Source organism: Streptomyces sp. S07_1.15 (assembly GCF_020739505.1).
Lineage (GTDB): Bacteria > Actinomycetota > Actinomycetes > Streptomycetales > Streptomycetaceae > Streptomyces > Streptomyces xinghaiensis.
On record NZ_JAJBZK010000001.1, the window covers coordinates 6,488,877 to 6,546,547 of the forward strand.

Here is a 57,671-nt window from a genome sequence, read left to right on the forward strand (position 1 = left end):
GGCGGCCGGTGACGAGCCCGTGGTCGACCTCGGCAAGGACGCCGCCGGCGAGCGCGGCGACGCCGCAGGGGAACCGGCCGGCGACAGCGAGGCCGCCGAGGCAGGCAAGGCCGCCGAGGCCGACAAGAAGGACGACGGCGGCACCGGCGCGAAGTAGGCACGTCCGCGGGGCGCGACCGCCCGCGCCGGGTGCCGTCGTCCGAGACCGGGACACGGCCCCGCCGCACGGGGCACCACCGCCCGCCGGACGTCCGTACCCGCGGAGCACCGTCCTCCATTACACTTCGTGGCCGCCCGCTCACGACCGATGCGGTGCGGTTGGACAGGGAGAATCGAGAAGGTGGCAGCACCGAAGAAGGGCCGGCGCCCCTCGGGGGCCCAGGGCAGGCCGGGGCGCACCCTGGTTCTGTTCCTGATCGCCGTGGTGGCGCTGACCGGGGGGATGTTCCTCTCCGGGCACACCACACCGCGACTGGGAATCGACCTCGCGGGCGGGACGACCATCACGCTCACCGCCAAGAACCAGCCCGGTGAGCAGAACGCGATCAACCAGACGAACATGAACACGGCGGTCGGCATCATCGACCGCCGTGTCAACGGTCTGGGTGTGACCGAGGCCGAGGTGACGACCCAGGGCGACCGCAACATCATCGTCAACCTCCCCAAGGGCACCGACGAGGAGCAGGCGCGGGAACAGGTCGGCACGACCGCCCAGTTGCAGTTCCGTCCGGTGCTGGGGGTCGCGCAGGGCGCACCCGCCCCCGAGCCCACCGGGAGCCCTTCGGCCGGCGCGGACGACGAGGGCAAGAACGGCGACAAGGCCGGGGAGAGCGGGGAGAAGGACGCCGAGTCCGCGGAGCCCTCTCCCTCCTCCACCACCCAGGGCCGTGCCCTGACCGACGCGCTCGCCGCCGACGCCTCGGAGAAGCCCGAGGCGGCGCCCACGCAGTCTCCCGGCGAGACCGGCACCCCCGAGGCCCCCGCGCCGGAATCCGGGGTTCCCGCCGAGCTCCAGAAGAAGCTCGACGCTCTGGACTGCTCGAAGCCCGAGGAGCGTGCCAAGGCCGGCGAGGGCGACAAGCCCGGTGACAACACCGTCGCCTGCGACCAGGAGGGCACCGTCAAGTACGCGCTCGGCCCGACGGATGTCGCCGGCACGGAGGTCGACGACGCCAAGGCGCTCTTCGACTCCCAGACGGGCAAGGGCTGGGTGGTCACCCTCGACTTCAACGGCAAGGGCGCCGAGCAGTTCGCGGACGCCACCGAGCGGATCTCCCAGCAGCAGCCGAACCAGTTCGCCATCGTCCTGGACGGTGAGGTCGTCTCCGCGCCGTCGGTCGACACCCGCATCGGCGGCGGCAACGCCGAGATCTCCGGCAGCTTCACCCAGCAGTCCGCCGAGGACCTGGCCAACGTCCTGTCCTACGGCGCCCTGCCGCTCTCCTTCGAGGAGAGCAACGTGACGACGATCTCGCCCACGCTCGGTTCCGAGCAGCTCAAGGCGGGCCTGATCGCCGGAGCCATCGGACTGGCCCTGGTCGTCGTCTACCTGTTCTTCTACTACCGGGTCCTGGGACTCGTCGCGGTCTCCAGCCTGGTGGCCGCCGCCCTCCTGACCTACGTGATCATGACACTGCTCGGCCCGGCCATCGGCTTCGCGCTCAGCCTCCCGGCCGTCTGCGGTGCCATCGTGGCCATCGGCATCACGGCGGACTCCTTCATCGTCTACTTCGAGCGGATCAGGGACGAGATCCGCGAGGGCCGCACCGTCCGGTCGGCCTTCTTCCGGGCCTGGCCGAGCGCCCGGCGGACCATCCTGGTCTCCGACGTCGTCTCGATCATCGCCGCCGTCGTGCTCTTCATCGTCTCGGTCGGTTCGGTGCAGGGCTTCGCCTTCGTGCTGGGCCTCACGACGGCCGTGGACATCGCCATCGTCTTCTTCCTGACCAAGCCCCTGATGACGATCCTGTCCGGCCGGCCGTTCTTCACCAGCGGCCACCCCCAGTCCGGGCTCGACCCGAAACGGCTCGGTGCCAGCCCGCCCCTGCGCGGGCGGCGCCGCCCGGCCCTCGCCACCACCGACCCGAAGGAGGCATGAGATGTCACGACTCGGCACCCTCGGTGGCAAGCTGTACCGCGGCGAGTTGAGCTACGACTTCGTCGGCCGGCGCAAGTTCTGGTACGGCATCACGCTGCTCGTCGTCATCACGGCCCTGGCCGGGCTGGGCGTCCGCGGGCTGTACCTGGGCATCGAGTTCCAGGGCGGCGCCGTCTTCACCACCCAGCCCTCCGCCCCCATCTCCATCGAGCAGGCGCGGGAGACGGTCCGTGAGGCCTCCGGGCGCGACGCCCGCGTCCAGGAACTGGGAAGCGGCGCGCTCCGCATCCAGGTCACGGAGCTGACCACCGAGCAGTCCGGCGAGACCCGGGAAGCCCTCGCCGAGGAGCTCGGCATCGAGGCCAAGGACCTCAACGTCGAGCTGGTGGGACCCAGCTGGGGTGACCAGATGACCACGAAGGCCATCCAGGGCCTGGTGGTCTTCCTGGCCCTGGTGAGCGTCTATCTGGCGATCGCCTTCGAGTGGCGGATGTCCGTGGCCGCCCTCGTCGCCCTCCTCCACGACCTGATCATCACCGTCGGCGTCTACGCGATCGTCGGCTTCGAGGTGACCCCGGGCACCGTGGTCGGTGTGCTGACGATCCTCGGTTACTCGCTGTACGACACGGTGGTGGTCTTCGACAAGGTCAAGGAGAAGACCCAGAACTACACCAAGCAGACCCGCTACACCTACGGGGAGCTGGCCAACCTCGGCATCAACGCCACGGTGATCCGCTCGGTGAACACCTCGGTGGTCGCCCTGCTGCCGGTGGCCGCGCTGCTCTTCATCGGCAGCGGCCTGCTCGGCGGCGGCATGCTGAAGGACATCGCGCTGTCGCTCTTCGTCGGCCTCGCCGCGGGTACGTTCTCCTCGATCATGATCGCCACCCCGATCTCCGTGGACCTGCGCCTCCGCCAGCCGGACGTGAAGGCCCACGACCGCCGGGTGCTGGGCAAGCGCGCCCGCCGGGAGGCGGCCGGTGAGCAGGACGGCGCCGACGGGCCCGCCGGGGAGGACACCGGCCGGGAGGACGAGGACTGGGAGACCGGCGCCGGGGACGAGGCCGACGGCGCCCCGGAGCCGCGGGCCGCGGCCCCGGCCGGTGCCACCTCCGCCGACGTCCCCCGCCCGCCCGCCGCCCGCGGCGGACGCGGACGCGGGCGCGCCTCCGGAAGGCGGAGGTGATCCGGTGACCGCCGCCGCCCCGGTGTCCCAGGAGCTGCAGAGCCGGCTCCTCGGCCGCATCCGCGATGTGCCCGACCACCCGAAGCCGGGCGTGACCTTCAAGGACATCACCCCGCTGCTGGCCGACCCGGCCGCCTTCGGCGCGCTCACCGACACCCTCGCCGAGCTGTGCCTGCGGCACGGCGCGACCAAGGTCGTCGGACTGGAGGCGCGCGGGTTCATCCTCGCCGCCCCCGCCGCCGTCCGCGCCGGGCTGGGCTTCGTCCCCGTCCGGAAGGCCGGCAAGCTGCCCGGGGCCACCCTGGGCCAGGCGTACGACCTGGAGTACGGCAGCGCCGAGATCGAGATACACGCCGAGGACCTGGACCCCGGCGACCGGGTGATGGTGATCGACGACGTGCTGGCCACCGGCGGGACCGCCGAGGCGTCCCTGTCGCTCATCCGGCGGGCCGGAGCCGGTGTCGCCGGGGTGGCGATGCTCATGGAGCTGAGCTTCCTCGACGGCCGGCAGCGGCTCGAGCGGTCACTCTCCGGCGCCCCGCTGGAGGTCCTCCTCACCCTCTGAGACGCGGATCACAGCATGACCGAGGGCGGGCGCCACCTGGGCGTCCGCCCTCCGTCATGTCTCCGTGAACGCCCGGCTCCCGGCCCCGGCGGGAGCCGGGCCGCGCCGATTCACCGGGGGCCGATACCATGGATGTCCGGATCTCAACGGGAGTCCGGACCCGTCTCCCCGGCTGCCCGCGGGGAGAGGCCACCCCCCTGAGGAGTGCTCTTGCCGGACAAGGCCAAGCCGCTCACCGCCGCGACGCAGCCGGAGAAGCCCGCCGAGACCACGGCGGCGGACACGACCGCGCGCCGGAACGGGAGCGCGGCCGAGCCGGTGACGCCACTCTCCGCACCCAAGCCGAAGCCCCCCGCCACCGAGACCCGCTCGAACGGCGCGAGCGCCACGGCGCGCCCCGCGCCCGGCGCCGTCGCGCGCTCCGGCTCCTCCAACCGGGTGCGCGCCCGGCTGGCCCGGCTCGGGGTGCAGCGCTCCAGCCCGTACAACCCGGTGCTCGAACCGCTGCTGCGCATCGTCCGCAGCAACGACCCCAAGATCGAGAGCGCCACGCTCCGCCAGATCGAGCGGGCCTACCAGGTGGCCGAGCGCTGGCACCGCGGCCAGAAGCGCAAGAGCGGCGACCCGTACATCACCCACCCGCTCGCGGTGACGACCATCCTCGCCGAGCTCGGCATGGACCCGGCGACGCTCATGGCGGGCCTGCTGCACGACACCGTCGAGGACACCGAGTACGGCCTGGACACCCTCCGCCGCGACTTCGGCGACCAGGTCGCCCTCCTCGTCGACGGGGTCACCAAGCTCGACAAGGTCAAGTTCGGTGAGGCCGCCCAGGCCGAGACCGTGCGGAAGATGGTCGTCGCCATGGCCAAGGACCCGCGGGTCCTGGTCATCAAGCTGGCCGACCGGCTGCACAACATGCGCACCATGCGCTACCTCAAGCGGGAGAAGCAGGAGCAGAAGGCCCGCGAGACCCTGGAGATCTACGCCCCGCTCGCGCACCGGCTGGGCATGAACACCATCAAGTGGGAGCTGGAGGACCTCGCCTTCGCGATCCTCTACCCCAAGATGTACGACGAGATCGTGCGGCTGGTCGCCGAACGCGCCCCCAAGCGCGACGAGTACCTGGCGATCGTCACCGACGAGGTCCAGGCCGACCTCCGCGGCGCCCGCATCAAGGCCACCGTCACCGGCCGCCCCAAGCACTACTACAGCGTCTACCAGAAAATGATCGTCCGCGGCCGCGACTTCGCGGAGATCTACGACCTGGTGGGCATCCGCGTCCTGGTGGACACCGTCCGCGACTGCTACGCGGCGCTCGGCACCATCCACGCCCGCTGGAACCCGGTGCCGGGGCGGTTCAAGGACTACATCGCGATGCCCAAGTTCAACATGTACCAGTCGCTGCACACGACGGTCATCGGGCCCAACGGCAAGCCGGTCGAGCTGCAGATCCGCACCTTCGACATGCACCGTCGCGCCGAGTACGGCATCGCCGCGCACTGGAAGTACAAGCAGGAGGCCGTCGCCGGCGCCTCCAAGGTCCGCACCGACGCCCCCCGCGGAGCCGGCGGCAAGGACGACGCCATCAACGACATGGCGTGGCTGCGGCAGCTGCTGGACTGGCAGAAGGAGACGGAGGACCCGGGAGAGTTCCTGGAGTCGCTGCGCTTCGACCTCTCCCGCAACGAGGTCTTCGTCTTCACCCCCAAGGGCGACGTCATAGCGCTGCCCGCCGGCGCCACCCCCGTCGACTTCGCCTACGCCGTGCACACCGAGGTCGGCCACCGCACCATCGGCGCCCGGGTCAACGGCCGCCTCGTACCGCTGGAATCGACCCTGGACAACGGCGACCTGGTCGAGGTCTTCACCTCCAAGGCGCCCGGCGCCGGCCCGTCCCGGGACTGGCTCGGCTTCGTCAAGTCGCCCCGGGCCCGCAACAAGATCCGCGCCTGGTTCTCCAAGGAGCGCCGGGACGAGGCCATCGAGCACGGCAAGGACTCCATCGCCCGGGCGATGCGCAAGCAGAATCTGCCCATCCAGCGCATCCTCACCGGAGACTCGCTGGTCACGCTGGCGCACGAACTGCGCTACCCGGACATCTCCTCGCTCTACGCGGCCATCGGCGAGGGCCATGTCACCGCGCAGAACATCGTGCAGAAGCTGGTCCACGCCCTGGGCGGGGAGGACGAGGCCAACGAGGACCTCGCCGAGTCCACGCCGCTGCGCCCCCGGACCAAGCGGCGGGCGAAGGGCGACCCGGGCGTGGTGGTCAAGGGCGTCGACGACGTCTGGGTGAAGCTGGCCCGCTGCTGCACCCCGGTGCCGGGGGATCCGATCATCGGCTTCGTCACCCGCGGCAGCGGCGTCTCGGTGCACCGCGCGGACTGCGTCAACGTGGACTCGCTCTCCCAGCAGCCCGAACGCATCCTGGAGGTGGAGTGGGCGCCGACCCAGTCCTCCGTCTTCCTGGTGGCCATCCAGGTCGAGGCGCTGGACCGGTCGCGGCTGCTGTCGGACGTCACCCGCGTGCTGTCCGACCAGCACGTCAACATCCTCTCCGCGGCCGTGCAGACCTCCCGGGACCGGGTGGCCACCTCGCGCTTCACCTTCGAGATGGGCGACCCGAAGCATCTCGGCCATGTGCTGCGGGCGGTCCGCACGGTGGAGGGCGTCTACGACGTCTACCGCATCACCTCGGCCCGCCGGCCGTGAGAACGGCGGGACCGGGAACGGCGAACGGCCCCGGTACGCATCATTTGCGCACCGGGGCCGTTCCGCGTCCCTGCCCGCGGCTCAGCCGCCGAACTCCTGCAGGCCCTTGAGCGCCTGGTCCAGCAGGGCCTGACGGCCCTCCAGCTCCTTGGTGAGCTTGTCGGCCTTGGCGTTGTTGCCCGCGGCGCGGGCCGCGTCCACCTGGCCGCGCAGCTTGTCCACGGCGGCCTGCAGCTGGCCGGTGAGCCCCTCGGCGCGGGCCCGCGCCTCCGGGTTCGTCCGCCGCCACTCGGCTTCCTCGGCCTCCTGGATGGCCCGCTCGACCGCGTGCATCCGGCCCTCGATCTTCGGGCGGGCGTCGCGCGGTACGTGGCCGATGGCCTCCCACCGCTCATTGACCGAACGGAAGGCCGCCCGCGCCGCCTTGAGGTCGGTGACCGGCAGGAGCTTCTCCGCCTCGGTCACCAGCTCCTCCTTGCGGGTCAGATTCTCCCGCTGCTCGGCGTCGCGCTCCGAGAACGCCTCGGAGCGGGCCTGGAAGAAGACGTCCTGCGCGCCGCGGAAACGGCTCCACAGATCCTCCTCCGCCTCCCGCTGGGCGCGGCCCGCCGCCTTCCAGGAGGACATCAGCTCGCGGTACCGGGCGGCCGTCGGGCCCCACTCGGTCGAGCCGGAGAGCGCCTCGGCCTCGGCGACCAGCTTCTCCTTGGCCTGCCGGGCCTCCTCGCGCTGCGCGTCCAGCGCGGCGAAGTGCGCCTTGCGCCGCTTCGAGAACGCCGAACGGGCGTGGGAGAAGCGGTGCCACAGCTCGTCGTCCGTCTTGCGGTCGAGCCGGGGCAGCCCCTTCCAGGTGTCGACCAGTGCGCGCAGCCGCTCGCCGGCCGACCGCCACTGATCACTGCCCGCCAGCTCCTCGGCCTCGGCGACCAGCTTCTCCTTGGCCTGCCGGGCCTCGTCGGACTGCCGGGCCTTCGCCGCCCGGCGCTCCTCGCGCCGCGCCTCGACGACCTCGACGAGCTTGTCGAGCCGCTGCCGCAGGGCGTCGAGGTCGCCCACCGCGTGGTGCGCGTCGATCTGCTCCCGGATGTGGCCGATGGCCGTCATCGCGTCCTTGGACGACAGGTCGGTGGTCCGCACCCGGCGTTCGAGGAGGCCGATCTCCACGACCAGCCCTTCGTACTTGCGCTCGAAGTAGGCAAGGGCCTCATCGGGAGAGCCGGCCTGCCACGATCCGACGACCTTCTCGCCCTCGGCCGTACGCACGTACACGGTCCCCGCCTCGTCGACGCGGCCCCACGGGTCGCTGCTCACAGCGCCTCCTCCACATGATGCCGCCACGAGCTCACGGCTCGCGGGCATCGTCCACAGTTCCGCCCTCCTCGCCCCCTGCGGGGAGGAGGGGCCCGGGCCGGCTCAATCGCCCTGACCGGTTACACGCCAAACATAGGCGAACCCCGGGCCGGCTGTCCGCATCCGGACGGCCGGGATTTGGCATACCGAGCGGCTCAGGACTTGCGCACCGTCGCCTTGTTGATCACGACGGTGGCGTTGGGCGCGGTGTTCTGCGTCGCGTCGGGGGCGGCGGCGCCCGCGTCGGCGATCTTCTTCAGGACCTTCATGCCAGCCTCGTCGATGGTCCCGAACGGCGTGTAGTCGGGCGGCAGCTGGCTGTCCTGGTAGACGAGGAAGAACTGGCTGCCGCCGCTGTCCCGGCCCTTCTTCTCCACGGCGTTGTACTTGTTGGCCATCGCCACGGTGCCCGCGGGATAGACGTTCCCCTTGAGCTTCGGGTCCTTGAGGTTCTCGTCCGGGATGGTGTAGCCGGGGCCGCCCTGCCCCGTCCCCTTCGGGTCGCCGCACTGCAGGACGTAGATGCCGGACTCCGTCAGCCGGTGGCACCTGGTGTGGTCGAAGAACCCCTCGCCCGCCAGGAAGTTGAAGGAGTTGACGGTGCGCGGTGCCTTCTCCGCGTCCATCGTGATGCCGATGTCGCCGCAGGTGGTCTCCAGCTCCATCACATAGGAGGCCGAGGTGTCGATCGTCATCGCCGGCTCCTTCTTCCACTGCTCGGTGCCGGGCTCGCCCTCGGCCGGCTCGTCGCAGGGGTCGGGGGCCTTGCTCGTCGCGGACGTCTCCGGGGAGGCCGCTGCGTCGTCCTTTTTCTTGCCGTCGCCGCCCAGGCCCGCCGTGGCGGCCGCCGCGGCGCCCGCGACGAGAACGGCGGCCACCGCGGCCGCGATCACCGCGTTGCGGCGGCGTGCCCTGCGCCGCTGGGCGCGGCGCTCCTGCTGCCGTTCGAACTTCTTCCGGGCGAGTTCTCTCCGCCGCTGGTCGCTCGTGGCCACCGGTCCGTCTCCTCGTGACGTGGGGGGTCTGTCGGTCGTTGTGCCGGTCGTTGCGCCGGTCGTTCTGCCGGTCTTGTCCGTCGTGGTCCTGTTCGTGTCCGTCGCGGTCCGCCCCGGTGCGCCCGGCCGGCGCGGAACCTGGCCGTACCGTATACGGGTTCGCGGCCGGTGGACCGCCGCCGGTAGGCTCTGACCTGATCGACATCAGTTACCGGACCACATGTTGGGGACGATTGTGCTCATTGCCGGGTTCCCCGCCGGGGCCTGGGGGACCAACTGTTACCTGGTCGCCCCCGCCGCGGGCGAGGAGTGCGTGATCATCGACCCGGGCCACGAGGCGGCCCCCGGCGTCGAGGAGACGCTCGCCAAGCACCGCCTCAAGCCCGTCGCCGTCGTCCTCACCCACGGGCATCTCGACCACGTCGCCTCGGTCGTGCCCGTCTGCGGCGCCCATGACGTACCGGCCTGGATCCACCCCGAGGACCGCTACATGATGAGCGACCCGGAGAAGGCCCTCGGCCGCTCCATCGGGCAGCAGCTCATGGGCGAGCTGACGATCGGAGAGCCCGATGACGTCAGGGAACTGGCCGACGGCGCGAAGCTGGAGCTGGCCGGCCTGGAGTTCGGCGTCGCGCACGCGCCCGGGCATACCAAGGGGTCGGTGACCTTCCGGATGCCCGAGCGGGCCGATGTGCCGCAGGTCTTCTTCTCGGGCGACCTGCTGTTCGCCGGCTCCGTCGGACGCACCGACCTGCCCGGCGGCGACCACGCCGAGCTGCTCCGGTCGCTGGCCCGGGTGTGCCTGCCGCTGGACGACTCGACGGTGGTGCTGTCCGGCCACGGCCCCCAGACGACCATCGGCCGCGAGCGCGCCGCCAACCCGTTCCTGCGGGAGGTGGCCGCCGGCCCCGGAACGGCCGGACCGGCCGTTCCACGACGAGGAATGTGAAGAATTCCCCCAGTGAGCACCTTCAAGGCCCCCAAGGGCACGTACGACCTGCTCCCGCCCGACTCCGCCGTGTACCTCGCGGTGCGGGAGGCGATCTCCGCCCCGCTGCGGCGGGCCGGCTACGGCTACGCCGAGACCCCCGGCTTCGAGAACGTCGAGCTGTTCTCGCGCGGTGTCGGTGAGTCGACCGACATCGTCACCAAGGAGATGTACACCCTCACCACCAAGGGCGGCGACGAGCTGGCGCTGCGCCCCGAGGGAACCGCCTCCGTGCTGCGCGCCGCGCTGGAGGCCAACCTCCACAAGGCCGGGAACCTCCCGGTGAAGCTCTGGTACTCCGGCTCGTACTACCGCTACGAGCGCCCGCAGGCGGGCCGCTACCGGCACTTCTCGCAGGTCGGCGCCGAGGCCATCGGGGCCGAGGACCCGGCGCTCGACGCCGAGTTGATCATTCTCGCCGTGGACGCCTACCGGTCGCTGGGCCTGCGGAACTTCCGGCTGCTGCTGAACTCGCTCGGCGACCAGGAGTGCCGCCCGGTCTACCGCGCCGCGCTCCAGGACTTCCTGCGCGGGCTCGACCTCGACGAGGACACCCGGCGGCGCATCGAGATCAACCCGCTGCGGGTCCTCGACGACAAGCGGGAGGCCGTGCAGAAGCAGCTCACCGGAGCACCGATGATGCGCGACCACCTGTGCGCGTCCTGCACGGCGTACCACGAACAGGTGCGCGAGCTGCTGACCGCCGCGGGCGTGGTCTTCGAGGACGACACCAAGCTGGTCCGCGGCCTGGACTACTACACCCGCACCACCTTCGAGTTCGTCCACGACGGCCTGGGCTCGCAGTCCGCGGTCGGCGGCGGCGGGCGGTACGACGGGCTCTCCGAGATGATCGGCGGACCGTCCCTGCCGTCCGTCGGCTGGGCGCTCGGCGTGGACCGCACGGTGCTCGCCCTGCGCGCCGAGGGCGTCGAGCTCGCCCTGCCCCCGGCCACTCAGGTGTACGCGGTGCCGCTCGGCGAGGAGGCACGGCGCGCGCTCTTCGGCGTGGTCACCGAGCTGCGCCGGGCCGGGGTCGCGGCGGACTTCAGCTACGGCGGCCGCGGTCTCAAGGGCGCCATGAAGTCGGCGAACCGCAGCGGGGCGCGGATCGCCCTGGTCGCGGGGGAGCGGGATCTGGCCGAGGGCGTGATCCAGCTCAAGGACCTGGAGAGCGGCGAGCAGCGGGCCGTACCGGCCGACGAGGCCGTCGCGGCGGTCCGGGCCGCGCTGGACTGACGCGGACGGCCGCCGCCTCCGCGGTGAGGGCCCGTACGGAAGGCGCTTCCGTACGGGCCCCGGCACGTCCCCGCCGGCTCTCCTTATGGCCGCCGAACAACCGGTGCGGAAGAATGTTCGGCCGGATGTCCCTCGTCCGGTGGACCGGCCGGACGAGGGCGCCGACCGGTGCCACAATGTGCGGGATCCGCCCGGGCACCGGCCTCGGGACCGACGGAAGCGACGGAAACGGCGATATGACGATGACAGAGCGGGATGACGTGTCCGCCACCGACGGGGACGGCGGCGGGGGCACGGGGTACGGGACGGCCGGTGTCCGCGGCGCCCTCGGCAGCGGCCGCGCCTTCGCCCTGATGCTGGTGATCACCGGTGCGGCGGGCCTCCTCGCGGCCTGGGTCATCACGCTCGACAAGTACAAGCTGCTGGAGGCCAAGGCGGAGGGCACCACCTTCACCCCCGGCTGCAGCCTCAACCCGGTCGTCTCCTGCGGCAACATCATGGAGAGCGACCAGGCCTCCGTCTTCGGCTTCCCCAACCCCATGCTGGGCCTGGTCACCTACGGCATGGTGATCGCCATCGGCGTGGCCCTGCTGGGCGGCGCCCGCTTCCCCCGCTGGTACTGGCTCGGCCTGAACGCCGGCACCCTCTTCGGCGTGGGCTTCTGCATGTGGCTCATGTACCAGTCGCTGTACGTCATCGGCTCGCTCTGCCTGTGGTGCAACCTCGCCTGGGTCGCCACCATCGTGATGTTCAGCTACGTCACCGCGCACAACATCCGGCACCGCCTCCTCCCGGCGCCGGACGGCCTGCGCCGCGCGGTGGCGGAGTTCCACTGGGTGCTGCCGGTGGTCTGGATCGGCGCCATCGGCATGCTGGTCCTGACCCGCTGGTGGGACTTCTGGACGGGCTGAGCCCCCGCCCTCCCGGCTCCGCCGGCTGCCCCGCGCCCCGTCACCCCGCTCCGGCGGTGACGGGGCGTCCGCGTGCCATGGCCCGCGCACCCGGCCCGGACGGCGCTGTCGGCGCGGTGCCTTAGGGTTTCCGTCGTGGAGCCCGACCTGTTCACCGCCGCCGCCGAGGACCGTCAGAGCAAGGACCCGGCGAGCAGCCCCCTGGCCGTACGGATGCGTCCGCGCACCCTGGACGAGGTGGTGGGCCAGCAGCATCTGCTGCGGCCCGGGGCGCCGCTGCGCCGGCTCGTCGGCGAGGGGGAGGGCGGCCCGGCCGGACCGTCCTCGGTGATCCTCTGGGGCCCGCCCGGCACCGGCAAGACCACCCTCGCGTACGTCGTCAGCCAGGCCACCAACAAGCGCTTCGTCGAGCTCTCCGCGATCACCGCCGGGGTGAAGGAGGTGCGGGCCGTCATCGACGGCGCCCGCCGCGCCTCCGGCGGCTACGGCAAGGAGACGGTGCTCTTCCTCGACGAGATCCACCGCTTCAGCAAGGCCCAGCAGGACTCCCTGCTCCCCGCCGTGGAGAACCGCTGGGTCACGCTCATCGCCGCCACCACCGAGAACCCGTACTTCTCGGTCATCTCCCCGCTGCTCTCCCGCTCGCTCCTGCTCACGCTGGAGCCGCTGACCGACGAGGGCCTGCGCGATCTGCTGCGCCGCGCCGTCGCGGACGAACGCGGGCTCGGCGGCGCCGTCTCCCTGACGGCGGACGCGGAGAACCATCTGCTGCGGATCGCCGGCGGCGACGCCCGCCGCGCGCTCACCGCCCTGGAGGCCGGTGCCGGATCGGCCATCTCGCAGGGGGAGAAGGAGATCACCCTCCGGGCGCTGGAGGAGGCCGTCGACCGGGCGGCGGTGACGTACGACCGCGACGGCGACCAGCACTACGACGTGGCCAGCGCCCTCATCAAGTCCATCCGCGGCTCGGACGTGGACGCCGCGCTGCACTATCTGGCCCGGATGATCGAGGCGGGCGAGGACCCCCGGTTCATCGCCCGGCGGCTGATGATCTCCGCCAGCGAGGACATCGGCATGGCCGACCCGACGGCCCTCCAGACCGCCGTCGCGGTGGCCCAGGCGGTGGCCCTGATCGGTTTCCCGGAGGCCCGGATCGCGCTCGGCCAGGCGGTGATCGCCCTCGCCCTGGCGCCCAAGTCCAACGCCGCCTACCTCGCGATCGACGCGGCCCTGGCGGACGTACGGGCCGGGCTGGCCGGCCCCGTACCGCCGTATCTGCGCGACGGCCACTACAAGGGCGCGCAGAAGCTCGGCCACGCGCAGGGCTACGTCTACCCGCACGACGTCCCCGGCGGCATCGCCGCGCAGCAGTACGCCCCGGACGCCGTCCACGGCAAGCGCTACTACGAGCCGACGCGCTACGGGACGGAGGCCCGTTACGCGGACGTCGCCGAGCGGGTCAGGGCCCGCCTCCGCGGCGATCCACCGCCGCGCCCGCCGGAGCGCGCACCGTCCCGGCCCCCGGCGGAGGAGCGCCCGGAGAGATCCGGGGGAGAGCCGGCGGGGGAGGACGGGAGCGCCGTATGACCGGCGGGTCCCCGGCAGCGGGCCGGGAACCGGCTCGATCGCGCTCCGCCGGCGGGGGCAGGATGCTCTCATGACCGACCCTGCCCTCAGTTCCTCCGGCCCCGCCGCCCAGGGCGTCGACGCGGCCGGCGTCCACACCTTCCTCGACGCACTCGAAGCCGACCCCGGGATCGAGCCCCACAGCCTGATGATCGTGCGGCACGGACAGCTCGTCGCCTCGGGGTGGTGGGCTCCGTACACCCCGGAACGCCCCCACCTGCTGTACTCGCTCAGCAAGAGCTTCACCGGGACCGCCGCCGCCCTGGCCGAGGCCGAGGGCCTGCTCGACTTCGACGCGCCGGTCGTCTCGTACTTCCCGGAGTTCGAGGCCGGCATCACCGATCCGCGCAGCCGCGCCCTGCTCGTCCGGCACGTGGCGTCCATGGCGAGCGGCCACCGGCGCGACACGGTCGACGAGGCCTACCGGCGGGACCCCGCCGAGCCCGTCCGGGGATTCCTCCTGCTGCCGCCCGACCGGGACCCGGGCACGGTCTTCGCCTACAACCAGCCCGCCACCTACACGCTCGCCGCGATCGTCCAGCGCGTGACCGGGCAGTCGCTCACCGGCTACCTGCGGCCCCGGCTGCTGGATCCGCTGGGCATCGGGGAGGTGTCCTGGCGGCGCGACCGCACCGGCCGCGAACTCGGCTTCAGCGGACTGCACGCCACCACCGGCGCCGTCGCCCGGCTCGGGGAGCTGTATCTGCGCGACGGGATATGGGAGGGCCGGCGGCTGCTGCCCGAGGGGTGGGCGGCCAGGGCGGCGCGCCCCCGCATACCGACCGCCGGAGCCATGGGCGACGCGGACCGGCAGGACTGGGACCGGGGCTACGGCTACCAGTTCTGGAAGTCCCGGCACGGCTACCGGGGCGATGGCGCGTACGGCCAGTTCTGCCTGGTGCTGCCGGAGCAGGACGCGGTGATCGCGACGACCGCGGCGACCGAGCGGATGCAGGAGTTCCTGAACCTCGTCTGGGAGCATCTGCTGCCCGCCTTCGGCCCCGGGCCGCTGCCCGGCCGGGAGGCCGCCGACGCGGAACTGCGGGACCGCCTCGACCGCCTCGCCCTGCCACCCGCCCCGGGCCGGTCCGCACCCCCGGAGCGGGCCGGGGACTGGGCGGCCACCGAGTTCACGTCCCCCGGGGACACCGGACCGGTCCGGGCGGCCGGGCTCGCCCGGGACGCCGGGGGCTGGACGCTCACGCTGACCGGGGAAGGGGACCGGCCCGAGCGCCCGGACCGGCTGAACCTGCGCGTCGGCGGGGAGGGCTGGACGGTCGCCGAGGAACCCGTCCCCACCGCGGTGAGCGGCGGCTGGACCGATGCCGGGACGCTGGCCGTGGAGACGGTGTTCCTGGAGACCCCGCACCGCCTGGCGCTGACCTGCTCGCTCGCGGACCGGACGGTCACCGCGCACTGGCGCACCCGGCCCCTGCACGGCAACCGGCTCACCGCGCTGGGCGCCCCGCGCGGCTCCGCCTGAGCCCGGCCGGAAGGCCGTGGGGAACGGGCGCGGCGCCTTCTTCCCCACGGGCGCCGGTCATCCCCACGCGCCGGTCATCGCGGAGCGGCTTGCTGGTGACCCGGGGTTCGCCCCCGCCGAAGGCCGGAGGGTCCGCGGCGGCCTCCGGACGCCGGCGGGGGCGGCGCGGGCCGTCACCGGTCCCCCTCCGCGGCGGTGAACAGCGCCCCCAGCGCGCGGCGGACTTCTGTGACGTCCCTCACCGGCCCGGAGAAGTCGAAGCGGGCGTCGAAGACCGGCTCGCCGCCCTCCGTGAAGCGGACGCGCAGCCCGAAGCGGTCCAGCGAGAGCGGTACGCCCCGGCCGCGCGCGCCGCAGATCCGGTCGGCCCGTTCGCCGAGCAGCCCGCACAGCCCGCGCAGCGCGTCACCGTGCGCGGTGGCCAAGTGCTGGAGGATTGCCGCCTCGTGACCTGCGAGGGGGTCGGCCGCGGCGGCCGCGAAGGCGTCCGGTTCGACGGGTTCCGCGCCCCAGAGGTCGTCCACCGCGGCCTCGCCGACCTCCAGCCGCAGCACCGCCCGGGTGACCGGATCACCGCCGCCGGCCGGGACGGCCCCCGGGTGCGTACGGGCGAGCAGTGCCAGTCCCTCGGCCCGTTCCCGGCCCCGGAGCGGGGTCAGCCAGCCGCCGAGCCACGCCCGGCCCCGGATACGATGGGGTACGGCGACGGGCGCGACGTCCGAGATCTCGATCAGGGCGGTGAGTTCGTCGTGCTGTGCGTGGGCCGCGGCGCGAGCCGCGGGGGAGTCCCCGGGCATCAGCAGCAGCACGTCCCCGTCCGCCGTGACGGCGCGTGCCGAGGGCGCACCGGCGCCCCAACCGCCCGAGTCCGTGCCCGGAATGGTCAGCACGGCGGAGGCGTTCGACTCCGCGAGGGTACGTACGCGTTCGGCTGCCGTCGGCTGCCGGGCGTCTTCCCAGGGGCGCGGCTGACCCGTCGTCCCGGCAGGGGCCGGCACGGATTCCGTGGGACGGCCGGAGCCGGGCATGGGGCTCCCAGGTCGAAACATGCGTTCTCCTCCGATAAGGTAAGCCTCACCTAACTTACATGGAGGGTGTTTCCCCGTGAACCAGTCGCGTCCCAAGGTCAAGAAGTCGCGTGCCCTGGGCATCGCCCTGACGCCGAAGGCCGTCAAGTACTTCGAGGCCCGCCCGTACCCGCCGGGCGAGCACGGCCGTGGCCGCAAGCAGAACAGCGACTACAAGGTCCGGCTGCTGGAGAAGCAGCGTCTGCGCGCCCAGTACGACATCAGCGAGCGCCAGATGGCCCGTGCCTACGACCGCGCTCGGAAGGTCGAAGGCAAGACGGGCGAAGCCCTCATCGTCGAGCTGGAGCGCCGTCTGGACGCGCTCGTCCTGCGGTCGGGCCTCGCCCGCACGATCTACCAGGCCCGCCAGATGGTGGTCCACGGCCACATCCAGGTCAACGACCGCAAGGTCGACAAGCCGTCCTTCCGGGTCCGCCCGGACGACGTGGTGCAGGTGCGGGAGCGCAGCCGCACCAAGCACCCCTTCCTGGTCGCCCGCGAGGGCGGCTACGACACCGACGGCGAGACCCCGCGCTACCTGGAGGTCAACCTCCAGGCGCTGGCCTTCCGCCTGGACCGGGACCCCAACCGCAAGGAGATCCCGGTCATCTGCGACGAGCAGCTGGTCGTCGAGTACTACGCCCGCTGACGCCCGCGCACGCCGGCCGGCGCCCGCGGAAACGTATCGCCTCGCGCGGGCGCGGCCGCCGGGCGGGAACCGCCGTCTCCCCGTTCACACCCGGGGGAGGCGGCGGTCCGCGTTCCGGCCCGGCCGGGCCTTCCGGCGCCACGGCAAATCGGGTACGGGGCCGTCGGCGCGAGACGCTAGGCTTCTGCCAGGTCCCGCGCCGCCGAACAGGCCGGACCGCCCGGCGGACCGGCCCGCCCGGCCCGCCGCCCGGCGCGCGGGCCCCCGGCCGGGGCCGGTAACCTCCCGGGGCGCATCCGGGTCGCAGTCGTCTGAGGGAGCGGTGCCAAGGTGTCCGGTGGAGAAGTGGCCGGGATTCTCGTAGCCGTATTCTGGGCGATTCTGGTGTCCTTCCTGGCCGTGGTGCTGGTGAGGCTGGCCCAGGTGCTCAGGGCGGCCACCCACCTGGTGGCGGACGTCACCGAGCACGCCGTCCCGCTGCTGGGCGAGGCCTCCGAGACCGTCCGCTCCGCGCAGACCCAGCTCAGCAGGGTCGACGCCATCGCGTCCGACGTCCAGGAGGTCACCTCCAACGCCTCGGCGCTCTCCTCGACCGTCGCCTCGGCCTTCGGCGGCCCGCTGGTGAAGGTTGCCGCGTTCGGCTACGGCGTCCGCCGGGCAATCGGACGCAAGGGCGCGCCGCAGGGGCAGCGCCGCACCGTGATCAGGAGTCGCGCGGTGCCCCCGGCCCGCAAGGGCGGCCGGGGCGACCGGCGAGGGAGAGGCTGACCGATGTTCCGCCGTATGTTCTGGTTCACCGCAGGCGCCGCGACCGGCGTGTGGGCCACCACCAAGGTCAACCGCACGCTGAAGCGGCTCACCCCGGAGAGTCTGGTGGCGCAGGCCGCCGACAAGGCCGTCGAGGCGGGCCACCGCCTCAAGGACTTCGCCCTCGACGTCAAGGCCGGCATGGCGCAGCGCGAACTCGAACTCAACGACGCCCTGGGCATCGCCGCCCAGGACGGCCCCCAGCACCTGCCCCCGCCGCGCCGTCCGGCCGCGCTGGGCCCGACCAACCCGAACAACCGGAATGAGGACCACTGATGGAGTCGGCTGAAATCCGCCGCCGCTGGCTGAGCTTCTTCGAGGAGCGGGGGCACACCGTCGTCCCGTCGGCGTCGCTGATCGCGGACGACCCGACGCTGCTGCTGGTCCCCGCGGGCATGGTGCCCTTCAAGCCGTACTTCCTCGGTGAGGTCAAGCCGCCGTACCCGCGCGCCGCCAGCGTCCAGAAGTGCGTCCGCACCCCGGACATCGAAGAGGTCGGCAAGACCACCCGGCACGGCACCTTCTTCCAGATGTGCGGCAACTTCTCCTTCGGCGACTACTTCAAGGAAGGCGCCATCGAGCTCGCCTGGGAGCTCCTCACCGGCTCCGTCGAGCACGGGGGTTACGGCCTCGACCCGGAGAAGCTCTGGATCACGGTCTACGAGGAGGACGACGAGGCCGAGCGCATCTGGCGCGACAAGGTCGGCGTGCCCGCCGAGCGCATCCAGCGCCTGGGCAAGGAGCACAACTACTGGTCCATGGGCGTCCCCGGCCCCTGCGGTCCCTGCTCGGAGATCAACTACGACCGCGGCCCGGAGTTCGGCGAGGAGGGCGGCCCGGCCGTCAACGACGAGCGCTACGTGGAGATCTGGAACCTGGTCTTCATGCAGTACGAGCGCGGCCCGGGCTCCGGCAAGACGGACTTCCCGATCCTCGGTGAGCTGCCCAGCAAGAACATCGACACCGGCCTCGGCATGGAGCGGCTGGCGATGATCCTCCAGGGCGTCCGCAACATGTACGAGACGGACACCCTTCGCGTCGTCATGGACAAGGCCACCGAGCTCACCGGCGTCCGCTACGGCGCCGCCGAGGGCTCCGACGTCTCGCTGCGCGTGGTCGCCGACCACCTGCGCACGTCCGTGATGCTCATCGGCGACGGCGTCACCCCCGGCAACGAGGGCCGCGGCTACGTGCTGCGCCGCATCATGCGCCGCGCCATCCGCAACATGCGGCTGCTCGGCGCCACCGGCCCGGTCGTCGGCGAACTCGTGGACACCGTCATCGGGACCATGGGCGAGCAGTACCCGGAGCTGATCACCGACCGCAAGCGCATCGAGACCGTCGCGCTCGCCGAGGAGGCCGCCTTCCTCAAGACCCTCAAGGCCGGCACCAACATCCTCGACACCGCCGTCTCCGAGACCAGGAGCGCCGGGAAGGCCGTCCTCCCCGGCGACAAGGCCTTCCTGCTCCACGACACCTGGGGCTTCCCGATCGACCTCACCCTGGAGATGGCCGCCGAGCAGGGCCTCTCCGTGGACGAGGAGGGTTTCCGCCGGCTGATGAAGGAGCAGCGGGAGCGCGCCAAGGCCGACGCCCGCGCCAAGAAGACCGGCCACGCCGACGTCTCCTCCTACCGCGAGGTCGCCGACCGCGCCGGGGCCACCGTCTTCACCGGCTACACCGACACCGAGGGCGAGTCGACCGTCGTCGGCCTGCTGGTGGACGGTGTGCCCGCGCCCGCCGCGCAGGAGGGCGACGAGGTCGAGGTCGTCCTCGACCGCACCCCCTTCTACGCCGAGGGCGGCGGCCAGCAGGCCGACACCGGCCGGATCCGGCTGGACACCGGGGCCGTCGTCGAGGTGCGCGACGTGCAGCAGCCCGTGCCCGGTGTCAGCGTGCACAAGGGCGTCGTCCAGGTCGGTGAGGTCACGCTCGGCGCCGGAGCCCACGCCGTGATCGACGTGATCCGCCGCCGCTCCATCGCCCGCGCCCACAGCGCCACCCACCTCACCCACCAGGCGCTGCGCGACGCCCTGGGCCCGACCGCCGCCCAGGCCGGCTCGGAGAACGCCCCCGGCCGCTTCCGCTTCGACTTCGGCTCGCCGACCGCCGTCCCCGGTACGGTCCTCACCGATGTCGAGCAGAAGATCAACGAGGTGCTGGCCCGCGAACTCGACGTCACCGCCGAGGTGATGTCGATGGACGAGGCCAAGCAGCAGGGCGCCATCGCCGAGTTCGGCGAGAAGTACGGCGACCGGGTGCGCGTGGTCACCATCGGGGACTTCTCCAAGGAGCTGTGCGGCGGCACGCACGTCCACAACACCGCCCAGCTGGGCCTGGTCAAGCTGCTCGGGGAGTCCTCCATCGGTTCCGGTGTGCGCCGGGTGGAGGCCCTGGTCGGCGTGGACGCCTACCAGTTCCTCGCCCGTGAGCACACGGTCGTCTCCCAGCTCACCCAGCTGGTGAAGGGCCGCCCGGAGGAGCTGCCGGAGAAGATCTCCGGGATGCTCGCCAAGCTCAAGGACGCCGAAAAGGAGATCGAGCGCTTCCGCGCCGAGAAGGTGCTGCAGGCCGCCGCCGGCCTGGCCGCCGGCGCCAAGGACGTCCGGGGTGTCGCGCTGGCCGCCGGGCGGGTCCCGGACGGCACCGGCGCCGACGACCTGCGCAAGCTCGTCCTCGACGTGCGCGGGCGGATCCAGGGCGGCCGGCCCGCCGTGGTGGCCCTGTTCACCGTGGTCAAGGACCGTCCGCTGACCGTGATCGCCACCAACGAGGCCGCCCGCGAGCGCGGCATCAAGGCCGGCGAGCTGGTCCGCACCGCCGCCAAGACCCTCGGCGGCGGCGGAGGCGGCAAGGACGACGTCGCCCAGGGGGGCGGGCAGAACCCGGCCGCCATCGACGAGGCCGTGACCGCCGTCGAGCGGCTCGTCGCCGAGAAGGCCTGACGGTATGACGGACGAGAACCGGGCGCTCCGGCGCGGGCGGAGAATCGCCGTCGACGTCGGGGATGCCCGGATCGGGGTCGCCTCGTGCGACCCCGACGGGATCCTCGCCACCCCGGTGGAGACCGTGCCGGGACGTGATGTCCCGGCCGCCCACCGGCGGTTGGCGGCGATCGTCGCCGAGTACGAACCGATCGAGGTCGTGGTCGGGCTGCCCCGCTCCCTCAAGGGGACGGAGGGCCCGGCCGCGGCCAAGGTCAGAGCCTTCGTCCAGGAGCTCGCCAAGATCGTTCAACCGGTCCCGGTGCGACTGGTCGATGAGCGTATGAGTACCATCACGGCGGCACAGCGCTTGCGGGCCTCCGGTGTGAACTCCCGCAAGGGGCGCTCGGTGGTGGACCAGGCCGCGGCCGTGGTCATCCTGCAGAACGCGCTGGAGGCCGAAAGGGTGTCGGGCGCTCCTCCGGGCGAGACCGTCGAACTGGTCATCTGATCGCGATACGGTAACGTTCGCGCGAAAGTGCGACCCGAACACCGTCGCATACAAGCGGAATGAGGCGGACCGGCCCACTGCGCTCCCCACGCGCGCACCGGGAGCCGCCTCGTGTTGGCCGGGAGATCGATGACTGAGTATGGCCGGGGCCGAGGTTCCGAACCGTGGCATCCCGAGGACCCGCTCTACGGGGACCGGGGCTGGGACGGGCAGCCGACCGCGGACGGCCGGTCACCCCACGGAGAGCAGCCGCCGCAGTATCCCGAGCAGTACCAGCAGCAGCCGCAGTGGGACGCCCAGGGCGCGCCGTACCCGGGTCAGCCGTACCCGGACCAGGGCTATCCGCAGCAGGGCTACCCGCAGCAGGGCGGGCAGCAGCAGGGCTACCCCCAGGGCGGACAGCAGCACGGATATCCGCCGCAGCAGGGGTACCCCCAGCCCCAGCAGGGCGGACAGCAGTACGGCTGGGGCGGTGGCCCGCAGGACACCGGCCAGGGCTACGCCGCGGCTGCCGGGCACGGCGACCCGTACGGGCAGCAGCCCACCGATCCGTACGGCCGCCCGTACCCGCAGCACGGCGGGCAGCAGCCACCGCAGGGCCCCCCGCAGCCCGGCCAGGGCCCCGGACCGTACGGCGGGGGCCACCCGCAGGGGCATCCGGAGCAGGGCCGCCGGCACCCCGACCCGGGCACCGGACCGCAGCCGCGCTACCGGCCCGCCCCCGGGGAGCCGCAGACCGAGAGCTGGCAGCAGGAGGACGACGGTCCCGGGCACGCCTTCTTCGCCGACGAGCCGGACAGCGCCCCCGGCCGCCGCCGGGGCCGCGGTGCCGCCCGCGACGACCGTCCCGCCCGGCGCGGTGACGGCTACGACGAACCCGGCGGCCACGACGACGGGTTCGACGACGAGGACGGCGGCGGGGACGGTGACGACGGCGACCGCCGCGGCCGGCCCAAGAAGCGCCGCAGCGGCATGGCGTGCCTCTTCGTCGCCGTCGTGCTCGGCGGCGGAGTCGCGGCCGGCGGCTGGTTCGCGTACGACTTCTACCAGACCCACTTCGGCCCGGCGCCGGACTACGCCGGCGAGGGCTCCGGCTCCGTCCAGGTCGAGATCCCGCAGGGCGCCGGGACCGGTGAGATGGGCCGCATCCTCAAGGGCGCCGGGGTGGTGAGGAGCGCCCAGGCGTTCGTCGACGCCGCGGGCGAGAACCCCAAGGGCCTCTCCATCCAGCCCGGCGTCTACGCGATGAAGAAGGAGATGTCGGGCGAGGCGGCCGTCGACTGGATGCTCTCCCCGGAGAGCCGCAACGCGCTCATCATCCCCGAGGGCATGCGCAACGCGCAGGTCTACGCGACCATCGACAAACGGCTCGAACTGAAGGCCGGCACCACCGAGAAGATCGCGGAGAAGCAGGCCGCGAAGCTCGGACTGCCCGACTGGGCCGACGACGACGCGAAGATAATGGACCCGCTGGAGGGCTTCCTCTATCCGGCGCGCTACGACATGGGTGAGGACGCCAAGCCCGAGGACGTCCTGAAGAAGATGGTCGCCCGCGCCACGGCCGAGTACGAGAAGCTGGACATCGAGGCCAACGCCGAGAAGCTGGAGCTCGACTCGCCGCTCCAGCTCGTCACCGTCGCCAGCCTCGTCCAGGCCGAGGGCAAGACCAGTGACGACTTCAGCAAGATGGCCCGGGTCGTCTACAACCGCCTCGACCCGGACAACACCGAGACCTACGGGAAGATCGAATTCGACTCGGCCTTCAACTACCTGAAGGGCCAGAGCGAGATCAACATCGGGATCAAGGAGATCCGCAACACCGATCACCCCTACAACACCTACTTCTACCGCGGCCTGCCGCCCGGCCCCATCGGCAACCCGGGCGCCGAGGCGCTGAAGGCGGCGATCGACCCGGAGCCCGGCGACTGGTACTACTTCGTCGGCGTCGACGGGGAGAACACCAAGTTCGCGGAGACCCACGAGGAGCACGAGAAGCTCGTGGAGGAGTTCAACGCGAACCAGAAGAACAAGGGCTGAGATGAGCACAGCAGAGGTCCCGGCGACGGCCGCGGCCATGAGCGCGGGGGCGGACGGCACCGCCGGGAGCCCGCGCCGCGCCGCCGTCCTGGGCAAGCCCATCGGGCACTCGCTCTCCCCGGTGCTGCACCGCGCCGCGTACGCCGCCCTCGGGCTCGACGACTGGCGCTACGACCGCTTCGAGGCGGACGAGGCCGCCCTGCCCGCCTTCCTCGGGCGCCTGGACGCCTCCTGGGCGGGCCTGTCGCTGACCATGCCGCTCAAGCGCGCGGTCATCCCGCTGCTGGACGGGATCAGCGACACCGCCGCCTCGGTGGAGGCCGTCAACACCGTCGTGTTCACCGGCGGCGGCCGCCGCACCGGCGAGAACACCGACATCCCCGGCATCGTCGAGGCCCTCCGCGAACGCGGGGTCGAGCGGGTCGGACGGGCGGCGGTCCTCGGCGCCGGAGCCACCGCCTCCTCCGCCCTCGCCGCGCTCTCCCGGATCTGCTCCGGGGAGGTCACGGCCTATGTCCGCAGCGAGAGCCGGGCGGCCGAGATGCGCGGCTGGGGCGAGCGGCTGGGGGTGGCCGTGACCACCGCGGACTGGGACGCCGCCGCCGAGGCGTTCGACGCCCCGCTGGTCGTCGCCACCACACCCGCCGGCGCCACCGACCATCTCGCCGGTGCCGTCCCGGAGCACCCCGGCACCCTCTTCGACGTGCTCTACGAGCCCTGGCCGACCCGGCTCGCCGCGGCCTGGTCCGCGCGCGGCGGAGCCGTCGTCGGCGGTCTCGACCTCCTCGTCCACCAGGCGGTCCTCCAGGTGGAGCTGATGACGGGCCGCGCCCCGGCGCCGCTGGCGGCCATGCGCGCCGCCGGAGAGGCCGCGCTCGCCGCCCGGAGCACCCGGGAGCCCGCCGCGGGCTGACCGCGTCACCCGCGCCGCGCGGACCACGAGCTGATACGGCTGTCCGTTTGGCGGACCGGCGCCCGGTCCCCGCCCCCCGGCATGGGAGGATCGACGGCGGCGGGCCGGGGCCGCGCACCCGGCCGTGCCGCCGCAGACAGGGCGCGAGCATGAGGAGCACCGTTGAGCAGGTTGCGCTGGCTGACCGCGGGGGAGTCGCACGGCCCCGCACTGGTCGCGACGCTGGAAGGGCTGCCCGCGGGCGTGCCCGTCACCACGGACATGGTGGCGGACGCCCTGGCCCGGCGGCGGCTCGGCTACGGCCGGGGCGCCCGGATGAAGTTCGAGCGGGACGAGGTGACCTTCCTCGGCGGCGTCCGGCACGGACTGACCCTCGGCTCACCGGTCGCGATCATGGTGGGCAACACCGAGTGGCCCAAGTGGGAACAGGTCATGGCCGCCGACCCGGTGGACCCGGCCGTCCTCGCCGAACTGGCCCGCAACGCCCCGCTGACCCGCCCCCGCCCCGGCCACGCCGACCTCGCGGGGATGCAGAAGTACGGCTTCGACGAGGCCCGGCCGATCCTGGAGCGCGCCTCCGCCCGGGAGACCGCCGCCCGCGTGGCGCTCGGCGCCGTCGCCCGCTCCTACCTCAGGGAGACGGCCGGCATCGAGATCGTCTCCCATGTGGTCGAACTGGCCGCGGCCAGGGCCCCGTACGGGGTGCTGCCCCGGCCCTCGGACGTGGAGCGGCTGGACGCCGACCCGGTGCGCTGCCTCGACCCGGAGGCGAGCGAGGCGATGGTCGCCGAGATCGACCAGGCCCACAAGGACGGCGACACCCTCGGCGGCGTCGTCGAGGTGCTGGCCTACGGCGTCCCGGTCGGCCTGGGCTCGCACGTCCACTGGGACCGCCGGCTGGACGCCCGTCTCGCCGGGGCCCTGATGGGCATTCAGGCCATCAAGGGTGTGGAGGTCGGCGACGGCTTCGACCTCGCCCGGGTGCCCGGCTCGCAGGCCCATGACGAGATCGTCTCCACCGAGGAGGGCATCCGCCGCACCTCCGGCCGCTCCGGCGGCACCGAGGGCGGGCTCTCCACCGGTGAACTGCTGCGCGTACGGGCCGCGATGAAGCCCATCGCGACCGTGCCGCGCGCCCTGGCCACCGTCGACGTCGTCACCGGCGAGGCCACCAGGGCCCACCACCAGCGTTCCGACGTCTGCGCCGTGCCCGCGGCGGGCATCGTGGCCGAGGCCATGGTCGCGCTCGTCCTGGCGGACGCGGTGGCGGAGAAGTTCGGCGGCGACAGCGTGCCCGAGACCCGGCGCAACGTCCGCTCCTTCCTCGACGCCCTGGCCATCCGGTGACGGGGACGGGCACGCCCCCGGGCTCCGGGACCGGCGCCCGGCCCGGCCCGGCCGTGGTGCTCGTCGGCCCGCCCGGCTCCGGCAAGTCCACCGTCGGCGCGCTCCTCGCCGAGCGGCTCGGCACCGGCTACCGGGACACCGACGGCGACATCGAGCGGATCGCGGGCAAGCCGATCCCCGAGATCTTCTTCGAGGACGGCGAACCGCGCTTCCGCGCCCTGGAACGGCAGGCCGTCCGGGACGCGGTCGCGGAGCACCCCGGCGTGCTCTCCCTCGGCGGCGGCGCGATCATGGACGAGGAGACGAGGAAGCTGCTGACCGGGCTGCCGGTCGTCTTCCTCGACGTCGGCCTCGCGGACGCCGTGAAGCGCGTCGGCCTCGACGCCCCGCGCCCGCTGCTGGCCGTCAACCCCCGCCAGCAGTGGCGCGCCCTGATGGAGCAGCGCCGCCCGCTGTACACGGAGGCCGCCCGCGCCGTCGTGACCACCGACGGACGCAGCCCGGAGGACGTCGCCGAGGCGGTCCTCGACGCACTCGAACTGAGGCAGTCATGACGGATACCCCCATCGCCATCGAGGTCGGCGGCACCGCCGGCACCGACCCGTACACCGTGCTCGTCGGCCGGCGGCTGCTCGGCGAGCTGCCCTCGCTGATCGGACCGCGGGCCAAGCGGGTGGCCGTCATCCACCCCGAGGCCCTGGAGACCACCGGCGAGGCGCTCCGCGCGGACCTCGCGGAGCAGGGCTACGAGGCCATCGCGATCCAGGTGCCCAACGCCGAGGAGGCCAAGACCGCCGAGGTCGCCGCCTACTGCTGGAAGGCGCTCGGCCAGACCGGCTTCACCCGCTCCGACGTGATCGTCGGCGTCGGCGGCGGCGCCACCACCGACCTCGCGGGCTTCGCCGCCGCCAGCTGGCTGCGCGGCGTCCGCTGGGTCGCGGTGCCCACCACCGTCCTCGGCATGGTCGACGCGGCCGTCGGCGGCAAGACCGGCATCAACACCGCGGAGGGCAAGAACCTCGTCGGCGCCTTCCACCCGCCCGCCGGCGTCCTCTGCGACCTCGCCAGCCTCGGCTCGCTCTCCGTCAACGACTACGTCAGCGGACTCGCCGAGGTCGTCAAGGCCGGCTTCATCGCCGACCCGGTCATCCTCGACCTGATCGAGAGCGACCCGGAGGAGGCCCGCCGGCCGGAGGGACGGCACACCGCCGAGCTGATCGAGCGGTCCATCCGGGTCAAGGCCGAGGTGGTCTCCTCCGACCTCAAGGAGTCGGGCCTGCGGGAGATCCTCAACTACGGCCACACCCTCGGCCACGCCATCGAGAAGAACGAGCGTTACAACTGGCGGCACGGCGCGGCCGTCTCCATCGGCATGGTCTTCGCCGCCGAACTCGGCCGCCTCGCCGGGCGGCTGGACGACGCCACCGCCGACCGGCACCGCACCGTCCTGGAATCCCTCGGCCTGCCGGTCTCCTACCGCGGCGACCAGTGGCCCCGGCTGCTGGAGACCATGAAGGTCGACAAGAAGTCCCGCGGCGACCTGCTGCGCTTCATCGTCCTCGACGGCCTCGCCAAGCCCACCGTCCTGGAGGGCCCGGACCCGTCCCTGCTGCTGGCCGCCTACGGGGAGGTCTCCTCATGACCGCCGGACCCCGGCACGTCCTGGTGCTCAACGGCCCCAACCTCGGCCGGCTGGGCTCGCGCGAGCCGGACGTATACGGCTCCACGAGCTACGCCGGGCTGGTCGAGGAGTGCACCCGCCTCGGCGCCGAACTCGGCTTCACCGTCGACGTGCGGGAGACCAACGACGAGGGCGAGATGATCCGCTGGCTGCACGAGGCGGCCGACGGGCGCGTCCCCGTCGTGATCAACCCGGGCGCCTTCACGCACTACTCGTACGGCATGCGGGACGCCGCCGCGCAGCGCACCGCGCCCCTGATCGAGGTGCACATCTCCAACCCGTACGCACGGGAGGAGTTCCGGCACACCTCGGTCATCGCGGCGGTCGCCTCCGGGACCGTCGCGGGCTTCGGCCTCGGCTCCTACCGGCTGGCGCTGCGCGCCCTGGCCGACGCCGCGACCGGCTGACCGGGCACGTTCCGCCGTCCCCGGCCGTTCTGCGGACACGGCCGGGGACGGTACCGTTCGGTGGCGTTCGGTCGTACAACGGGATCGAACACCGGCCAGTCCGCCCGCACGAGACGGAGACTCAGCGGATGCAGCACGCGACGGGGGCTCCGCTGCCACCGCCCCACGGCCCCGCCCACCCCTCCTGGGCGCAGGGCGGCCCTCCGGGGCATCCGGGACACCAGCGCGGTCCGGTGCCGCCCGGCCGGGCCCCGGTGCCGCCGGGACAGGCGCCGGGACAGGCGCCGCCGGGGCACCGGCAGCCGCAGGCCCCGCCGGGGCAGCCGCAGGCGCCGCACCAGCAGCCGCCCTCCGGCCCACCGCACCAGCAGCCGCCGTCCGGCCCGCCGTACCCGCGGCCCGCCGGCCCCCCGCCGCACCAGGCCCCGCCCGCCGGGCCGCACGGCGCCCCGGGCCGGCAGGGGCACCACGCCCCGCCCTCCGGGGACGCCACCGGGCATCTGCGGCTGCCCGCCGGGGCTCCCGTCCCCGCGCCCGGCACCGTTCCGGGCACGGCGGCGCCCGACGCGGCGCACGCCGCCGTGGCGGTACTGCTGATAGGTCCGGCCGGCGCGGGCAAGACGACGGTCGCCCGGCACTGGGCGGACAGCCGGCGGGTGCCGACCGCGCACATCAGCCTGGACGACGTCCGCGAGTGGGTCCGCTCCGGCTTCGCCGACCCGCGCTCGGGCTGGAACGACCACTCCGAGGCGCAGTACCGGCTGGCCCGCCGCACCTGCGGCTTCGCGGCCCGCAACTTCCTGGCCAACGGCATCTCCTGCATCCTCGACGACGCCGTCTTCCCGGACCGCCCCGCCATCGGCCTCGGCGGCTGGAAGCGCCATGTCGGGCCCGGTCTGGTGCCGGTGGTGCTGCTGCCCGGACTGGAGATCGTCCTGGAGCGGAACGCCGCGCGCAGCGGCACCCGCCGGCTGACCGACGAGGAGGTCGCCCGCATCCACGGCCGGATGGCCGGCTGGTACGGCTCCGGGCTGCCGATCATCGACAACTCGCAGTACGACGTGGCCACCACGGCCCGCGCCCTGGACGACGCCATCAGCCGCAGCCTGGCCAGCCCCCCACAGTTCTGACGCCGCGCGCGGGGCGTCACCCGGTGCGCCGCCCCCGGTGCCCCCCGTCCGGACGCGTTCGGGGGGCCGGGCCCGGGCCGCACTCATAAGGTCGGAACATGTCAGAGGTGCACGCGGCCCGCCGCTCACAGCTGCGCGACCGGTGCGCGGCAGCCGGTGAGGCTGCCGTCCTCGTCTCGCGCCCCGCCAACATCCGCTATCTCGCCGGTGCTTCACCGGCCGGCGCGGCCCTGCTGCTGGGGCCCGGCGGCCCGGCCGGCCCGGTCGGTGACGTCCTTCTCTGCCCGCGCCCGCCGAGCGGGGATCTCGCCGAGGGACAGGTGGCCGGCGACCTGCGGGTGCGGGTGCTGCCCGCGGGCAGCACCGACGCCGCGGCCGCCGCCGCCGGCCTCGCCGCCTCGGCGGGCGCGGAGCTGCTGGCCGTCGAGGAGCACGACCTGTCCGTCACCCGGCACCGGGCCCTCGGCGCGGCGGCCCCGCACATCCGCCTCGCCGACCTCTCCCGCGCCGTCGAGCAGCAGCGGCTGGTGAAGGACGAGGAGGAGATCGCCTGCCTGCGGATCGCGGCGGAGATCGCCGACCAGGCCCTGGGCGAGTTGCTGGAGTCGATCCTCGTCGGCCGCACCGAACGCCATCTGGCGCTGGAGCTGGAGCGCCGCCTCGTCGACCACGGCGCGGACGGCCCGGCGTTCCCCACCTCGGTGGGCACCGGCCCCAACTCCGGTGTCCCGGGCCATCCCCCGTCGGACCGGCGGGTGGAGGAGGGCGACTTCCTCAGCGTCTGCCTGGGCGCCGACTACCGCGGCTACCACTGCGAGCTGGGGCGCACCTTCGTCATCGGCACCTCGCCGGCCCGCTGGCAGATCGAGCTGTACGAGGTGGTCTTCGCGGCGCAGCGGGCGGGCCGGGAGGCCCTCGCGCCCACCGTGGAGTACCGCGCGGTGGACCGGGCCGCCCGGCAGGTCCTGGAGGCGGCGGGGCACGGCGGCGGGCTGCCGCGGTGGACGGGGCACGGGGTGGGGCTGGAAATCCACGAGGACCCGGAACTCTCCCCGACCGCCATGGGTAAACTGGACGCTTGTGTGCCGGTCACCGTCGGACCGGGGGTCCACCTCCCGGGCCGGGGCGGTGTCCGGATCGACGACACGCTCGTCGTCCGTCCCGAGGCGGACGGCGGACCCGAGCTACTCACCATCACGACCAAGGAACTGCTCGCCCTGTAGCCGTGCCCGGCGGCCGCGCGTTCGTATTCGCCGTCGGTGCCGTGGCCGCTGTAGCCTGCGCAACGCCCTTGGTTCCATCAGCTTCAGTCCAGGAGACACCGCAACCGTGGCATCCACGAACGACCTCAAGAACGGCATGGTGCTCAAGCTCGAAGGCGGCCAGCTCTGGTCCGTCGTCGAGTTCCAGCACGTCAAGCCCGGCAAGGGCCCCGCCTTCGTCCGCACCAAGCTGAAGAACGTGCTCTCCGGCAAGACGGTCGACAAGACCTTCAACGCCGGGGTGAAGGTCGAGACGGCCAGCGTCGACAAGCGCGGGATGCAGTTCTCGTACAAGGACGGCGACGACTTCGTCTTCATGGACTCGGAGACCTTCGACCAGATCTACGTCTCCCCGGAGACGGTCGGCGACGCCGCCAACTACCTCCTGGAGGGCTTTGACGCCGTCGTGGCGATGTACGAGGGCAGCCCGCTCTACATCGAGCTGCCCGCCGCCGTCGAGCTGACGATCGAGTACACCGAGCCGGGTGTGCAGGGCGACCGCTCCACCGGCGGTTCCAAGCCCGCCAAGCTGGAGACCGGTTACGAGATCGGCGTGCCGCTCTTCATCACCAGCGGCGAGAAGATCAAGGTCGACACCCGCTCCGGCGAGTACCTCGGCCGGGTGACTGGCTAACCGTGGCTGCCCGCACCAAGGCCCGCAAGCGTGCCTTCCAGATCCTCTTCGAGTCCGACCAGCGCGGGGTGCCCGTGCGCACGGTGCTCGCGGACTGGCTGCGGCACGCCCGGACCGACGACCGGCAGCCGCCGGTCAACGAGTACACCATGCAGCTGGTCGAGGGGTACGCCGAGCACGAGCGCCACATCGACGAGCTGATCGGCACCTACTCCGTCGGCTGGACCCTCGACCGGATGCCCGTCGTCGACCGCTGCCTGCTGCGGCTGGGCGCGTACGAGCTGATCTGGGAGGACGAGACACCGGACGCGGTGGTCATCGACGAGGTGGTGCAGCTCGCCAAGGAGTTCTCCACCGACGACTCGCCGTCCTTCGTCAACGGACTGCTGGGCCGCTTCAAGGAGCTGAAGCCGGGGCTCCGCCGGGCCTGACCGGCCCCGGCACCGGACAAGCACCGGACACCCCGGCGGCAGGCCGGCGCACGCCGGCGCGCAGCCGCACACGCGCGGGACCGCACTGGGCCCGCGGTGCGAAGTCGAACGGACTTCCGCCGCGGGCCTGGTGCGTTCCTGTGACGTGTTCTAGGTTCACCGCATGCCCGAGCATGATCACGACAAGCCCGCGCCGCCGGGCACCGGCCATGCCACCGCCGCGCGGGGGACCGGCCCCGCCGCCGGTGAGGGCCCGCTGGCCGCCCGGGTCAGGATCGGCTACGGCCTCGGGTCCTTCGCCACCGGAACCTTCGGCACCGTTCCGGGCCTGCTGCTGCTCTACTACCTCACCGACATCCTCGGCGTCACCGCCGGCCTCGCCGGGCTGCTCGTCTTCCTGCCCAAGGCGTGGGACGTCCTGCTCAACCCGTGGATCGGCAGCCTGTCCGACCGCACCGTGCACCGCTGGGGCCCGCGCCGCCCCTGGATGCTGCTGGGCGCGCTCACCATGCCGCTCTGCTTCGCCGCCATGTTCGCCGCCCCGGACCTGGAGCGCGGCTGGGCCGCCGCCTACGTCGCCGTGCTCTTCCTGCTGACCGCCACCGGCTACGCCTGCTTCCAGGTCCCGTACGTGGCCCTCCCGGCCGAGCTCACCACCGACCCGGACGAGCGCGCCCGCGTGATGAGCTGGCGGGTCGCCTTCCTCGGCGCCGCCATCCTGCTCTCCGGCGCGGTGGCCCCGCTGCTGGCCGGTACCTCCGGCGACGACCACGGCTCGCCCGGCGGCTACCGGCTCATGGGGGTCGTCATCGGCGCCCTGCTCTGCGCCGGAATGCTGGCCGCCTTCGCCGCGACGGCGCGCGCGCCCGCCGTGCTGCGGGTGACGAGCGAACCCGGCCTCCTGGCGCAGCTCCGGGCGGCCCGCGGCAACCGGCCCTTCGCCCGGCTGCTCGCCGCGTTCGTCACCCAGGCCGCCGCCACGGGGCTGATGCTGGCCGGCACCCAGTACTTCGCCACGTACATCCTCCACCGGCCCTCCGCCACCAGCGTCCTCTTCGCCTGCCTGATCGTGCCCTCGCTGCTCGCGATGCCGCTCTGGCTGACCGTGGGGCGCCGTACCGGCAAACGCTCCGCGGCCCTCGCCGCCTCCGGCTGCTTCCTGGCCGGGGCCGCGACGGCCGCCTTCGCCCGCGAACTGCCCGCCGGCGCGGTCTACGCGGCCGTCGCCCTGGCCGGCGCCGGCTACGCGGGCATGCAGATGCTGCCGCTGGCCATGCTGGGCGACGCCATCGCCGCCGACGCCTTCACCAGCGGCCGCCGCCGGGCGGGTCTCTTCACCGGCCTCTGGACGGCGGGGGAGACCCTGGGCCTCGCCCTCGGCCCCGGGCTCTACGGGCTCGTCCTGGCGGCGGGCGGCTTCGTCTCCTCCGACGCCGGCCACCGCGTGGAGCAGCCCGCCTCGGCGCTCACCGCGATCGTCACCGGCTTCGGCGCGCTCCCCGCCCTGCTCCTGCTGCTCAGCCTCCCCATGCTGGCCCGCTACGACCTGACGGAGCGGAAGCTCAACGCCCTCCGTGACGCGGCGGCGGGGCGTGCCCCCGCGCCCGCCGCCGGCACCCCTCCGGACCACCGCCCCGCAGACCCCCGACGCGAGGGAGACATCCCATGACCGCCCCCACCCCTTCCGCCGGTCCCGTGGCCGGAGGCGCACCCCGGCGCGCCGTCCTCGACCGGCTCGACGCCCTGCGCGGAGCGGATCTGCCCGTCCGCGGCGGCCGCACCATGGCGTACGTCTACGACTCCGGCCTCGACGGCGTCGAGGAGCTGGCGGCGGCCGCGCAGGCGCGGTTCGCGGGGGTCAACGGGCTCGACATGACGGCCTTCCCCAGCGTCGTCGCCCTGGAGAACGCCGTCGTGGGCCGCGCCGCCCGGCTGCTCGGCGGCGGCCCGGACACGGCGGGCACCTTCACCAGCGGCGGCACCGAGAGCTGTCTGCTCGCCGTGCTCACCGCCCGCGAGCACGCCCGGCGCACGCGCGGTGTCACGGCTCCCGAACTCGTCCTGCCCACCACCGTGCACGCCGCCTTCCACAAGGCCGCGGCCCTCTTCGGGCTGCGGACCGTCTCCGTACCGGCCGACCCCGTGACGTACCGGGTCCGTCCGGAGGACATCGCCGCGGCGATCACCCCCGACACCGCCCTGGTCGTCGTCTCGGCGCCGTCCTACGCCCACGGCGTCATCGACCCGGTGGCCGGGGTGGCGGCCGAGGCGGAGCGCCGCGGCGTGCTCTGCCATGTCGACGCCTGCATCGGCGGCTGGTACCTGGGCCACCTGCGGTACGCCGACGGCATCCCGCGGCCCCCGGCCTTCGACCTCTCCGTCCCCGGGGTCACCTCGCTCTCGGTGGACCTGCACAAGTACGGCTACACGGCCAAGGGCGCCTCCGTGCTGCTCTTCCGCGACGCGGAGCTGCGCCGGCACGGCTGGTTCGCCCACGCCTCCTGGCCCGGCTATCCCGTGGTCAACGCCACCCTCCAGGGCACCAAGTCCGCCGGTCCGCTCGCGGCCGCCTGGGCCGTGCTCGAACACATCGGCACCGACGGCTACACCGAACTCTCCCGGCGCGTGCACGGGGCGACGGCGTCCCTCGCCGCCGGGATCGGCGCCATCGACGGCCTCCGCGTGCTGGGCCGCCCCGAGGCGTCCCTGCTCGCGGTCGCCTCCGAGGACCCCGCCCTGGACGTCTTCGTGGTGGCCGACGAGATCCGGGCGGACGGCTGGTACCTCCAGCCGCAGCCCGCCTTCGACGGCTCACCGGCCAATCTCCATCTCACCGTCACGGCGGCGGTGGCGGGGGAGGAGACGGTACGGCTGCTGCTCGCCGATCTCGCGAAGTCCGTGGAACGGGCCCGCGCCCTGGGCCCCGCCGCGGTCGACCCGGCCCTGGCGGAGGCGGCGGCGGGGCTCGACCCGGACACCCTCGGCCCCGAGGAGGTGGCCCTGGCCCTCTCGCTGGCCGGTATCGGGGCGGACGGCGCGCTCCCGGAACGGATGGCCCCGGTCCTGGCCGTCCTCCAGGCGCTGCCGCCGCGCCTCACCGAGCGGCTGCTCCCCGAGGTCGTCGGGCGCCTCTACCGGCCGGAAGCCGACGGGTCCGCACGGGCGGCGGAGAGCGGGCCGGAGGCGGGCTGACCGGCGGGGGGAGCCGGCACGGCGGACTCCCGGACGGGGAGGGGAGTCCGTGCACGAGCCGGCGCGGACCCGGGGGCCCGCCCGAGCCGAGCTCGCGGATGTGCGTGTAGCCGGGAACCGTCCGGGGCGGGCGGAGCGCTCCAGAGCACGGGTCACGGTTGTCACCGTGCGTGAGGGGTTGCTCGCCCAGCGCGAAGGGGGGCGCACGCGGCGGCTACGGACGGCAGGGCGCTCCTTCGCGCCCGGCGGCCCCTCCCCGGCGGCTTGACGGTGGCGCCGTGGCGCGGTGACCCGGCGGCGGCCCCGGGCGGCAGAACCCGCGCCCCGGCGCCCGACGGCACGCCGGGCGCGAACCGCGGCCGGGAACGCCGCGGGGCGGTGGGGAGCGTACGGGCTCCCCACCGCCCCGCGGGAACGGTCAGCGGTGGGCCGTGGTCCCGCCGGCCGCGGCGGTCCGCGGCGAGGGGGCGCCGCGGAGGGTCAGGCGTCCTCGTGCTGCACGGCCCGGCGGGCGTCCGCGTCCAGCACACCCCAGCTGATCAGCTGCTCGGTGAGCACCGAGGGGGACTGGTCGTAGATCACCGCGAGGGTGCGCAGGTCGTCCTGGCGGATGGAGAGGACCTTGCCGTTGTAGTCGCCGCGCTGGCTCTGGATCGTCGCGGCGTACCGCTGGAGCGGTCCGGCCTTCTCCTGCGGAACATGGGCGAGCCGCTCCAGGTCGAGGACCAGCTTCGGCGGCGGTTCGGCGGCGCCCCCGGGCGTGGTGCCCGGCAGGAGCTCCTGCACGGGGACGCCGTAGAAGTCCGCCAGCTCGGCAAGACGCTGCACGGTCACCGCACGGTCGCCCCGCTCGTAGGAGCCGACGACGACGGCCTTCCAGCGGCCCTGGGACTTCTCCTCGACTCCGTGGAGGGAAAGGCCCTGCTGGGTGCGGATGGCGCGAAGCTTGGCTCCGAGCTGTTTGGCGTATTCGCTGGACATATAGCTCCCCGGACGAATTGGTAACTCACTGTGATGTTACGCAGCGTAATTCTGCTTCGTCAAGCGGAGGGGGTCCCACCGAGATCCGGCCCGTACGCGGGGCGCCTCCGCCGGGGTCCCGGTACCCCCTCCCGTACAGCTTTCCGTACGGCCCGGCGGGCTTCCGCGCTCACCCCCGGGGGGCGGGGCGGGCCCCCGCTCCACCGGGCCGGAGCCGGGGCCCGTCCCGTCCGCCCCGGCCGCCGCCCGCCGTGCGCGCCCGCCCTGGTATCGTTCACCGGGCACGATCCCCGACGTCCTTTAACATCCGTCCCGTGAGGCGGAGAAGGAGGTCCGTTTCCCATGGACGCATCCTCAGCCGTATCCGGTGAATCCGGTCCCCCGGTCCCGCCGGCCCGCCCCGTGCTGGAGGCCCCGGACATCGCCCGGGTCCTGACCCGCATCGCGCACGAGATCGTCGAACGCGCCAAGGGCGCCGACGACGTCATACTGCTCGGCATCCCCACCCGCGGGGTCTTCCTCGCCCGCCGCCTCGCGGCCAAGCTGGAGGAGATCACCGGCCGCCCGCAGCCCACCGGTTCGCTGGACATCACCATGTACCGCGACGACCTGCGGCTCCGCCCGGCCCGCGCGCTCGCCCGCACCGACATCCCCGCCGACGGGGTCGACGGCAAGCTGGTCGTCCTCGTCGACGACGTGCTCTTCTCCGGCCGGACGATCCGCGCCGCCCTCGACGCCCTCGGCGACATCGGCCGCCCGCGCGCCGTGCAGCTCGCGGTCCTCGTGGACCGCGGCCACCGCGAACTGCCGATCCGCGCCGACTACGTCGGCAAGAACCTCCCGACCTCGCTGCGGGAGACGGTCAAGGTCCAGCTCACCGAGGAGGACGGCCGCGACAGCGTGCTCCTCGGCCGGCGCGGCACCGTCCCGCCCGGCGAGCGGTAGCGCCCCGCGCCCGGCCGGGCCCGCGCGCCCGGCGCCCCCGTACGGCGCCTGCCGCGCCCGCCCGCGCCGCCGCACCGGAACCTCCGCTTCCGGCCCGTGCCCGGGCCGGCCGGCGAGGCCCCGGACGGTCCCCGAACGCCCTCCCGGCCCGCGCCGGGACCGAAGCCCAGCGAACCCCGCACACCGTTCCCGAATCCCCGGAGCACCGGATGCAGCGCCACCTCACCTCGGCCGCGGATCTCACCCGTGACGACGCCCTCCTCGTCCTCGACACCGCCGAGGAGATGGCCCGGGTCGCCGACCGGCCGATCAAGAAGCTCCCGACCCTGCGCGGCCGTACGGTCGTCAACCTCTTCTTCGAGGACTCGACCCGGACCCGGATCTCCTTCGAGGCCGCCGCGAAGCGGCTCTCCGCCGACGTCATCAACTTCTCCGCCAAGGGCTCCTCTGTCTCCAAGGGCGAGTCGCTCAAGGACACCGCGCTCACCCTGGAGGCGATGGGCGCCGACGCCGTCGTCATCCGCCACCACGACTCCGGCGCGCCGCACCGCCTCGCCACCTCCGGCTGGATCGGCGGCTCGGTCGTCAACGCCGGCGACGGCACCCACGAGCACCCCACCCAGGCCCTGCTGGACGCCTTCACCATGCGCCGCCACCTCGCGGGCGCCCCGGACGGCGGCCCGGTGCCGCACGGAGCGCCCGGCGACGGCACGGGCCGCGATCTGGCCGGCCGCCGCATCACCATCGTCGGCGACGTGCTGCACAGCCGCGTCGCCCGCTCCAACGTCCATCTGCTCACCACCCTGGGCGCCGAGGTCACCCTTGTCGCCCCGCCGACCCTGGTGCCCATCGGTGTCGGGAACTGGCCCTGCGAGATCTCCTACGACCTCGACGCCGTCCTCGCCAAGTCCGACGCCGTGATGATGCTCCGCGTCCAGCGGGAGCGGATGAACGCCGCCTTCTTCCCCACCGAGCGCGAGTACGCCCGCCGCTACGGCCTGAACAGCGACCGGATGGCCCGGATGCCCGGCCACGCCATCGTGATGCACCCCGGCCCGATGAACCGCGGCATGGAGATCACCGCCGAGGTCGCCGACTCCGAGCGCTGCACCGCCGTCGAACAGGTGGCCAACGGTGTCAGCATCCGGATGGCCGTGCTCTACCTGCTGCTCGGCGGTGCCGGACCGGCCGTCACCGGCACCCCCGACACCACCACCCGCACCGAGGAGAACGCCTGACCATGAGCGCCACGAGCGAGCCGAAGAAGACCCTGATCCGCGGTGCGCGCCTCCTCGGCGGCGAGCCGCTGGACGTCCTGATCGACGGCGGCACCGTCGCGGAGACCGGCACCGGCCTGAATGCCCCCGGCGCCACCGTCGTGGAGGCCGCCGGGCAGGTTCTGCTGCCCGGCCTCGTCGACCTCCACACCCATCTGCGCGAGCCCGGCCGCGAGGACTCCGAGACCGTCCTCACCGGCACCCGGGCGGCGGCGGTCGGCGGCTACACCGCCGTGCACGCCATGGCCAACACCTTCCCCGTCGCCGACACCGCCGGCGTCGTCGAGCAGGTCTGGCGGCTCGGCCGGGAGTCCGGCTACTGCGACGTCCAGCCGGTCGGTGCCGTCACCGTCGGCCTGGAGGGCAAGCAGCTCGCCGAACTCGGCGCCATGCACGACTCCGCCGCGGGCGTCCGGATCTTCTCCGACGACGGCAAGTGCGTCGACGACGCCGTGATCATGCGCCGGGCCCTGGAGTACGTGAAGGCGTTCGACGGCGTCATCGCCCAGCACGCCCAGGAGCCCCGGCTCACCGAGGGCGCCCAGATGAACGAGGGCACGGTCTCGGCCGAGCTGGGCCTGGGCGGCTGGCCCGCCGTCGCCGAGGAGTCGGTCATCGCCCGCGACGTGCTGCTCGCCGCGCACGTCGGCTCCCGGCTGCACGTCTGCCACGTCTCCACCGCCGGCTCCGTCGAGATCATCCGCTGGGCCAAGTCCAAGGGCTGGAACGTCACCGCCGAGGTCACCCCGCACCATCTGCTCCTCACCGACGAGCTCGTCCGCTCCTACGACCCCGTCTACAAGGTGAACCCGCCGCTGCGCACCGAGGCCGACGTCACGGCCCTGCGCGCGGCCCTCGCCGACGGCACCATCGACTGCGTCGCCACCGACCACGCCCCGCACCCCCACGAGGACAAGGACTGCGAGTGGGGCGCCGCGGCCATGGGCATGGTCGGCCTGGAGACCGCGCTCTCCGTGGTCCAGCACACGATGGTCGACACCGGGCTGCTCGACTGGGCGGGCGTCGCCGACCGGATGTCCTTCCGCCCGGCCGCCATCGGGCGCCTCCACGGGCACGGCCGGCCCGTCGCCCCCGGTGAGCCCGCGAACCTGACCCTGCTCGACCCCGCTTACCGTGGAGTGGTGGACCCCGCGGGCTTCGCCTCCCGCAGCCGCAACACCCCCTACCAGGGCCGTGAGCTGCCGGGACGTGTGACGCACACCTTCCTGCGGGGCCGCGCGACGGTCGTGGACGGGAAGCTGGCGTGACGGTGACAACGGCAACAACGGCAACACTGACGACTCTGACGGCGACGGCCCTGGCCGCGGAACCCCGGTCCCAGGAGGTCACCGACTGGGCCGACCGGATCGGCTGGGTCGTCGGCCTGCTCCTCTTCGTGGCGCTGCTGTACTGGCTGATGCGCCAGGGCTGGAAGTGGCGCGGAACCCTCCAGTCCGACCTGCCCGAGCCCGCCGCCGTCCCGGAGCGCGGCACGGAGCCGGACGGCCGGCCGGACGGACCGGCGGACGGACTGGCGGGCGGGCGTGCGGACGAGCAGCCGCGGCTCGCGCTCACCGGCCGCTACCACGGCTCCACCACCGCCGGGCAGTGGCTCGACCGGATCGTCGCCCACGGCCTCGGCACCCGCAGCCGCGCGGAGCTCACCCTCACCGGCGCCGGCCTGGACGTCGTGCGCCCCGGCGCCCGCGACTTCCACGTCCCGGCCGGCGACCTGCGCGGGGCCCGCCTCGACAAGGGCATCGCCGGAAAGGTCCTCACCGAGAACGGCCTGCTGGTGATCACCTGGGAACTCGGCGGCAGACTCCTCGACTCCGGCTTCCGCGCCGACCGGGCGGCCGACCACGCCGCCTGGGTCGAGCGCGTCAACGAACTCTCCGGTGGCCCCATCGACGTAGCCGCCATCCGGCACGACAAGGAAGGCGCAGCATGACGACCTCGTCCCGCGGGGCCAGGACCCCCGCCGTACTCGTCCTGGAGGACGGCCGCAGCTTCCGCGGCCGCGCCTACGGGGCCGTGGGGGAGACCTTCGGCGAGGCGGTGTTCTCCACCGGCATGACCGGCTACCAGGAGACCCTCACCGACCCCTCGTACCACCGGCAGGTCGTCGTGATGACCGCCCCGCACATCGGCAACACCGGCGTCAACGACGAGGACCCGGAGTCGAAGAAGATCTGGGTGGCCGGCTACGTCGTGCGTGACCCCGCCCGCACCCCGTCCAACTGGCGCTCCGTGCGCACCCTCGACGAGGAGCTGTCCGCCCAGGGCGTCGTCGGCATCAGCGGCATCGACACCCGGGCGCTCACCCGCCATCTGCGCGAGCGCGGCGCCATGCGCGTCGGGATCTTCTCCGGCGACGCGATCGCCGACGAGGGCGCCCTGCTGGCGCGGGTGCGCCGGGCGCCCGCGATGAAGGGCGCCGATCTGAGCGCCGAGGTGGCCACCACCGAACCCTACGTCGTCCCGGCGATCGGCGAGAAGCGCTTCACCGTCGCCGCCATCGACCTCGGCATCAAGGGCATGACCCCGCAGCGCATGGCCGAACGCGGCATAGAGGTGCACGTCCTGCCCGCCGACGCGAGCGCCGAGGACGTCTACGCCGTCGGCCCCGACGGGGTGTTCTTCTCCAACGGCCCCGGCGACCCGGCCGCGGCCGAGGGCCCCGTCACCCTGATGCGGTCGGTCCTGGAGCGGAGGACGCCCCTCTTCGGCATCTGCTTCGGCAACCAGATCCTCGGCCGCGCCCTCGGCTTCGGCACCTTCAAGCTGAAGTACGGCCACCGGGGCATCAACCAGCCCGTGCAGGACCGCGCCACCGGCAAGGTCGAGGTGACGGCGCACAACCACGGCTTCGCCGTGGACGCGCCGCTGGACGCCCCGTCCGACACCCCGTACGGCCGCGCCGAGGTCTCCCACGTCTGCCTCAACGACGACGTGGTGGAGGGGCTGCGGCTGCTGGACCGCCCCGCCTTCAGCGTCCAGTACCACCCCGAGGCGGCGGCCGGCCCGCACGACGCCGCCTATCTCTTCGACCGGTTCGTCGAGCTCATGCGCGACAACAAGCACCACACCCCGGAGGACCAGCGTGCCTAAGCGCACCGACATCCAGTCCGTCCTGGTCATCGGCTCCGGCCCGATCGTCATCGGCCAGGCCGCCGAGTTCGACTACTCCGGCACCCAGGCCTGCCGCGTCCTCAAGTCCGAGGGCCTGCGGGTGATCCTGGTCAACTCCAACCCGGCCACGATCATGACCGACCCGGAGATCGCCGACGCCACCTACGTCGAGCCGATCACCCCCGAGTACGTCGAGAAGATCATCGCCAAGGAGCGCCCCGACGCGCTGCTGCCGACCCTGGGCGGCCAGACCGCGCTCAACACCGCCATCTCCCTCCACGAGTCCGGCGCGCTGGAGAAGTACGGCGTCGAGCTGATCGGCGCCAACGTCGAGGCCATCCACAAGGGCGAGGACCGCGACCAGTTCAAGGACGTGGTCGCCGCCGTCAACGCCAAGACCGGCCACGGCGAGTCGGCCCGCTCGGTGATCTGCCACTCCATGGACGAGATCCTCGCGGGCGTCGGGGAGCTCGGCGGCTACCCGGTCGTCGTCCGCCCCTCCTTCACCATGGGCGGCGCCGGCTCCGGCTTCGCCCACGACGAGGAGGAGCTGCGCCGCATCGCCGGCCAGGGCCTCGCCCTCTCCCCGACCACCGAGGTGCTCCTGGAGGAGTCCATCCTCGGCTGGAAGGAGTACGAGCTGGAGCTGATGCGCGACAAGCACGACAACGTCGTGGTCGTCTGCTCCATCGAGAACTTCGACCCGATGGGCGTCCACACCGGCGACTCCATCACCGTCGCCCCGGCGATGACGCTCACCGACCGCGAGTACCAGACCCTGCGGGACATCGGCATCGCCGTGATCCGCGAGGTCGGTGTCGACACCGGCGGCTGCAACATCCAGTTCGCCGTCAACCCCGAGGACGGCCGGGTCATCGTCATCGAGATGAACCCGCGCGTCTCCCGCTCCTCGGCGCTCGCCTCCAAGGCCACCGGCTTCCCGATCGCCAAGATCGCGGCCCGGCTGGCGGTGGGCTACACCCTGGACGAGATCCCCAACGACATCACCGAGAAGACCCCGGCGTCCTTCGAGCCCACCCTCGACTACGTCGTGGTCAAGGCGCCCCGGTTCGCCTTCGAGAAGTTCCCGGCCGCCGACGCCACCCTCACCACCACCATGAAGTCGGTCGGCGAGGCCATGGCCATCGGCCGCAACTTCACCGAGGCGCTGCAGAAGGCGCTGCGCTCGCTGGAGAAGAAGGGCTCCCAGTTCGACTTCACCGGCGACCCTGCCGCCCTCGGCGACAAGCGGGCGCTGCTGGAGACGGCCGTGAAGCCGACCGACGGCCGGATCAACACCGTCATGGCGGCCATCCGCGCCGGGGCCACCCGCGAGGAGGTCTTCGGGGCCACGAAGATCGACCCCTGGTTCACCGACCAGCTCTTCCTCATCAAGGAGATCGCCGACGACCTCGCCGCCGCGCCGAAGCTGGAGCCGGAGCTGCTGGCCGAGGCGAAGCGGCACGGCTTCTCCGACGCCCAGATCGCCGGCATCCGGGGGCTGCGCGAGGACGTCGTCCGCGAGGTCCGGCACGCGCTCGGCGTCCGCCCCGTCTACAAGACGGTCGACACCTGCGCCGCCGAATTCGCCGCCCGCACCCCGTACTTCTACTCGTCCTACGACGAGGAGACCGAGGTCGCCCCGCGGGAGAAGCCCGCCGTGATCATCCTCGGCTCCGGGCCCAACCGCATCGGCCAGGGCATCGAGTTCGACTACTCCTGCGTCCACGCCTCCTTCGCGCTGCACGACGCGGGCTACGAGACGGTCATGGTCAACTGCAACCCGGAGACCGTCTCCACCGACTACGACACCTCCGACCGGCTCTACTTCGAGCCGCTCACCCTGGAGGACGTCCTGGAGATCGTCCACGCCGAGCAGCAGGCCGGCCCGGTCGCGGGCGTCGTCGTCCAGCTCGGCGGCCAGACCCCGCTCGGCCTGGCGCAGGCGCTCAAGGACAACGGCGTGCCGATCGTCGGCACCTCGCCCGAGGCGATCAACCTCGCCGAGGAGCGCGGCGCCTTCGGTCGCGTCCTGGAACAGGCCGGGCTGCCCGCCCCCAAGTACGGCACCGCGTTCTCCTTCGACGAGGCCAAGGCCATCGCCGCGGAGATCGGCTACCCGGTCATGGTCCGCCCCAGCTACGTCCTCGGCGGCCGCGGCATGGAGATCGTCTACGACGAGCCCTCGCTGGCCGGGTACCTGGAGCGGCACGCCGGCCTCATCTCCGAACACCCGGTCCTCGTCGACCGGTTCCTCGACGACGCCATCGAGATCGACGTCGACGCGCTGTACGACGGCGAGGAGCTCTACCTCGGCGGCGTCATGGAGCACATCGAGGAGGCCGGCATCCACTCCGGCGACTCCGCCTGCGCGCTCCCCCCGATCACCCTCGGCGGCTTCGACGTCAAGCGGCTGCGGGCCTCGACGGAGGCCATCGCCAAGGGCGTCGGCGTCCGCGGGCTGATCAACATCCAGTTCGCCATGGCCGGGGACATCCTGTACGTGCTGGAGGCCAACCCGCGCGCCTCGCGCACCGTGCCCTTCACCTCGAAGGCCACCGCCGTCCCGCTGGCCAAGGCCGCCGCCCGGATCTCCCTGGGCGCCACCATCGCCGAACTCCGCGCCGAGGGCATGCTCCCGGCGCGCGGCGACGGCGGCACCCTGCCACTGGACGCGCCGATCTCCGTCAAGGAGGCCGTGCTGCCCTGGAGCCGCTTCCGCGACTCCTCCGGCCGCGGCGTGGACACCGTCCTGGGCCCGGAGATGCGCTCCACCGGCGAGGTCATGGGCATCGACTCGGTCTTCGGCTCCGCCTACGCCAAGTCGCAGGCCGGCGCGTACGGGGCGCTGCCCACCAAGGGCCGCGCCTTCGTCTCCGTCGCCAACCGCGACAAGCGGGCCATGATCTTCCCGGCCCGGGAACTGGTCGGCCTCGGCTTCGAACTGCTCGCCACCTCCGGCACCGCCGAGGTGCTGCGGCGCAACGGCATCAACGCCACCGTCGTCCGCAAGCAGTACCAGGGCGCGGGGCCGCGCGGCGAGAGGACCATCGTCCAGCTCATCCACGACGGCGAGGTGGACCTCATCGTCAACACCCCCTACGGCACCGGAGGGCGGCTCGACGGCTACGAGATCCGCACCGCCGCCGTCGCCCGCGGCGTCCCCTGCCTGACGACGGTGCAGGCCCTCGCCGCCGCCGTGCAGGGCATCGAGGCGCTGACCCGCGGCGACATCGGGGTCCGCTCGCTGCAGGAACACGCCGAACACCTGATCGCCGCGCGCGAGGAGTGAGACGGGGGAGGGGGACACCGGCGCGGTGTCCCCCTCCGCGCGAGCCGGGCCGCTCCCCGCACCGGCGGCGTGAGCGGGGGCGTGCGACCCACGGCGGGCGCCCGCCGCGCCCCGCGCCTCCGCACCCGCCCCGCGCCTCCGCACCCGCCCGGCGCCTCCGCACCCGCCCCGCGCCTCCGCACCCGCGCCCCGGCCCCCCGCGGCGGCGAGGGCCCGCCCGTACCCCGCCCCGCCGCCGCTCCCGGCGGGCCGCCGCCCGCCGCCCCGTACCGCTCACCTCCCGCAGAAACGGCCCGAGATGTACGCCCTCCTCTTCAACCTCCTCTTCCGGCGCCTGGATCCCGAGCGCGCCCACCACCTGGCCTTCGGCTGGATCCGCCGCGCCGCCCGCGTCCCCGTGCTCCGCACGCTGCTGGCCGCGCTGCTCGCCGCCCGCCGCCCGGAGCTGCGCACCACCGCCTTCGGCCGCGAGATGCCCGGCCCGTTCGGGCTCGCGGCCGGCTTCGACAAGAACGCCACCGGCATCGACGGCCTGGCGATGCTCGGCTTCGACCATGTGGAGATCGGCACCGTCACCGGCGAGCCGCAGCCCGGCAACCCCGCGCCCCGGCTGTTCCGCCTGGCGGTGGACCGGGCCCTGATCAACCGGATGGGCTTCAACAACGACGGCTCGGCCGCCGTCGCCGCGCGTCTCGCGGCCCGCGCCGCCGCCCGCCGGGGCCGGCGCGGGGTGACCCTCGGCGTCAACATCGGCAAGACCAAGACCGTCCCGGAGGACGCGGCGGTCGCCGACTACGTCACCTCCACCGAGCGGCTAGCCGCCCACGCCGACTACCTCGTCGTCAACGTCTCCTCCCCGAACACCCCCGGCCTGCGGAACCTCCAGGCCACCGAGCAGCTCCGCCCGCTGCTCACCGCCGTCCGCGAGGCCGCCGACCGCACGGTCCCCGGCCGCCGTGTCCCGCTGCTCGTCAAGATCGCCCCCGATCTGGCGGACGAGGACGTGGACGCCGTCGCCGACCTCGCCGTCGACCTGGGCCTGGACGGCATCATCGCCACCAACACCACCATCGCGCGCGACGGCCTGGGCCTGCGCACCCGCCGGGACCTCGTCGGGTCCATCGGCGCGGGCGGTCTCTCCGGCGCCCCGCTGAAGGCCCGCGCCCTGGAGGTGCTGCGCCGCCTGTACGCGCGTGTGGGCGACCGCGTCACCCTCGTCGGCGTGGGCGGCGTGGAGACCGCCGACGACGTCTGGGAGCGCGTCCTCGCCGGCGCCACCCTCGTCCAGGGCTACAGCGCCTTCGTCTACCAGGGACCGCTCTGGTGCCGGCGCGTCCACCGCGGCCTGGCCGCACGCCTCGCCGCGAGCCCGTACGCCACCCTCGCCGACGCCGTCGGCGCCGACACCCGGAAGGCCGCCGCATGAGCTCCCCGGACCAGCCGAGCCACGACCCGGACCCCGGCCACCACCCGGATCCGGCCGGCCGCCCCGAGCCCTTCGGCGCCCGGCTGCGCCGGGCCATGGACACCCGCGGACCGCTCTGCGTCGGCATCGACCCGCACGCGTCGCTCCTCGCGGACTGGGGACTGAACGACGACGTCGCCGGCCTGGAACGCTTCACCCGCACGGTGGTCGACGCCCTGGCCGGCCGGGTGGCCGTCCTCAAACCGCAGTCCGCCTTCTTCGAGCGGTTCGGCTCCCGGGGGATCGCGGTGCTGGAACGGGCCGTCGCCGACGCCCGCTCCGCCGGGGCCCTGGTGCTGATGGACGCCAAGCGCGGCGACATCGGCTCCACCATGGCCGCGTACGCCGACACCTATCTGGCCAAGGGCAGCCCGCTGTTCTCGGACGCGGTGACCGTGAGCCCGTACCTCGGCTTCGGCTCGCTGCGCCCCGCGCTCGACCTGGCCCGGGAATCCGGCTGCGGCGTCTTCGTCCTGGCGCTCACCTCCAACCCGGAGGGCGCGGAGGTGCAGCGGGCCACCACCCCCGGCGGCCGGTCCCTGGCGCAGGTGATGCTCGACCACATGGCGCGGGAGAACGCCGGTGCCGCGCCGCTGGGTTCGGTCGGCGCCGTGGTGGGGGCGACGCTGGGGGAGACGGGGGCCGATCTGGCCATCAACGGCCCGCTCCTCGCGCCCGGCATCGGGGCCCAGGGAGCGACGCCCGCCGACCTCCCCCGCGTCTTCGGGCCGTCCGTCTCCCACGTGGTGCCGAGCGTCAGCCGGGCGGTGCTGCGGCACGGGCCCGGTCCGGCCGGACTGCGGACGGCGGCGGCGCGCCTGGCCGACGAGGTGCGGGCGGCCGTAAACCCCGCATGAGGCCCGGTCGGGGGCCCGGCGGGGCGGTGGCCCCCGCTTCGTTGAACAATCCTGGCCGAAAGTAGGGGTCTTATGTCTCGATTGTCCACATCAACAGAGTCTGACCAGGACTTTTCGCCTGTTCTCGCTGACTCGGGCGGCCCGGACCGCTAGTCTCCGTCGAGAGCGCTCGCATCAATGCGGTGCTCACCGCCCCGCAGGCAACGGCGGGGTGGCCGGTTTCACGATCCATCCGTATCCGACAGTTCGATATCCGAGGTGACGTAGGCGTGGCTCTTCCGCCCCTTACCCCTGAACAGCGCGCAGCCGCGCTCGAAAAGGCCGCCGCGGCTCGCCGGGAGCGCGCCGAGGTCAAGAATCGGCTCAAGCACTCCGGTGCCTCCCTGCACGAGGTCATCAAGCAGGGCCAGGAGAACGACGTCATCGGCAAGATGAAGGTCTCCGCGCTCCTGGAATCCCTGCCCGGCGTCGGCAAGGTCCGGGCCAAGCAGATCATGGAGCGGCTCGGCATCTCCGAGAGCCGCCGGGTCCGGGGCCTCGGCTCCAACCAGATCGCCTCTCTCGAGAGGGAGTTCGGCGGCACGCACGCCTGAGGACTCTCCGGCGTGACGCCCGGGGTTCTCCGGCACTCCCGGGAAGCTGGATAATCACCGCATGAGTGAAGCAGTCTCCCGGGGGGCGACCCGCCGCCCGCGACTGACCGTGCTCTCCGGCCCCTCCGGGGTCGGCAAGAGCACGGTCGTCGCCCATATGCGCAAGGTTCACCCCGAGGTCTGGCTCTCGGTCTCCGCCACCACCCGCTCCCCGCGCCCGGGCGAGCGGGACGGAGTGCAGTACCACTTCGTGCGGGACGACGAGTTCGACAAGCTGGTGGCCAACGGCGAGCTGCTGGAGTGGGCCGAGTTCGCGGGCAACCGCTACGGCACCCCCCGGCGCGCCGTCCTGGAACGGCTGGCGGCGGGTGTGCCCGTCCTGCTGGAGATCGACCTCCAGGGTGCCCGCCAGGTGCGCGAGGCCATGCCCGAGGCCCAGTTGGTCTTCCTGGCACCGCCGGGCTGGGACGAGCTCGTCCGCCGCCTGACGGGCCGCGGCACCGAGCCCCCCGAGGTCATCGAGCGCCGGCTGGAGGCGGCCCGGGTCGAGCTCGCCGCCGAGGAGGAGTTCGACACCACCCTGGTCAACACCTCGGTCGAGGACGTCGCGCGTGAGCTGCTAGCCTTGATGCAGGTAGATTGATCCATTCCATCCTTTTCACCGTTACCGGCGGCTCCTCCCCGGTAATCACCGGCACTTCGGAAGGCAGAGCGTGTCCTCTCCCATCACCACGCCCGAGGGCATCATCAACCCGCCGATCGACGAGCTCCTCGAGGCCACGGACTCCAAGTACAGCCTCGTGATCTACGCCGCCAAGCGCGCGCGCCAGATCAACGCGTACTACTCCCAGCTCGGTGAGGGACTCCTCGAGTACGTCGGCCCGCTGGTGGACACCCACGTCCACGAGAAGCCGCTGTCGATCGCCCTGCGCGAGATCAACGCCGGTCTGCTGACCTCCGAGGCCGTCGACGGCCCGGTCACGAAGCAGTAGCAGCAGGCAGTACAGGAAGCGGACAGGCGCCCCACGGCGCTTCCGGACGGGCCCGGCAGAGCATCTGCCGGGCCCGTGGTGTGTCATGGACCCGTGCGGCGGGCCCGTGCCCCGCGGACGGCGCGCGGGCACGGAGCGCACGGCACGGACGAGCGCGAGAGGCGAGGTGGACGGTGGAGCCGGTGGAGCCGAAGGCACCGAACGGGACGGCGGCGCAGGCGGGGCGCCCGAGGGTCGTCCTCGGGGTGAGCGGCGGCATCGCCGCGTACAAGGCGTGCGAGCTGCTGCGCCGGCTCACCGAGTCGGGGCACGACGTGCGCGTCGTACCGACCGCGTCGGCGCTCAACTTCGTCGGCGAGGCCACCTGGTCCGCACTCTCCGGTCACCCGGTCTCCGCCGAGGTGTGGGAGAGCGTCCACGAGGTGCCGCACGTCCGCATCGGCCAGGCGGCCGACCTCGTCGTCGTCGCGCCCGCCACCGCCGACACCCTCGCCCGCGCGGCCCACGGCCTCGCCGACGACCTGCTGACCAACACCCTGCTCACGGCCCGCTGCCCGGTGGTCTTCGCCCCCGCCATGCACACCGAGATGTGGGAGCACCCGGCCACCCGGGAGAACGTGGCGACGCTGCGCCGCCGCGGCGCCGTCGTCATCGAGCCCGCCGTGGGCCGGCTCACCGGCGCGGACACCGGCAAGGGGCGGCTCCCCGAACCGGGCGAGATCTTCGAGGTCTGCCGCCGGGTGCTGGCGCGCGGCGCGGCCGCCGCGGAGCGCGACCTCGCGGGCCGCCATGTCGTCGTCAGCGCCGGCGGCACCCGTGAACCGCTGGACCCGGTCCGCTTCCTCGGCAACCGCTCCTCCGGCAAGCAGGGGTACGCCCTGGCCCGTACGGCCGTGGCGCGCGGCGCGCGGGTCACCCTGATCGCGGCCCACACGCATCTGCCCGACCCGGCGGGCGCCGATGTCGTCCCCGTCGGCACGGCCGTACAGCTGCGCGAGGCGGTGCTCAAGGCCGCCGCCGGCGCGGACGCCGTCGTCATGGCCGCCGCCGTGGCCGACTTCCGGCCCGGCCGGTACGCCGAGGGCAAGATCAAGAAGAAGGACGGGGAGGAGCCCGCGCCCGTCACCCTGGTCCGCAACCCCGACGTCCTCGCCGAGATCTCGGCGGAGCGGGCCCGGCCCGGGCAGATCGTGGTGGGCTTCGCCGCCGAGACCGACGACGTGCTCGCCAACGGCCGCGCCAAGCTCGCCCGCAAGGGCTGCGACCTGCTCGTCGTCAACGAGGTGGGGGAGGGCCGGACCTTCGGCTCGGAGGAGAACGAGGCCGTGATCCTGGGTGCGGACGGCACGGAGACCCCGGTGCCGTACGGGCCCAAGGAGGCCCTCGCCGACACCGTGTGGGACCTCGTCGCGCGGCGGCTGGTCTGAGGCCGGCCGAAGACGGCCGCGCGCCGCGTCGAGCCGGTGCGCGCGGGCCCCTCGGCGGCGAAACGCCGTGACACGCGGAACCGTTCCGGCCTGCCGGAATGCTCGACTCCCGCTGGTGCGGCGCCGGTGCCGCAGGTCACAAGGCTCCCAAGGATCGAGACGCCGTGTCCGAGACCGCGCCGCTCCGGATAAACTGCCTGCGGAACCGTGCGGCCGCAGCCTCGAAACGGTTCCGCCACGATTCAGCCAGCAGCCGCTGCAACCCCAGGGAGCGATGTGTCCCGCCGCCTGTTCACCTCCGAGTCCGTCACCGAGGGCCACCCAGACAAGATCGCTGACCAGATCAGCGACTCCATCCTCGACGCCCTCCTCATGGAGGACCCGGCCTCCCGCGTCGCCGTCGAGACCCTGATCACCACCGGTCTGGTCCATGTGGCCGGCGAGGTGACGACGAAGGCGTACGCGGACATCGCGACGCTCGTGCGCAGCAAGATCCTCGACATCGGCTACGACTCCTCGAAGAAGGGCTTCGACGGCGCCTCCTGCGGCGTCTCGGTCTCCATCGGCTCGCAGTCCCCCGACATCGCCCAGGGCGTGGACACCGCGTACGAGCAGCGCGTCGGGGGCGCCTCCCAGCGGGACGCGGACGACGAGCTGGACCGGCAGGGCGCGGGCGACCAGGGCCTGATGTTCGGCTACGCCTGTGACGAGACCCCCGAGCTGATGCCGCTGCCGATCAACCTGGCGCACCGGCTCTCCCGCCGGCTGTCGGAGGTGCGGAAGAACGGGACCATCCCCTACCTCCGCCCGGACGGCAAGACCCAGGTCACCATCGAGTACGACGGCGACAAGGCCGTCCGCCTCGACACGGTCGTGGTCTCCTCCCAGCACGCCTCCGACATCGACCTGGACAGCCTGCTGGCCCCCGACATCCGCGAGTTCGTCGTGGAGCACGTCCTCGCCGAGCTGATCGAGGACGGCATCAAGCTCGACACCGCCAACTACCGGCTGCTGGTGAACCCCACCGGCCGGTTCGAGATCGGCGGCCCGATGGGCGACGCCGGCCTCACCGGACGCAAGATCATCATCGACACCTACGGCGGCATGGCCCGGCACGGCGGCGGCGCCTTCTCCGGCAAGGACCCGTCGAAGGTCGACCGCTCGGCGGCGTACGCCATGCGCTGGGTCGCCAAGAACGTCGTCGCGGCCGGCCTCGCCGCCCGCTGCGAGGTCCAGGTCGCCTACGCCATCGGCAAGGCCGAGCCGGTCGGTCTCTTCGTGGAGACCTTCGGCACCGCCACCGTCGACGTGGAGAAGATCGAGCAGGCCATCGGCGAGGTGTTCGACCTCCGCCCGGCCGCGATCATCCGCGACCTCGACCTGCTCCGCCCGATCTACGCCCGAACCGCCGCCTACGGCCACTTCGGCCGGGAGCTGCCCGAGTTCACCTGGGAGCGCACCGACCGCGTCGAGGCGCTGCGCAAGGCCGCCGGGGCCTGACGGCCGGCCCCGCGTTCTCCGGCCGCGGCCCGGAACCCCGTGAGCGGGGGCCCGGGCCGCGGCCGTGTCCCGGCGCCCTTCCCGCGGCGGACGGACGGACCGGCCCCCGCGCCCGCGTGCGGCCGCCCGGGGCGGAGCGGGGCATGTCGGTGCGCTCTGGTAGGACTGGGACGGTGAGCAGCGAGAACCGGCGGCCGGGCGGGGAACCGGCGCACCAGCCCCCGGTGGCGCACCGCCCCCCGGCGGCCGGACCGCCCGGGGGCGAACAGCTCGCGCTGATCCGGGAGACGGTGCGGACGGCCAAGGTGCCCCGGGCCAAGCCGCGCACCTGGCGCGGTGCCGCGCTCGCCGGGGCGGACCCGGTGGCCCGGGTCCTCGTGGACAAGGGCCTCGTCCACCTCGACCGCTTCTTCGACTACGCCGTCCCGGCCGCCATGGACGCCGAGGCCCGCCCCGGTGTCCGGGTGCGCGTCCGGTTCGGGGCGGGGGAGCGGAACGGCCGCCGCGAGGGCGGCGGGCTGATCAACGGCTTCATCGTGGAGCGCCGCCCCGACAGCGACTACCAGGGCACCCTCGCCCCCATCGCCCAGGTCCTCTCGCCCGAGCCGGTCCTCTCCCCGGAACTGCTCGCGCTCTGCCGCGCGGTCGCCGACCGGTACGCCGGTGCCCTGGCCGACGTCGTCCAGCTGGCGGTGCCGCGCCGGATGGCCCGCGCCGAGAAGAAGGAGTCGCCGCCCGCCCCGCCGGCGCCGCCCGAGCCGGAGCCCGGCGGCTGGGAGCGGTACACCGGCGGCCCCGGCTATCTGCGCGCCCTGGCCTCCGGCGGCACGCCCCGCGGCGTGTGGACCGCGCTGCCCGGCGCCGAGTGGGCCGGAGAGCTGGCCCGCACCGTGGCGGCCACGCTCGCCGGGGGCCGCGGCGCCCTCGCCGTGCTGCCCGACGGGCGCAGTGCCGCCCGGGTGGACGCCGCGCTGACCGCGCTGATCGGCCCGGGGCACCATGTGGTGCTCACCGCCGACGCCGGCCCCGAGGCCCGCTACCGCCGCTGGCTCGCGGTCTCCCGGGGCGCCGTCCGGGCCGTGATCGGCACCCGGGCCGCGATGTTCGCCCCCGTACGGCAGCTGGGCCTGGCGGCGATCTGGGACGACGGCGACTCCAGCCACAGCGACGAGCACGCCCCGTACCCGCACGCCCGCGAGGTCCTGATGCTGCGGGCGGCCCACGAGGGAGCCGGCTTCCTGCTGGGCGCCCACGGCCGGACCGTCGAGGCGGCGCAGCTCGTCGAGACCGGCTGGGCGCACCCGCTGGCCGCCGAACGCGAGACGGTGCGGGCCACCGCGCCCCGGGTGCGCACCATCGGCGACGGCGACGAGGCACGGGACCCGGCGGCCCGGGCCGCCCGGCTGCCCAGCCTGGCCTGGCGCACCGTCCGCGACGCGCTCCAGCGGGGGCCGGTGCTGATCCAGGTGCCCCGGCGCGGCTACGTCCCCCGGCTGGCCTGCGAACGCTGCCGCACGCCCGCGCGCTGCGCGCACTGCTCGGGGCCGCTGGAGGCGGTGGGCCCGGCGGAGGCGCTGTGCTGCGGCTGGTGCGGGCGGGAGGCGCCGGGGTGGCACTGCCCGGAGTGCGGCGGGGCGCGGCTGCGCGGCCAGGTGTTCGGCGCCCGCCGCACGGCCGAGGAGCTGGGCCGGGCCTTCCCGGCGGTGCCGGTGCGCACCTCCGGCCGCGACCACGTCCTGGACACCGTGCCGGACGCGCCCGCGCTCGTCGTCAGCACACCCGGCGCGGAACCGGTCGCCGAGGGCGGCTACGCGGCGGCGCTGCTCCTCGACGGCTGGGCGATGCTCGGCCGCCCCGATCTGCGCGCCGGCGAGGAGACCCTGCGCCGCTGGCTGGACGCGGCCGCACTGGTGCGCCCGGAGCCCGCCGGGGGGACGGTCGTGGTGGTCGCGGAGCCGTCGCTGCGGCCGGTGCAGGCGCTGGTCCGCTGGGATCCCGCCGGGCACGCCGCGCGGGAGCTGGCCGAGCGGGCGGAGCTGGGCTTCCCGCCCGTCTCCCGGATGGCGGCCGTGGCGGGCCCGCCGGAGGCGGTCGCGGGTTTTCTGGGGACGGTCCGGCTGCCCCCCGGGGCGGAGGTGCTCGGCCCGGTGCCGATGCGCGTACCCGGCCCCGGCGGCGCCCGGCCCGGAGGGCCGCCCCCGGGCGAGCAGTGGGACCGGGCGCTGATCCGGGTGCGGCCCGGCAACGGCGCCGCGCTGGCCTCGGCGCTCAAGGCCGCCCAGGCGGCGCGCCTCACCCGCCGGGAGGGGCCGCCGGTGCGGATCCGTATCGACCCGCCGGACCTCGGCTGACCCTGCGAAGGGCGGGACGGAACGGCCGGCCCCGCGGCCTCCCGGGGGCGGGGGCCGGGGCCGGGAGACGGCCGTCAGCCGTTGCGGGGCGCCGGAAAGCCGTTCGGACGCGGGGTCTCGGGCAGGCCGTGCGGGCGGGAGGGCTCCGGCAGCGCGGAGCCGGGCGCCGGGCCCGTGACGGAACGGGCCGCGGGGACGACCGGCCGGTCGGACGGGGGCTGCCGCTCCTGGACGGGCGGGGCGGGCTCCGGGCGCGGACCGTCCGTGGCCGTGGCCGTGGCCGTCGTGCCCGCCGGGGAGGGGGCCGTGGCGGCCGCCTCGGCCTCGGCCGCGCTGCGCGCCGCGGCCCGCCGTGCACCGCCGTAACGCCGGTGCACGGCCTGCTTGGTGACCCCGAGGGCGGAACCCACCGCGTCCCAGGAGAACCCCAGGGAGCGGTCGAAGTCGACGGCGGCCGTGACCAGGGTCTCGACGCTGTCCCGCAGCTCCTGTGCCAGCCGGACCGTCGGCGCCGGCGCCCGCCCGTACACGATGAAGCCCGCCGCTGACGGGCCGCTGCGGCGGGGGCGGTAGACGGTGCCGAGCTGAGCCGTGAGCGTGCGCAGGGCATCCGCCTGCCGGCGCACCCGCTCGATGTCCCGCACCAGCAGGTGCAGGCTGGCCCGGGCCTGGGTGTCGTGCGTGGAGTGGTCGGCCATCAACAAGCCTCTCGAAACCGGCGTTGCAGGGGATGGGCCCCGGCAGGGGCCCCGTGGCTGGTCAATCTCCCGTGACCAACGCCCGACGGGCCCCGCTGGTCACGGTGTCGGGGGCACGGGCCGGTGCGGGGGGCGCGTACCCGCGCGTACGCCCCCGGGTCCGGGGCCCGGGCCCGTTCGCCCCTTCGCACCGGAGCGGGCCGCGGCGCCCGGTGCCGTGCGCCGCCCGGCGGAGGGGCGCCCGCACGCCGGACCGTACGCGGGCGTGCCCGGGGAACGCGGCGGGGTGCGGTGCCGGGCGCCGGGGACCCGGGGGAGCGGGGCCGGACAGGCCCTAGACTGGTGCGCCCCGTCCCCGGCCCCGCCCCGCGGGCCCGTCCCGGTGCCGTACCCGGTGCCCGGGGCGCTCCGGACCGGGAACCGACCGACCCGAGAGGCAGTGCACCCCCCGATGAAGCTGGTCTTCGCCGGCACCCCCGAGGTCGCCCTCCCCGCCCTGGACGCCCTGATCGCCTCGGACCGGCACGAGGTCGCGGCCGTCGTCACCCGGCCCGACGCCCCCGCCGGCCGCGGCCGGAAGCTGGTCGCCTGCCCGGTGGCGCAGCGGGCGGAGGAGGCGGGCATCGAGGTGCTGAAGCCGGCCCGTCCCCGGGACGAGGACTTCCTCGCCCGGCTGCGGGAGATCGCGCCCGACTGCTGCCCCGTCGTCGCGTACGGCGCGCTGCTGCCCAAGTCCGCCCTCGCCATCCCGGCGCACGGCTGGGTCAATCTGCACTTCTCGCTGCTGCCGGCCTGGCGGGGCGCGGCCCCGGTGCAGCACGCGGTGCTCGCCGGTGACGAGATGACCGGCGCCTCCACCTTCCTGATCGAGGAAGGGCTGGACTCCGGCCCCGTGTACGGGGTGATCACCGAGGAGATCAAGCCCACCGACACCAGCGGGGACCTGCTGACCCGGCTCGCCCTCGCGGGCGCCGGGCTGCTGGCCGCGACGATGGACGGCATCGAGGACGGCTCGCTCCAGCCGGTGCCGCAGCCGGCCGAGGGCGTCAGCCTCGCGCCCAAGCTGACGGTCGAGGACGCGGAGATCGACTGGCCGGCGCCCGCCCTCCGGGTGGACCGCGTCGTACGGGGCTGCTCGCCCGCGCCCGGCGCGTGGACGCTCTTCCGCGGCGAGCGGCTGAAGGTGATGTCGGTGGGACTGCTCCCGGAGCGGACGGACCTGGCGCCCGGCGCCCTGTCCGCGGCGAAGAACGCCGTGTACGCGGGCACGGGCTCGCACGCCGTCGAACTGCTGTGGGTGCAGCCGCAGGGCAAGAAGCCGATGCGGGGCGCCGACTGGGCCCGCGGCGTCCGCATCGGCCCGGACGACCGGCTCGGCGCCTGACGGGCTGCCGCGCCCGACGCAATCCGACGGACGGGCTCCGGGCCTGAACAGGCGTGAGCGGGCGGGGAGTCCGGGCCGCCGGGGGCGAGGCTCCGCCGGGCCGGCGCCCGGAGGCGGGCCGAGTGCCCGCCGCCCCTGCGGCCTGCCCGCCTCCTCCCAGTGGTTCCAGCCGCGGCATCCGGCTTCGCAGCGCCCTACGGCCTGGACGGCACCGGATGCACACCGGCCCGCGTCATCAAGTTTGACTAATCCCTTCTCCGGGCAGTACGGTCTGGGTAATTAGTCAAGCTTGATTAGTCATTTGTCATGGAGGAGCAGGATGACGGAGCAGCAGTTCACGGTCCCCGAGGCCGGAGCCGTGTTCACCCCCACCGATGAGGACCTCCGGGCGCTGGACGCGTGGTTCGCGCGGTACGAGGCCCTCAGCGCCCGGGCGGACGTCGAGGCGATGGCCGACATGGCCGTCTTCCCGCTCAACGTCATCACCGATGACGCGGCCGGCAACGGATCGGCGGAGCAGTGGGACCGCGAGCGGTTCACCGCCACGATGAGCGGGGTCCTGGGCGGGGCGGGCGGCGAGGAGCCCCGCTTCGAGTCGGTGCGCACCCCGCGGTTCCTGACCTCCTCGCTCGTCGCCGTCTTCACCGAGGGCGTCGTGACGGCGGGCGGGCACACTCAGACCCTGCGCTACGCGGACGTCCTGCTGAAGCGGAACGGGGAATGGGCGTTCCAGACCATGATCCAGGGCGGCTGGGGTGATACCGGGAAGGACGGCGGGGCGTCGTAGGCTGGACGGACCGTCCCCGTCGCCCGGGACCGTCCTCGTCACCCGCGGAGCACCTTTCCCTTGAGCACCGACCAGTCCCGTCGCCGCCGCCCCGGCAAGCCCTACCGCCGTCCCCGCAGGGACCCCGTCCGGGTCCTGGCCTACGAGGCGCTGCGGGCGGTCGACGAACGGGACGCCTACGCCAACCTCGTCCTCCCGCCCCTGCTGCGCAAGGCGCGGGAGGACGAGGGCTTCGACGGCCGCGACGCCGCGCTCGCCACCGAGCTGGTGTACGGGACGCTGCGCCGCCAGGGCACCTACGACGCGGTCATCGCGGCCTGCGTGGACCGGCCGCTGCGCGAGGTGGACCCGCCCGTCCTGGACGTGCTCTCCCTCGGCGCGCACCAGTTGCTCGGGACCCGGATCCCGAGCCACGCGGCGGTGAGCGCCACCGTCGAGCTGGCCCGGGTGGTGCTCGGCGACGGGCGGGCGAAGTTCGTCAACGCCGTGCTGCGCAAGATCGCGGCCGACGATCTGGACGGCTGGCTGGAGCGGGTGGCGCCCGACTACGACGAGGACCCCGAGGAGCACCTCGCCGTGGTCCACTCCCATCCGCGGTGGATCGTCTCCGCGCTCTGGGACTCGCTCGGCGGCGGCCGCGCCGGCATCGAGGACCTGCTGGAGGCCGACAACGAACGGCCCGAGGTGACCCTCGTCGCCCGCCCCGGCCGCTCGACCGCCGGTGAACTGCTGGACTCGGCGGGGGAGGAGTCGGCGCTGCCCGGCCGCTGGTCCCCGTACGCGGTACGGCTCTCCGAGGGCGGGGAGCCCGGGGCGCTGGAGCCGGTCCGCGAGGGCCGGGCCGGCGTCCAGGACGAGGGCAGCCAGCTCGTCGCCCTCGCCCTGGCGGGCGCCCCGCTGGAGGGGGAGGACAGCCGCTGGCTCGACGGCTGCGCCGGCCCCGGCGGCAAGGCCGCGCTGCTCGCCGCCCTCGCCGCGCAGCGGGGGGCGTCGCTCCTCGCTGCGGAGAAACAGCCGCACCGGGCCCGGCTCGTCGCGCGGACGCTGGCCGGCAATCCCGGCCCGTACCAGGTGATCGCCGCGGACGGCACCCGGCCGCCGTGGCGCCCCGGCAGCTTCGACCGGGTGCTCGTCGACGTGCCCTGCACCGGGCTCGGCGCGCTGCGCCGCCGCCCCGAGGCCCGCTGGCGGCGGCGCCCCTCCGACCTGGAGGGTTTCGCGCCGCTCCAGCGCGGGCTGCTGCGGGAGGCGCTGAACGCCGTCCGGGTGGGCGGGGTCGTCGGCTACGCCACCTGCTCCCCGCACCTCGCCGAGACCCGCGCCGTCGTCGACGACGTGCTCAGGGGCCGCGGCGGGCCGGCGCCGGAGGCCGAACTCCTCGACGCGCGGCCGCTGATGCCCGGCGTCCCCGCGCTGGGCGACGGCCCCGACGTCCAGCTCTGGCCCCATCTGCACGGCACCGACGCGATGTACCTGGCCCTGCTGCGCCGCACGTCCTGACGGCGCGGGGCCGGGCGGACCGTCGGTGCCCGGGTGGCCCCGGCCGGTACGGGCGACGCCCCGTCGCCCGTACCGGCCGGAGCCGGGTGTCGGTGCGGGGGTCAGCCCTGCGGGCCGGCCGTGTCCGTCCGGCTCGGGGCCGCGGTGCCCAGGTCCGCGTCCGCGGTGCTCATGCCGCCGTCCCGGGAAGCGCCGCGGAGGGCCTGGGTGCCGCCCTCCTCCGAGTCCTCCACGGAGGGGCAGAACGGCACCGTGCCCGTGTTCTGGACGTACCGGGCGGCGACCCATCCGGACCCGTCCCGCAGCAGGTACCAGAGGTCGTTGCCGTCGACGTTCTGGCCGTGG

50 protein-coding genes (2 of these 50 cut by a window edge) are annotated in these 57,671 nt (G+C 73.8%); 44 read left to right on the forward strand and 6 right to left on the reverse strand.

All coding sequences use genetic code 11. The features are described from left to right. The 5 genes from yajC to LIX60_RS27925 all read left to right on the forward strand — a co-directional run. On the forward strand, positions 1-157 hold the final stretch of the coding sequence (gene yajC / locus LIX60_RS27905) for a preprotein translocase subunit YajC (RefSeq protein WP_227961723.1). It extends 362 nt beyond the left edge of the window; 157 of the gene's 519 nt are visible here — the last part of the coding sequence; its start codon lies off the left edge, out of view; the stop codon is at positions 155-157. A 183-nt stretch (positions 158-340) separates the two neighbouring features. Next, on the forward strand, positions 341-2,098 hold the full coding sequence (gene secD, locus LIX60_RS27910) for a protein translocase subunit SecD (RefSeq protein ID WP_227961725.1): 1,758 nt from the start codon (positions 341-343) through the stop codon (positions 2,096-2,098). 1 nt (position 2,099) lies between these two features. Next, on the forward strand, positions 2,100-3,284 hold the full coding sequence (secF, locus tag LIX60_RS27915) for a protein translocase subunit SecF (protein WP_227961727.1): 1,185 nt from the start codon (positions 2,100-2,102) through the stop codon (positions 3,282-3,284). A 4-nt stretch (positions 3,285-3,288) separates the two neighbouring features. Beyond that, a complete protein-coding gene (locus LIX60_RS27920; protein WP_227961729.1) occupies positions 3,289-3,849 on the forward strand; it encodes an adenine phosphoribosyltransferase in 561 nt (186 codons plus the stop codon). 210 nt (positions 3,850-4,059) lie between these two features. Next, complete coding sequence (locus LIX60_RS27925; RefSeq protein WP_227961731.1) at positions 4,060-6,564, forward strand: bifunctional (p)ppGpp synthetase/guanosine-3',5'-bis(diphosphate) 3'-pyrophosphohydrolase; 2,505 nt, start codon at positions 4,060-4,062, stop codon at positions 6,562-6,564. Between the two features lie 81 nt (positions 6,565-6,645). Here the strand turns inward: LIX60_RS27925 and LIX60_RS27930 are convergent, their stop codons facing one another. Both LIX60_RS27930 and LIX60_RS27935 read right to left on the reverse strand, forming a co-directional pair. Further along, complete coding sequence (locus LIX60_RS27930; protein WP_227961734.1) at positions 6,646-7,875, reverse strand: DUF349 domain-containing protein; 1,230 nt, start codon at positions 7,873-7,875, stop codon at positions 6,646-6,648. Between the two features lie 194 nt (positions 7,876-8,069). After that, positions 8,070-8,909: a peptidylprolyl isomerase gene (locus LIX60_RS27935; protein ID WP_227961736.1), complete on the reverse strand. Its 840-nt coding sequence runs from the start codon at positions 8,907-8,909 to the stop codon at positions 8,070-8,072. A gap of 235 nt (positions 8,910-9,144) precedes the next feature. On the opposite strand from LIX60_RS27935, the gene LIX60_RS27940 reads away from it, so the two are divergent. The 5 genes from LIX60_RS27940 (at position 9,145) to LIX60_RS27960 (ending at position 15,153) form a co-directional block, all read left to right on the forward strand. Beyond that, positions 9,145-9,858: an MBL fold metallo-hydrolase gene (locus LIX60_RS27940; RefSeq protein WP_227962952.1), complete on the forward strand. Its 714-nt coding sequence runs from the start codon at positions 9,145-9,147 to the stop codon at positions 9,856-9,858. A gap of 12 nt (positions 9,859-9,870) precedes the next feature. Continuing rightward, a complete protein-coding gene (hisS, locus tag LIX60_RS27945) occupies positions 9,871-11,133 on the forward strand; it encodes a histidine--tRNA ligase (protein WP_227961738.1) in 1,263 nt (420 codons plus the stop codon). A 236-nt stretch (positions 11,134-11,369) separates the two neighbouring features. Next, on the forward strand, positions 11,370-12,044 hold the full coding sequence (locus tag LIX60_RS27950) for a vitamin K epoxide reductase family protein (protein ID WP_227961740.1): 675 nt from the start codon (positions 11,370-11,372) through the stop codon (positions 12,042-12,044). Between the two features lie 135 nt (positions 12,045-12,179). Then, positions 12,180-13,631, forward strand: coding sequence for a replication-associated recombination protein A (locus LIX60_RS27955; protein ID WP_227961742.1), 1,452 nt, complete (start codon positions 12,180-12,182; stop codon positions 13,629-13,631). Positions 13,632-13,701: 70 nt separating this feature from the next. After that, the gene (locus LIX60_RS27960; protein ID WP_227961745.1) at positions 13,702-15,153 is read left to right on the forward strand and encodes a serine hydrolase; all 1,452 of its coding nucleotides are present in this window, start codon (positions 13,702-13,704) and stop codon (positions 15,151-15,153) included. 173 nt (positions 15,154-15,326) lie between these two features. Here the strand turns inward: LIX60_RS27960 and LIX60_RS27965 are convergent, their stop codons facing one another. Beyond that, a complete protein-coding gene (locus LIX60_RS27965; protein ID WP_227961747.1) occupies positions 15,327-16,202 on the reverse strand; it encodes a DUF2470 domain-containing protein in 876 nt (291 codons plus the stop codon). Positions 16,203-16,257: 55 nt separating this feature from the next. Between LIX60_RS27965 and rpsD the strand changes: the two genes are divergently transcribed. The 17 genes from rpsD to LIX60_RS28050 all read left to right on the forward strand — a co-directional run bounded on the left by rpsD (position 16,258) and on the right by LIX60_RS28050 (position 34,145). Then, positions 16,258-16,869, forward strand: coding sequence for a 30S ribosomal protein S4 (gene rpsD / locus LIX60_RS27970; RefSeq protein WP_019708740.1), 612 nt, complete (start codon positions 16,258-16,260; stop codon positions 16,867-16,869). Between the two features lie 330 nt (positions 16,870-17,199). Further along, complete coding sequence (locus LIX60_RS27975) at positions 17,200-17,637, forward strand: DUF948 domain-containing protein (RefSeq protein ID WP_227961749.1); 438 nt, start codon at positions 17,200-17,202, stop codon at positions 17,635-17,637. A 3-nt stretch (positions 17,638-17,640) separates the two neighbouring features. Continuing rightward, the gene (locus LIX60_RS27980) at positions 17,641-17,952 is read left to right on the forward strand and encodes a DUF6167 family protein (protein ID WP_227961751.1); all 312 of its coding nucleotides are present in this window, start codon (positions 17,641-17,643) and stop codon (positions 17,950-17,952) included. After that, positions 17,952-20,621: an alanine--tRNA ligase gene (gene alaS / locus LIX60_RS27985; protein WP_227961753.1), complete on the forward strand. Its 2,670-nt coding sequence runs from the start codon at positions 17,952-17,954 to the stop codon at positions 20,619-20,621. Before LIX60_RS27980 ends, alaS begins: the two co-directional genes overlap by 1 nt. Positions 20,622-20,625: 4 nt before the next feature. Next, the gene (gene ruvX, locus LIX60_RS27990; protein WP_227961755.1) at positions 20,626-21,111 is read left to right on the forward strand and encodes a Holliday junction resolvase RuvX; all 486 of its coding nucleotides are present in this window, start codon (positions 20,626-20,628) and stop codon (positions 21,109-21,111) included. Between the two features lie 129 nt (positions 21,112-21,240). Next, complete coding sequence (gene mltG / locus LIX60_RS27995; RefSeq protein ID WP_227961757.1) at positions 21,241-23,148, forward strand: endolytic transglycosylase MltG; 1,908 nt, start codon at positions 21,241-21,243, stop codon at positions 23,146-23,148. 37 nt (positions 23,149-23,185) lie between these two features. Next, a complete protein-coding gene (locus tag LIX60_RS28000; RefSeq protein WP_227962953.1) occupies positions 23,186-24,061 on the forward strand; it encodes a shikimate dehydrogenase in 876 nt (291 codons plus the stop codon). A gap of 162 nt (positions 24,062-24,223) precedes the next feature. Further along, positions 24,224-25,408, forward strand: a complete 1,185-nt coding sequence (aroC, locus tag LIX60_RS28005; protein ID WP_227961760.1) for a chorismate synthase — start codon at positions 24,224-24,226, stop codon at positions 25,406-25,408. Next, positions 25,405-25,962, forward strand: coding sequence for a shikimate kinase (locus tag LIX60_RS28010; protein WP_227961762.1), 558 nt, complete (start codon positions 25,405-25,407; stop codon positions 25,960-25,962). Before aroC ends, LIX60_RS28010 begins: the two co-directional genes overlap by 4 nt. Then, complete coding sequence (gene aroB, locus LIX60_RS28015; RefSeq protein ID WP_227961764.1) at positions 25,959-27,050, forward strand: 3-dehydroquinate synthase; 1,092 nt, start codon at positions 25,959-25,961, stop codon at positions 27,048-27,050. The genes LIX60_RS28010 and aroB overlap by 4 nt, the downstream gene beginning before the upstream one ends. Further along, positions 27,047-27,496 carry a type II 3-dehydroquinate dehydratase gene (gene aroQ / locus LIX60_RS28020; protein WP_030541946.1) on the forward strand — a complete coding sequence of 150 codons (450 nt, stop codon included), beginning with the start codon at positions 27,047-27,049 and terminating at the stop codon, positions 27,494-27,496. Before aroB ends, aroQ begins: the two co-directional genes overlap by 4 nt. Before the next feature lie 128 nt (positions 27,497-27,624). Then, the gene (locus LIX60_RS28025; protein WP_227961766.1) at positions 27,625-28,626 is read left to right on the forward strand and encodes an AAA family ATPase; all 1,002 of its coding nucleotides are present in this window, start codon (positions 27,625-27,627) and stop codon (positions 28,624-28,626) included. 98 nt (positions 28,627-28,724) lie between these two features. Further along, positions 28,725-29,849, forward strand: a complete 1,125-nt coding sequence (locus tag LIX60_RS28030) for a M24 family metallopeptidase (protein WP_227961768.1) — start codon at positions 28,725-28,727, stop codon at positions 29,847-29,849. Between the two features lie 106 nt (positions 29,850-29,955). Beyond that, positions 29,956-30,522: an elongation factor P gene (gene efp, locus LIX60_RS28035; protein ID WP_019708728.1), complete on the forward strand. Its 567-nt coding sequence runs from the start codon at positions 29,956-29,958 to the stop codon at positions 30,520-30,522. A 2-nt stretch (positions 30,523-30,524) separates the two neighbouring features. Next, a complete protein-coding gene (nusB, locus tag LIX60_RS28040) occupies positions 30,525-30,953 on the forward strand; it encodes a transcription antitermination factor NusB (protein WP_019708727.1) in 429 nt (142 codons plus the stop codon). A 163-nt stretch (positions 30,954-31,116) separates the two neighbouring features. After that, the gene (locus LIX60_RS28045) at positions 31,117-32,622 is read left to right on the forward strand and encodes an MFS transporter (protein ID WP_227961770.1); all 1,506 of its coding nucleotides are present in this window, start codon (positions 31,117-31,119) and stop codon (positions 32,620-32,622) included. After that, on the forward strand, positions 32,619-34,145 hold the full coding sequence (locus LIX60_RS28050; protein ID WP_227961773.1) for an aspartate aminotransferase family protein: 1,527 nt from the start codon (positions 32,619-32,621) through the stop codon (positions 34,143-34,145). Before LIX60_RS28045 ends, LIX60_RS28050 begins: the two co-directional genes overlap by 4 nt. A gap of 480 nt (positions 34,146-34,625) precedes the next feature. Here the strand turns inward: LIX60_RS28050 and bldD are convergent, their stop codons facing one another. Further along, positions 34,626-35,126 (reverse strand): transcriptional regulator BldD, encoded by a 501-nt coding sequence (gene bldD / locus LIX60_RS28055; protein WP_019708725.1) that lies wholly within the window; start codon positions 35,124-35,126, stop codon positions 34,626-34,628. Positions 35,127-35,468: 342 nt separating this feature from the next. Here bldD and pyrR point away from each other — a divergent pair, with 342 nt between their 5' ends. From pyrR to LIX60_RS28125, 14 genes are all read left to right on the forward strand, one after another. Beyond that, on the forward strand, positions 35,469-36,071 hold the full coding sequence (gene pyrR, locus LIX60_RS28060; protein ID WP_227961775.1) for a bifunctional pyr operon transcriptional regulator/uracil phosphoribosyltransferase PyrR: 603 nt from the start codon (positions 35,469-35,471) through the stop codon (positions 36,069-36,071). A gap of 209 nt (positions 36,072-36,280) precedes the next feature. Next, entirely contained in the window at positions 36,281-37,309 is a 1,029-nt protein-coding gene (locus LIX60_RS28065) for an aspartate carbamoyltransferase catalytic subunit (protein WP_227961776.1), read from the forward strand. A gap of 2 nt (positions 37,310-37,311) precedes the next feature. Continuing rightward, positions 37,312-38,616: a dihydroorotase gene (locus LIX60_RS28070; protein ID WP_125626457.1), complete on the forward strand. Its 1,305-nt coding sequence runs from the start codon at positions 37,312-37,314 to the stop codon at positions 38,614-38,616. Further along, positions 38,613-39,299, forward strand: coding sequence for a hypothetical protein (locus LIX60_RS28075; protein ID WP_227961778.1), 687 nt, complete (start codon positions 38,613-38,615; stop codon positions 39,297-39,299). Before LIX60_RS28070 ends, LIX60_RS28075 begins: the two co-directional genes overlap by 4 nt. Further along, positions 39,296-40,459 (forward strand): glutamine-hydrolyzing carbamoyl-phosphate synthase small subunit, encoded by a 1,164-nt coding sequence (gene carA, locus LIX60_RS28080; protein WP_227961780.1) that lies wholly within the window; start codon positions 39,296-39,298, stop codon positions 40,457-40,459. Before LIX60_RS28075 ends, carA begins: the two co-directional genes overlap by 4 nt. Then, on the forward strand, positions 40,452-43,772 hold the full coding sequence (gene carB, locus LIX60_RS28085; RefSeq protein ID WP_227961782.1) for a carbamoyl-phosphate synthase large subunit: 3,321 nt from the start codon (positions 40,452-40,454) through the stop codon (positions 43,770-43,772). Before carA ends, carB begins: the two co-directional genes overlap by 8 nt. 298 nt (positions 43,773-44,070) lie before the next feature. After that, a complete protein-coding gene (locus LIX60_RS28090; protein WP_227961784.1) occupies positions 44,071-45,198 on the forward strand; it encodes a quinone-dependent dihydroorotate dehydrogenase in 1,128 nt (375 codons plus the stop codon). A gap of 95 nt (positions 45,199-45,293) precedes the next feature. Beyond that, positions 45,294-46,094 (forward strand): orotidine-5'-phosphate decarboxylase, encoded by an 801-nt coding sequence (gene pyrF, locus LIX60_RS28095; protein ID WP_374117996.1) that lies wholly within the window; start codon positions 45,294-45,296, stop codon positions 46,092-46,094. Positions 46,095-46,363: 269 nt separating this feature from the next. Further along, complete coding sequence (locus LIX60_RS28100; RefSeq protein ID WP_019708716.1) at positions 46,364-46,687, forward strand: integration host factor; 324 nt, start codon at positions 46,364-46,366, stop codon at positions 46,685-46,687. A gap of 61 nt (positions 46,688-46,748) precedes the next feature. Continuing rightward, a complete protein-coding gene (gene gmk, locus LIX60_RS28105) occupies positions 46,749-47,330 on the forward strand; it encodes a guanylate kinase (protein WP_043472893.1) in 582 nt (193 codons plus the stop codon). Between the two features lie 70 nt (positions 47,331-47,400). Beyond that, positions 47,401-47,679 carry a DNA-directed RNA polymerase subunit omega gene (gene rpoZ, locus LIX60_RS28110; RefSeq protein ID WP_019708714.1) on the forward strand — a complete coding sequence of 93 codons (279 nt, stop codon included), beginning with the start codon at positions 47,401-47,403 and terminating at the stop codon, positions 47,677-47,679. Positions 47,680-47,861: 182 nt separating this feature from the next. After that, positions 47,862-49,106 carry a bifunctional phosphopantothenoylcysteine decarboxylase/phosphopantothenate--cysteine ligase CoaBC gene (gene coaBC, locus LIX60_RS28115; RefSeq protein WP_227961789.1) on the forward strand — a complete coding sequence of 415 codons (1,245 nt, stop codon included), beginning with the start codon at positions 47,862-47,864 and terminating at the stop codon, positions 49,104-49,106. A 276-nt stretch (positions 49,107-49,382) separates the two neighbouring features. Next, positions 49,383-50,606, forward strand: coding sequence for a methionine adenosyltransferase (metK, locus tag LIX60_RS28120; protein ID WP_227961791.1), 1,224 nt, complete (start codon positions 49,383-49,385; stop codon positions 50,604-50,606). A 173-nt stretch (positions 50,607-50,779) separates the two neighbouring features. Next, the gene (locus LIX60_RS28125; protein ID WP_374117933.1) at positions 50,780-52,957 is read left to right on the forward strand and encodes a primosomal protein N'; all 2,178 of its coding nucleotides are present in this window, start codon (positions 50,780-50,782) and stop codon (positions 52,955-52,957) included. A gap of 74 nt (positions 52,958-53,031) precedes the next feature. Here LIX60_RS28125 and LIX60_RS28130 read toward each other — a convergent pair whose 3' ends face one another. Further along, positions 53,032-53,655 (reverse strand): hypothetical protein, encoded by a 624-nt coding sequence (locus LIX60_RS28130; protein ID WP_227961795.1) that lies wholly within the window; start codon positions 53,653-53,655, stop codon positions 53,032-53,034. A 451-nt stretch (positions 53,656-54,106) separates the two neighbouring features. Here LIX60_RS28130 and fmt point away from each other — a divergent pair, with 451 nt between their 5' ends. The 3 genes from fmt to LIX60_RS28145 all read left to right on the forward strand — a co-directional run bounded on the left by fmt (position 54,107) and on the right by LIX60_RS28145 (position 57,326). Further along, positions 54,107-55,039, forward strand: a complete 933-nt coding sequence (gene fmt, locus LIX60_RS28135; RefSeq protein ID WP_227962954.1) for a methionyl-tRNA formyltransferase — start codon at positions 54,107-54,109, stop codon at positions 55,037-55,039. 319 nt (positions 55,040-55,358) lie between these two features. After that, positions 55,359-55,826, forward strand: coding sequence for a nuclear transport factor 2 family protein (locus LIX60_RS28140; RefSeq protein WP_227961797.1), 468 nt, complete (start codon positions 55,359-55,361; stop codon positions 55,824-55,826). A 60-nt stretch (positions 55,827-55,886) separates the two neighbouring features. Continuing rightward, a complete protein-coding gene (locus LIX60_RS28145; RefSeq protein WP_227961799.1) occupies positions 55,887-57,326 on the forward strand; it encodes an RsmB/NOP family class I SAM-dependent RNA methyltransferase in 1,440 nt (479 codons plus the stop codon). Positions 57,327-57,427: 101 nt separating this feature from the next. On the opposite strand, the gene LIX60_RS28150 is transcribed toward LIX60_RS28145, so the two are convergent. Then, positions 57,428-57,671, reverse strand: the 3' end of a protein-coding gene (locus tag LIX60_RS28150; RefSeq protein WP_227961801.1) for a hypothetical protein. It continues 374 nt past the right edge of the window; 244 of the gene's 618 nt are visible here — the last part of the coding sequence; its start codon lies beyond the right edge, outside the window — the gene reads right to left on this strand; its stop codon occupies positions 57,428-57,430.

What these genes read in the sequence shown, in the direction of transcription:
- fmt (WP_227962954.1), top strand. Translation starts at nt 54,107, where the DNA reads ATGAAGCTGGTCTTCGCCGGCACCCCCGAGGTCGCCCTCCCCGCCCTG.
- LIX60_RS28050 (WP_227961773.1), top strand. Translation starts at nt 32,619, where the DNA reads ATGACCGCCCCCACCCCTTCCGCCGGTCCCGTGGCCGGAGGCGCACCC.
- LIX60_RS27980 (WP_227961751.1), top strand. Translation starts at nt 17,641, where the DNA reads ATGTTCCGCCGTATGTTCTGGTTCACCGCAGGCGCCGCGACCGGCGTG.
- LIX60_RS27960 (WP_227961745.1), top strand. Translation starts at nt 13,702, where the DNA reads ATGACCGACCCTGCCCTCAGTTCCTCCGGCCCCGCCGCCCAGGGCGTC.
- LIX60_RS28045 (WP_227961770.1), top strand. Translation starts at nt 31,117, where the DNA reads ATGCCCGAGCATGATCACGACAAGCCCGCGCCGCCGGGCACCGGCCAT.
- LIX60_RS28065 (WP_227961776.1), top strand. Translation starts at nt 36,281, where the DNA reads ATGCAGCGCCACCTCACCTCGGCCGCGGATCTCACCCGTGACGACGCC.
- ruvX (WP_227961755.1), top strand. Translation starts at nt 20,626, where the DNA reads ATGACGGACGAGAACCGGGCGCTCCGGCGCGGGCGGAGAATCGCCGTC.
- aroB (WP_227961764.1), top strand. Translation starts at nt 25,959, where the DNA reads ATGACGGATACCCCCATCGCCATCGAGGTCGGCGGCACCGCCGGCACC.
- LIX60_RS28130 (WP_227961795.1), bottom strand. Translation starts at nt 53,655, where the DNA reads ATGGCCGACCACTCCACGCACGACACCCAGGCCCGGGCCAGCCTGCAC.
- mltG (WP_227961757.1), top strand. Translation starts at nt 21,241, where the DNA reads ATGACTGAGTATGGCCGGGGCCGAGGTTCCGAACCGTGGCATCCCGAG.
- LIX60_RS28025 (WP_227961766.1), top strand. Translation starts at nt 27,625, where the DNA reads ATGCAGCACGCGACGGGGGCTCCGCTGCCACCGCCCCACGGCCCCGCC.
- LIX60_RS28030 (WP_227961768.1), top strand. Translation starts at nt 28,725, where the DNA reads ATGTCAGAGGTGCACGCGGCCCGCCGCTCACAGCTGCGCGACCGGTGC.
- gmk (WP_043472893.1), top strand. Translation starts at nt 46,749, where the DNA reads ATGAGTGAAGCAGTCTCCCGGGGGGCGACCCGCCGCCCGCGACTGACC.
- aroQ (WP_030541946.1), top strand. Translation starts at nt 27,047, where the DNA reads ATGACCGCCGGACCCCGGCACGTCCTGGTGCTCAACGGCCCCAACCTC.
- LIX60_RS28070 (WP_125626457.1), top strand. Translation starts at nt 37,312, where the DNA reads ATGAGCGCCACGAGCGAGCCGAAGAAGACCCTGATCCGCGGTGCGCGC.
- LIX60_RS28140 (WP_227961797.1), top strand. Translation starts at nt 55,359, where the DNA reads ATGACGGAGCAGCAGTTCACGGTCCCCGAGGCCGGAGCCGTGTTCACC.
- secF (WP_227961727.1), top strand. Translation starts at nt 2,100, where the DNA reads ATGTCACGACTCGGCACCCTCGGTGGCAAGCTGTACCGCGGCGAGTTG.
- alaS (WP_227961753.1), top strand. Translation starts at nt 17,952, where the DNA reads ATGGAGTCGGCTGAAATCCGCCGCCGCTGGCTGAGCTTCTTCGAGGAG.
- pyrF (WP_374117996.1), top strand. Translation starts at nt 45,294, where the DNA reads ATGGACACCCGCGGACCGCTCTGCGTCGGCATCGACCCGCACGCGTCG.
- LIX60_RS28000 (WP_227962953.1), top strand. Translation starts at nt 23,186, where the DNA reads ATGAGCGCGGGGGCGGACGGCACCGCCGGGAGCCCGCGCCGCGCCGCC.
- LIX60_RS27950 (WP_227961740.1), top strand. Translation starts at nt 11,370, where the DNA reads ATGACGATGACAGAGCGGGATGACGTGTCCGCCACCGACGGGGACGGC.
- LIX60_RS27965 (WP_227961747.1), bottom strand. Translation starts at nt 16,202, where the DNA reads ATGTTTCGACCTGGGAGCCCCATGCCCGGCTCCGGCCGTCCCACGGAA.
- bldD (WP_019708725.1), bottom strand. Translation starts at nt 35,126, where the DNA reads ATGTCCAGCGAATACGCCAAACAGCTCGGAGCCAAGCTTCGCGCCATC.
- LIX60_RS28090 (WP_227961784.1), top strand. Translation starts at nt 44,071, where the DNA reads ATGTACGCCCTCCTCTTCAACCTCCTCTTCCGGCGCCTGGATCCCGAG.
- carA (WP_227961780.1), top strand. Translation starts at nt 39,296, where the DNA reads ATGACGACCTCGTCCCGCGGGGCCAGGACCCCCGCCGTACTCGTCCTG.
- pyrR (WP_227961775.1), top strand. Translation starts at nt 35,469, where the DNA reads ATGGACGCATCCTCAGCCGTATCCGGTGAATCCGGTCCCCCGGTCCCG.